Consider the following 55,126-nt stretch of genomic DNA (forward strand, 5'->3'; position numbering starts at 1 on the left):
AACTGGGATTCCCGGTTGTGAATCTGGCCAGATTCACAACCGGGAATCCCAGTTCGGCGTTTTGGTGGGTCAGTAAGCCATGAAGAGGATGGCGTCGCGGTCGTACTCGCGGCCGGGATGCACCTCGGACAGATGCTTCTGGGCCTTCTCCACGAGATCCTCTTCGTCCTTGCCGGTGATCGCTTCGCCGCAGGGGCAGTTCAAGTGTGTCTTCGCCATGACACAACAATGGCACAGCACCGGCCCTGCGATAAGACAAGATCACCCAATATGGACCTCTACGACGTGATGCGGACGACCGGCGCGGTCCGGCGTTTCACCGACGACCCCCTGCCCGACGATGTCCTGGCCAGAATCCTCGACCACGCGCGGTTCGCGCCGAGCGGCGGCAACCGCCAGGGCGTGCACGTCATCGCGGTACGCGAGCGCCCCACCCGCGAAGCCCTCGCGGCGCTGACCCAGACCGGTGCACGCCGCTACATCGCGCAGCAGCGCAACGGCGAGGCACCGTGGAATCCGGTGCACCCCATGGGTGTCACCCCCGACGAGGTCGCCGCGACCGAGGTGCCCGCCGAACTGACGCTCCCCCTGCTGACCGCCGCCGTCGTGCTGGTGGTCTGCGTGGACCTGTCTGTCGTCGCGGCCTTCGACCAGGACCTCGACCGCGTCGGGGTGATCGCCGGCGCATCGGTCTACCCGTTCGTGTGGAACGTATTGCTCGCGGCACGCAACGAGGGCTACGGCGGGGTGCTGACGACGATGGCGGTCGCCGAGGAAGCCGCCGTCAAGGACCTGCTCGGCATTCCGGACGAGTACGCGGTCGCGGCCGTGCTGCCGCTGGGCCGCCCGCAGCGCCAGGTCACGAAGCTGACCCGCAAACCGGTGGCCGAGTTCGTGACGCGGGAACGCTTCGACGGCGAGTCTCTGTGACGCCGCGCGCTCCGGCATGAGACCTTGGAAAGCGTGGCGGCCACGTTGGGATATGCGACGGCCGCGGGTGACTCCGGAAGCCTGGACGAGCAACTCGCCGAACTCGCGGCCGCGGGAGTGGACCCGCGGCGGATCTTCACCGACAAGACCGCGGGCTCGGCGGACAAGATGCGCGCCGGGCTGCTGGCCCTGTTGAGCTACGCCCGCGCGGGCGACGTGGTCGTGGTCGTCGCGCTGGAACGGCTGGGCCGGACCGTCACCGAGGTGACGCACACGGTCGCCGATCTGACGACCCGCGGCATCACGTTGCGCTGCCTGGCCGACGGACTGGACACCGCGACCGCGACCGGGCGGGTGGTCGCCAAGGTGCTCACCGATCTGGCGGCACTGGACGCCGAGGTCAGGCCTTAGCGGCCTTCGCTGCATCCATGGCTCAGGCCTTGGCGGCCTTCGCTGCGGCCTTGGCTTCCTTCTTGTACGCCCGCACCTTCTGCAGCGACCCCGGATCCTTCACGTCCGCGACCGACATGTGCACGCCCGCCTTGCCGTAGTCGCCGGCGGCGGTACGCCACCCCTTCGGGTCGACGCCGTACTGCTTGCCGAGCAGCGCGAGGAAGATTTTGGCCTTCTGCTCCCCGAAGCCGGGCAGCGCCTTGAGCCTGCGCAGCACCTCTTTGCCGTCGGCGCCGTCGGACCACAGCGCCGCCGCGTCGCCGCCGTACTCGTCGACGATGACCTGGGCCAGCGCCTGCACCCGCTTCGACATCGAACCCGGGAAGCGGTGCACCGCAGGCGTTTGCGCGCACAACGCGGTGAACGCCTCGGGGTCGTAGTCGGCGATGGTCTCGGCGTCGAAACGCCCGATCCGGTCGGCGATCTTCTTCGGGCCGCCGAACGCCACCTCCATCGGGATCTGCTGGTCGAGCAGCATGCCGACCAGCAGCGCGAACGGATTGGCCTCCAACAGCTCGTCGGCCGCGGGATCCTGAACCAACTGCAATTTCGCCACGCGGCCAGTCTAGGCCGCGCGGCAACCGCGGTGAGCTGCGCATTCGGCCCTGAGATCGGCCGGGATGTGTCATCGTGAACCCGGAAACCGGAGGAGGCGGTCATGGGGCGGGTACTGGCGGGGCTTGGTGCGGCGATCATCACCGCGATCGCGTTGGCGGGTACGGCGCACGCGATACCCGATCAGGGCACCCCGGAATTCGACGCCTACATGCAGGGCCTGCAGGCCAATGGCTACCACCTCAATCCCGACACCGCGTGGCGGCTGGCCCACCAGTCGTGCATCGGCGGCATCCCGGGATACATCGGCCTCGAGCTGGCGGCCCAGGGGGTGCTCGGCCCCGGCGCACAGCAGCGCGCGATGGCGGTGGCGCAGAAGTACGCCTGCCCCATTCAGTAGGGGAAGCCGACCCGCCGTCAATTGGGCTGCCGTAAGCGCGATTCGGCATCGCGCGGCGAAGTAACGTAGCGCTATGTCAGGCGCGCTGGAGATCGCACTCACCGCCGCGCTGATCCTGCTCGCCGTGGCCGCCGTCGTCGTCGCGGTCCGGACCCGCCGTGTGGTGGCCACCCCGACCGAGCGCGCCGTACACGCCGCGCTGCACACCGCGTCGCTGGCGGCGCGCGCACTGCGCCGGGGGCTGGACACCGAATCCGCCGAGGCGTCCGCGCCGTTCCTGCGCGAGCTCACCGGCACCGACGGGCTCGCGCTGTTCGACGGCGACGGCGAGCCGCTGATCCGCGACCCCGACCTCGACCTGGTGTGGACCCAAGACGTGTGCGACGCATGCGACGGTGCCGCGCGCGAATCCATCTCCGGGCAGCGGCGGGTGATGACGCACGCCAAGGATTCCGCGGTGATCGCCCAGCCGATGCTGACCGAAGCGGGCGACCTGTTGGGGGTGCTGGTGGTCGTGACCACCCGCTCCCCCGGGCCCGGAATGCTGGGCGCGGTCGGCGAAGTCGCCCGATATGCGGCCAGCCAGATCGAGCTCGCCGAACTCGACGCGTCGCGTGCGCGACTGGACCGCGCCGAGGTGCTCGCGCTGCGTGCCCAGATCAGCCCGCACTTCATCTACAACGCGCTGAACACCATCGCGTCGTTCGTGCGCACCGACCCCGACCGCGCCCGCGAGCTGATCCTGGAGTTCGCCGACTTCACCCGCTACTCGTTCCGCGCGGCGGGCCAGTTCACCACGCTGTCGGACGAACTGCGCAACATCGACCGCTACCTGACGCTCGAACGCGCCCGGTTCGGGCCCGCCCTGAAGGTGACGCTGCGCGTGGCGCCGGAGGTGCTCAACGTCGTCGTACCGTTCCTGGCGCTGCAGCCACTGGTGGAGAACGCGGTGCGGCACGGTTTCGCCGGACGCGGAAGCGGTTCCATCGAGCTGATCGCCCGCGACGAAGGCTCCGACTGCGTCATCACCGTCGAAGACGACGGCGTCGGAATGGATCCCGAGGCGCTGCGCGCCGGGCCGGGCGACGCGCTGTCCGAGACCACCAACAGCGACCGCGCCGGCGCACACGTGGGGTTGACGAATGTCGACCATCGGCTGCGCGCCGCGTTCGGCAACGACTACGGTCTGGTGGTCGAAACCGCGATCGGCGCGGGCACCAAGGTCGTGATGCGGGTACCGAAGTTCCGGTCGGGTGTGCGGGCCAGTGGAGGTGGGTTCGGGGTGGTCAGATCGTGACGCGACCGCTGACCGTGCTGGCCGTCGACGACGAAGCCCCCGCCCTCGACGAACTGGCCTACCTGCTGGGCAGGCATCCGGCCATCGGCGAGGTGTTCCGGGCCGGCGACGCGACGTCGGCGCTGCGGGAACTCAATCAGCGCACCATCGACGCGGTGTTCCTGGACATCAACATGCCCGGCCTGTCCGGCATCGAACTGGCCGGGGTACTCGCCAACTACGCGCAGCGTCCGGCGATCGTGTTCGTGACCGCGCACGACGACAAGGCCGTCGCCGCCTTCGACGTCGGCGCGCTCGACTATCTACTCAAGCCGATCCGCGAGGAACGCCTCGACGCCGCGGTGCGCCGGGTCGCGGGTGCGCAGACCGCGGCTCCCGCCGGCGATGACGATCCCACCCGCGAGCCCGAATCGGATGTGATCCCGGCCGAACTCGGCGGGGTCACCCATCTGATCCCGCGCGACAGCATCGGCTGGGTCGAAGCCGAGGGCGACTACGCCAGGCTGCACTCGGCGTCCGGTTCACACCTGGTCCGGATACCGCTGAGCACCCTCGAAACCCGTTGGCGGGACCGCGGATTCCAGCGCGTCCACCGGTCCTACCTGGTGGCGCTGCGGCTGGTGTCGGGGCTGCGCACCGCCGACGGCGCCGTCCTGGTGCGGCTGCGGGCCAACGGCGCATCACCGGCGGTCGAGCTCCCGGTGAGCCGGCGCCAGGCCCGCGAACTGCGCGACCGGGTGGTGCGCAACCCGATGCGGCACCTGCGTCCGGCGGGAAGCCCCGATGACCAGTAGCGAACGGCCGCAACGCCAACGCGTGGTGCTCGCGCACCGCCGCGGCGCCCGGATGGTCCGCACCCGCGTCGAGGTGCAGGAGCAGACGCTGGTGGGTGACGCGCTGGTGCGCGGCCTGGTGCGCGCGCAGTTGGGGCTGGCGCTGCGACTGGCGGCCGTGGTGGTCGGCCTGATCGGGGCGATCCCGCTGCTGAACGCCGCCTTCCCGGCGCTGGGCGCGGTCAGCGTGTTCGGTATCCGGCTGAACTGGCTGGTACTGGCCGGGCTGGTGTATCCGCTGCTCTACGGGATCGGCCGGTTCTACGTGCGCTTGGCCGAGCAGGCCGAACGCGACTTCGTCCGGGTGATCGACGCCGAGCCGTGACCGGATCACCGCTGACCGCTTTCGCGCTGCTCGCCGCGGCCGTCGCGACCGTCGCGATCGGTGCGTACGGCGTGCGGTTCTCCCGCACCACGTCGGACTTCCTGGTCGCCTCGCGCACCGTCGGATCCAGGTGGAACGCCGCCGCGATATCCGGCGAATACATTTCGGCCGCATCGTTTCTCGGCGTCGCCGGGTTGATCGCCAAGTACGGCGCCGACGCGCTGTGGTACCCGGTCGGTTTCACCGCCGGCTATCTGGGTCTGCTGCTGTTCGTCGCCGCGCCGCTGCGCCGTTCCGGCGCCTACACCGTCCCCGACTTCGCCGAGTTCCGGCTCGGCTCGGTCCGGTTGCGCAAGGTCGCGATGCTCGTCGTCGTGGTGATCTGCATCTTCTACCTGGTGCCCCAGTACCAGGGGGCCGGGCTCGCGCTGAAAACCCTTCTCGGCACCCCGGTTTGGCTGGGACCACTGGTCGTCGGCGCGATCGTGATCATGAACGTGGTGGGCGGCGGCATGCGCTCGATCACGTTCGTGCAGGCCTTTCAGTACTGGCTGAAACTGACCGCGGTCGCGATCCCGGCGCTGGCGCTGGCCGGGCTGTTCTTCAGCGACCGCGGCGGGGAACTCGGCGGCCCGCTGCCGCCGACGGTGCCGAACGAGACGGCCGTCCAGATCGAGACCGACGTCGTCGTCCAGGTGGCCGCGCCGGCGGGCATCACCGTCACCGGCACCCTCGACGGCAGGCCGGTGCAGGACACCGCGATCGGATCAGCCGGGGAGCACACGCTCGGGGCGGGCAGTTCGCTGACGCTGGCGGCGGGGGCGGCCACCCCGGTCGTCGCGGGAACGCCGAGCGCGGGCCGGGACTGGATCGCCTCCGGCGGCGGACTCGGCGGCGGCCACCCGCTCTATCAGGTGCTGTCGATCATCGTCGCGACGTTCCTCGGGACGATGGGCCTGCCGCACGTGCTGGTGCGCTTCTACACCAACCCCGACGGCCGCGCGGCGCGGCGCACGGCGCTGGCCGTCATCGCGCTGCTGTCGTTGTTCTATCTGTTCCCGACGCTGCTCGGGGTGTTCTCGCGGTGGTACGTCCCGCAACTGCTCATCACCGGCGCCGCCGACGCGGCGGTGCTGCTCGCCCCCGCGTCGGCGTTCGCGGGACCGGTCGGCCAACTACTGGCGGCGCTGGTGGCCGCCGGCGCGATCGCGGCGTTCCTGGCGACGTCGTCGGGCCTGCTGGTCAGCTTCGCCGGCGCGCTGGCCACCGATGTGCTGCCCGGCCGGGTGCGGGATTTCCGGCTTGCCGCCGTGGTCGGCGGGTTGATCCCGATCCCGTTGGCGCTGGCCGCTTCTGGCGATCTCGAGCTGTCCCGCAGCGTCGGGCTGGCGTTCGCCGTCGCCGCGTCGACGCTGTGTCCGCTACTGGTGCTCGGCATCTGGTGGCGCGGCCTGACCGCCCGCGGGGCGATGAGCGGTCTGGCCGTCGGCGGGGTGCTCTCCGGCGGCGCGGTGACCGTCGCGGTGGTCGGCGGTATCGACGAGGGCGCACTCGGCGGCTGGCCCGCGGTGCTGATCGGTTATCCGGCCGCGGTCAGCGTTCCGCTCGCGTTCGCGACGATGATCGTCGTCAGCCGGCTCACCCGGGACAGCAGACCCGCCGACGTCGCGCAGACCTTCGCGCGGATGCACGTTCCGGAACATCTGGGGATGGGGATCGAGCGCACGCCACGGGGCTAGGTGCAGACCGCCCACCGTTCGTCGCCATGAGCCGACCGTTCACCGCAGCATCATCGGTCCTCACCGTGTGCACTCCGGCCGAGCAGGGTATGTGACCTGCATCTCAACTACGTTTGCGCCAGAGCCGGTTCACAGCAGTCAGGAGCGTGAGATCAAGGTGTCCGAAACAGACCTTCCGATTCGCCCGGAAGCCATCAGCGGCGAACGCTATCTAGAAGTCCAGGCCAGCCCCGAGTTCCAGGAACTGCGCAACCGCTTGCGCCGGTTCGTGTTCCCGATGACGGCGGTCTTCCTCATCTGGTACGCCGTCTACGTTCTGCTGGGCGCCTTCGCCCACGACTTCATGGCCACCCGGGTGTGGGGCGACATCAACGTCGGGTTGCTCATCGGGCTCGGCCAGTTCCTGTCGACCTTCCTGATCACCGGCCTCTACGTGCGGTTTGCGAACCGCGAACTCGACCCGCGGGCCGAGGCGATCCGCACCCAACTGGAGAGTGAGATCAAATGACCACCCTTCTGGCCCAATCCGAGACCGTCGGCAACCCGGCGGCCAACATCGGGATCTTCAGCCTGTTCGTCGTCGTGACGATGATCGTGGTGATCCGGGCGAGCAAGCGCAACGCCACCGCCGACGAGTTCTTCACCGGCGGCCGCGGGTTCTCGGGCCCGCAGAACGGCATCGCGATCGCCGGTGACTATCTGTCGGCGGCAAGCTTTCTCGGCATCGCCGGCGCGATCGCGGTCTACGGCTACGACGGCTTCCTGTACTCGATCGGCTTCCTCGTCGCGTGGCTGGTGGCCCTGCTGCTGGTCGCTGAATTGCTGCGCAACACAGGCAAATTCACGATGGCCGATGTGCTGAGCTTCCGGCTCAAGCAGCGTCCGGTCCGGCTCGCCGCGGCGACGAACACCCTTGCGGTGTCGCTGTTCTACCTGCTGGCGCAGATGGCCGGTGCCGGCGGCCTGGTCGCGCTGCTGCTCGACATCAACAGCCGCGCCGGCCAGTCCGTGGTGATCGCGGTCGTCGGCGTGCTGATGATCGTCTACGTGCTCGTCGGCGGCATGAAGGGCACCACCTGGGTGCAGATCATCAAGGCCGTGCTGCTGATCGCCGGCGCCGGTTTCATGACGGTGATGGTGCTGGTGAAGTTCGGCGTGAACTTCTCCGAGATCCTCGGTTCGGCGCAGTCGGCCATCAGCGGTGCGACCACCGCGGGCGTCGCCGATCGTGACGTGCTGGCGCCGGGCGCGCAGTACGGCGGTTCGCTGACCTCGCAGATCAACTTCATCTCGCTGGCACTGGCGCTGGTACTGGGCACCGCGGGTCTGCCGCACGTGCTGATGCGCTTCTACACGGTGCCGACCGCGAAAGAAGCGCGGCGCTCGGTCGTGTGGGCGATCGCGCTGATCGGCGCGTTCTACCTGTTCACTCTGGTGCTCGGCTACGGCGCCGCGGCGCTGGTCGGCCCGGACCGCATCCTCGGCGCGGCCGGCGGGGTGAACTCGGCGGCACCGCTGCTGGCGTTCGAGCTCGGCGGTGTGATCCTGCTCGGCATCATCTCCGCGGTGGCTTTCGCGACGATCCTCGCGGTGGTGGCCGGGCTGACGATCACCGCGTCGGCGTCGTTCGCGCACGACATCTATGCCAGCGTGTTGAAGTCACACAAGGTGACCGAGGCCGAGCAGGTGAGGGTCTCGCGGATCACCGCGGTCGTGCTCGGCATCCTCGCGATCGGACTTGGCATCCTGGCCAACGGCCAGAACATCGCGTTCTTGGTGGCGCTGGCGTTCGCGGTCGCCGCGGCGGCGAACCTGCCGACGATCATCTACTCGCTGTACTGGAAGCGGTTCAACACCCGCGGCGCGCTGTGGAGCATGTACGGCGGTCTCATCTCGACCATCGTGCTGATCGTCTTCTCCCCGGCGGTGTCCGGATCGAAGACCGCGATGATCCCGGGTGCGGACTTCGCCTGGTTCCCGCTGGCCAACCCCGGCATCGTGTCGATCCCGCTGGCGTTCATCCTCGGCATTGTCGGCACGCTCAGCGCGCCCGACGACGAGGACCCGAAGATCGCCGCCGAGATGGAGGTCCGGTCACTGACCGGGATCGGCGCAGAGAAGGCGGTCGCCCACTAAGCCGAGAAACGCCGAAATTGCATTCCAGCAGGCAAAAGTCGAGAAGACTTCTGCTGGAATGCAATTTCGGCGTTAGCCGCTCTTGCGCCTGAACTCGCGCCGGTTCTCCACCGGTCCGTGGGAGCCTCTGGCCTTGTTCGCGCCGCCGTCCTTGTGGGACGAACCCTTGACCGCGTTGGCGTTCTTGCGCTCCAGCGCCTCCCGGAACTTGCGCTTGTTGTCGTCCTCGCCGGACTGAGCCGACTCCTTGGATGCCATGGCCGCAGCGTAGTCCGCCGCGCGCGGTTTCAGCGCTTCCCCGGCGGCATGCCGTAGATGTGGGAGATCGGCAGCGTCATCAGGACCCGGCGGTCGTCGACCATGGCCCTGCGGTAGTCGTCCCAGTCGGGGTGCTCCCCGGCGAGCTTGCGGTACAGCTCCACCAATCCTTCGACGGTCTCGTCGGCGGGGTTCGCCGCGGGCGGGCTCAGCACCGCATCCCCCTCGGCCACCGCGTACGCCCAGCCGTCGTCGGAGCTCACGTGGATCGCGGCGCGCGGATCGCGGCGCAGGTTGCGGGTCTTGGCCCGCGGCTCGGTGATCGACACCGAGATGGTCTGTGCCGGCGCGTCGAAGTGGTACGACACGTTCGACAGCTGCGGTCTGCCGTCGCGCTTGATCGTGGCCAGCACGCCGAGCGAGTTCCCGGCGATCAGCGCCAGCAGCTTGTCGTCGAAAACATCGCGGGTCATGGCACGAGCCTACGACTTCCGGCGGTCTGCGAGGATGGACCAGGTGCCTCGATTTCGAACCCGAATCAGGAGGGGCTGACGATGACGCCGAACGGCAAACACACCGCCGACCTCACCGGAGTGTCCGAGACCGCGCTGATGACCTTGCTGGTCCGTGCCACCGAGGCACGGCGTCCCGATTCGCTGATCGACGATCCGATGGCGATCCATCTGGTCGATTCGATCGACTACGACTTCGCGAAGTTCGGTTTCACGCGGCGCCAGGACATGGCGGTGCGGTCGCTGGTGTTCGACAAGTGGACCCGCCGTTACCTGCGCGACCATCCCCGCGCGACCGTGGTCGCGTTGGCCGAGGGTCTGCAGACCTCCTTCTACCGGCTCGACGCGCCGGCAGCCGACGGGTCCCGGGACGTCGGGCACGAGTTCCGGTGGCTGACCGTCGACCTGCCGCCGATGGTCGAGTTGCGGCGCAAGCTGCTGCCCGCCTCCGACCGTGTCGAGATGGTCGCGCAGTCCGCGCTCGACTTCAGCTGGATGGACCGGGTGAAGACCGACGACGGGGTGTTCATCACCGCCGAGGGCCTGCTGATGTACCTGCAGCCCGAGGAGGCGATGGCGCTGATCACCGAATGCGCGGCCCGCTTCCCCGGCGGCCAGATGATCTTCGACCTGCCGCCGTCGGCGTTCGCGTCCCTGGTTCGGCGCGGGGTGCGCGCATCCCTGCGCTACCGGGTGCCCTCGATGCCGTTCTCGCTGACCCTCGCCGAAGCCGCCGACCTGGTCAACACCGTTGCGGGCGTGCGCGCCGTGCACGACCTTCCGGTCGAGCGGGTGCGCGGCCGACTGCTCAACGCGTTGATGTGGACCGCCGCACGGGTGCCGTTGCTCGACTCCGTGCGGCCGATGTTCACGCTGCTCGAGTTCGGCTGATCACCCGAACGCCGTCTCGACGTAGCGCAGCGCCTCGTCCTTGCCGACCCCGAGTGCGCGGGCCGTGGAGACGTAGGTGTGTGCGGCCGTCGCCATCGCGGCGTCGGCGGGATCCGCCCGCGCCACGAACGTGCCGAACCTGCCCCTGGTCTCCAGGATTCCCGCCGCTTCCAACTCCCGGTAGGCACGCGCCACGGTGTTGACCGCCAGGTTGATCTGACCAGCCAGCTCGCGGACCGTCGGCAACCGGGTGCCGGGAGCGAGTTCCCCGTCCCGGACCCCTGCGATGATCTGCGTTCTGAGCTGGTCGAACAACGGCCTGGACGCATGCGGATCTACGCGTACCCAATCCCCCAAGTCCCCCACGTGCCCAGTATTGCCTACAGCGACTAATTTGGTGGGGTGCAGGTGACGGTATTCAGCGGTGCCGGGATCTCCGCCGAAAGCGGTGTCCCGACATTCCGCGACGTCGAGACCGGGCTGTGGGCCAAGGTCGACCCGTACGAGATCTCCAGCGCGGACGGTTGGCGCGCCCACCCCGACCGGGTCTGGGCCTGGTATCTGTGGCGCCACCACATGATGAGCGCGGTGGCGCCGAACAACGCCCATCGCGCGGTCGCGGCGTGGGAGGACTACGCCGACGTGCACGTGATCACCCAGAACGTCGACAACCTGCACGAGCGCGCCGGCAGCAGCCGGGTGTACCACGTACACGGCAGCTTGTTCGAATTCCATTGCGACGTATGCGGATCCGCGTACCACGGCGCCGTCCCGGACATGCCCGAGCCCGTCGAGTCGGTCGATCCCCCGCATTGCGACACCTGCGGCGGGCTGATCCGCCCGAACGTCGTGTGGTTCGGCGAGGCGCTGCCCGACGACGCCTGGGACAAGTCGGTGCAGGCCGTCGTCAACGCCGACGTGGTCGTCTCGGTCGGGACGTCGTCGGTGGTCTACCCCGCTGCGGGGCTGCCGGAGCTGGCGATCGCCCGCGGCGTCCCGGTGATCGAGGTCAATCCCGAGGAGACGCCGTTGTCGCCGAGTGCGACGGTGACCTTGCGCGAGTCGGCGGTCGCCGCGCTGCCCGGCCTGCTGCAGCGGCTGCCGGTCCTGCTCGGCTAGGTCGGCTCCACCACTCCCTAAGGGCTCCAGTTCCCTAAGAGCTCCACCTCTCTTTAAGGGCGACGGGCCACCCCGATCGCGAACTCGGCGACCGGCACCGGCACCCACGCCGGGAACGTCCACTGCCGCCGCGCCGCCGTCACGCGGAATCCCGCGCCGGTGATGGTGTCCTCGGTGTGCCGGTGGGTATGGCAGTTCCCGAGCAGCCGCGGCCACACGGTGGCGTCGGCGACCCGTTGCAGTCGCGCGCGGGCGCCCGCACTGGCCACATGCTCCAGGTACCGCAGCTCGCCTCCTGGCCTCAGAGCCGAATACAACTGCCGGACAACATCATCGGGGTTGTCGACCGAACACAGCACCAGCGAGCACACCACCGCGTCGAACGGTTCGGCGTCGGCGAACTGTTCGACGGTGTCGGTGCTGACGACGACCGGGACCGCCGCACCCGAGGCGGCCTTTCTGGCGTGTTCGGCGAGGCGGCGCTCCGGTTCGACGGCGACCACCTCGCTGACCGTCGCCGGGTAGAACTCGAAGTTGGTGCCGGTGCCCGCGCCGACCTCCAGCACCCGGCCGGTCAACCCGGCGAGGTTCTCCCGGCGCAGCCGCCGCAGCGACTCCGGCTCACGCGACGACATCGCCGTCCACAGCCGGGCGAAGAACGGGTTATCGACGACGTCGCTCATCGCGGCCTCCTTCATCAGCGGGCTCCTTCAACCAGTCATCAAATTGTGCAGCACCACCGCTGTCCACTGTTCCAGCGCGTCGGGTTCTACGGGGCCGGCGCCCGTGCGATGAGTTTTGGGGAACCGGCGAGTCGTAGTGAACATGACCGACACAGCGACAGCTCCATCCACCACGACCGCGCCTGCCACCGGGACCGTCGACGCCGGGCTGCTGATCCTGCGGATCGGAGTGGCCGCCGCACTCCTGCACGCCGGCCTGATCAAGGCCACCGACTTCCCCATGACCGTGCAGTTCATGACCGACGCGGGGTGGCGGGCGCCGGGGTTCGCGGCGTTCATGGTCACCGCCACCGAGACCCTCGCAGGCATCGGCCTGCTTCTCGGGGTGCTGACCCCGTTGGCGGGGTGTGCCGGACTGGGCGCGATGCTCTGCGCGTGGGCGGTGAACGTGTCGGCGGCCACAGTGTGGTCCGATCCTTTCAACGTCCCGTTCCTGATCGGCCTCGGCGCCGCGGCGCTGCTGTTCACCGGCGCCGGTGCATACTCGGTCGACGCCCGGGTGTTGACACGAATCGCCTGGTCAGCGCGCGTGCGGGTAGCGCTGCTGGTGCTCTCGTTCGTCGCCGCGGTCCTGACCTGGATCGCGCTCTACGGCGTCAACCCGTTCCACTTCAGCGCCCCCTGAAGCGCAGAACCTACCGAGCGGTAAGGATTGCCACAGTTTTCCGATAGCAAGCTCAAAGATTCCTTAGACCGCCTGGTTACTCTCCAGTACATGTGGATCGACGACACCAACGCTGATGTCATCAAGGTTGATTTCGAGGCTCTCTACCACGGCGATTTTCTCGTCGAGGGCCTGACCTCGGAGCAGCTCGACGACGATCAGGTATTGCCCACCGCAGTATGAAAGAGCGCGCGTCCACCGGACGCGCGCTCCTCCATTTTCGGTTTGCTTGACGCTAGACGCGCTCCGCCGCAGGCGTGACCATGTCCGCCAGTCGGCCGGTGACGATCTCCTCGGCCTCCCCGACGATCCGTGCGACCAGGTCTCCGACGGTCGGGATGTCGTTGATCAGGCCCATCGCCGTCCCGACAGTCCAGATGCCGGCGTCGATATCGCCGTCGTCGAACACCTTGCGGCCGCGCACGCCGGCCACCAGATCCTTGACGTCCTCGAACTGACCGCCGCCGGCGAGGATCTGCACGACTTCCCGCGACACCACGTTGGACGCCACCCGCGCGGTGTTGTGCAGGCTGCGGAAGATCAGCTCCGTGCCCCGCTCGTCGCCGGCCACGATCGCTTCCTTGACGTTCTGGTGGATGCAGGACTCGACGGTGCACATGAACCGCGACCCCATGTTGACGCCGTCGGCGCCCAGCGCCAGCGCGGCGGCCAGGCCGCGGCCGTCGGCGAACCCGCCGGAGGCGATCATCGGGATCTCGATCTTGTCGGCCGCGGCCGGGATCAGCACCAGGCCGGGCACGTCGTCCTCACCCGGATGACCCGCGCACTCGAACCCGTCGATGCTGATGCCGTCGACACCGAGGCTCTGCGCCTTGACCGCGTGCCGCACCGAGGTGCACTTGTGCAGCACCTTGATGCCGTTGTCGTGGAACATCGGCAGGTGCGGCGCCGGGTTGGAGCCGGCCGTCTCGACGATCTTGATCCCCGAGTCGACGATCACCTGGCGGTATTCGTCATACGGCGGCGGGTTGATCGCGGGCAGGATCGTCAGGTTCACACCGAACGGCTTGTCCGTCAGGTCCCGCGTCTTGGCGATCTCGTTGGCCAGATCCGCCGGCGTCGGCTGCGTCAGCGCGGTGATGAAACCCAACGCGCCCGCATTCGCCACGGCCGCAACGAGTTCCGCGCGACCCACCCACTGCATACCGCCCTGGGCGATAGGGTGCTCGACCCCGAACGCCTCGGTGAATTTCGTCCTGAGTGTCATGCGATCACCTCGGGGCCATGCGGATGGCGCCGTCGAGGCGGATGACCTCACCGTTGAGCATCGGGTTCTCGACGATGTGCACGGCCAGCGCGCCGTACTCGTCGGGGTCACCCAGACGGGCCGGATGCGGCACCTGCTTGCCCAGTGAGTCCTGGGCCTCCTGCGGCAGCGAGCCCAGCAGCGGGGTCTTGAACAGACCGGGGGCGATGGTGCACACGCGGATGAACTCACGGGACAGGTCGCGGGCGATCGGCAGGGTCATGCCGACCACGCCACCCTTGGACGCCGAGTACGCGGCCTGGCCGATCTGGCCCTCGAACGCGGCGACCGACGCGGTGTTGATGATGACGCCGCGCTCACCGTTGATGGGCTCAGTCTTCGCGATGCGCTCGGCGGCCAGCCGCAGCACGTTGAACGTGCCGATCAGGTTCACCTGGATGACCTTGGTGAAGCCGTCGAGCGGGAACGGGCCGTCCTTGCTCAGCGTCTTGGCCGCGTTGCCGATGCCGGCGCAGTTGACGTTGATGCGCAGCGGGCCGAACTCCTCGGCGGCATCGAGCGCGACGGCCACCTGCTCGGGGTCGGTCACGTTGGCCTCGACGAACTTCGCGCGCGGGCCGAGTTCCTTGACGACGTCCTCACCCTTGAGGTCGATGACGACGACCGAGGCGCCCCGGTCGAGCAGTCGCTTGGTCGTCGCCAAACCGAGGCCGGAAGCACCTCCGGTGACGACGGCGGCGGCGTCTTTGATCTCCACAGAAACGTGTCCTTTCGTGACGGTTTTAAAAAGTAAGGGTCAGAGCCATTCCTGCAGAACGGCTTCGGTGTCCGCGCCGGGCACCCCGGGCGCCTTGGGCGCGGTCGGGGCCGAGCGCGAGAACCGCGGCGCGGGCGCCGGGTAGAGGAACCCGCTCTCGCTGTAGAAGGTGTCGCGCTCGGTGTTGTGCGGTTCGGACTCCACCTCGGCGAACGACAGCACCGGCGTCACGCACGCGTCGGTGCCGGCGAAGACCTGAGCCCAGTGATCGCGGTCGTGGGCCGCGATCGCCGTGGTGAAGGCTTCTTTGAGTTCCGGCCAGCGGCTCATGTCGTTCTGGTCGGGCAGGTCCGCGCCGTCGAGGCCGATCCCCTTGAGGAACTCCGCGTAGAACTGCGGCTCGATGCAACCCACCGCGATGTGGCGGCCGTCGGCGCAGGTGTAGGTGTCGTAGTACGGCGCACCGGTGTCGAGCATGTTCACGCCGCGCTCGTCGCTCCACATGCCCATGCCGCGGAACGACCACATCATCATCGACAGCACGCTGGAGCCGTCGACCATCGCCGCGTCGACGACCTGACCCTTGCCGGAGCGTTCCCGCTCGTAGAGGGCCGAGAGCACACCCACCAGAAGGAACATCGAACCGCCGCCGAAGTCGCCGGCCAGGTTCAGCGGCGGCACCGGCCGCTCCCCCTTGCGCCCGATCGCGTGCAGGACGCCGTTGAGCGAGATGTAGTTGATGTCGTGTCCCGCCTGCTGGGCGCGGGGGCCGTCCTGCCCCCAGCCGGTCATGCGGGCATAGATCAGCTTCTCGTTGACCTTGGCGCAATCCTGCGGGCCGAGGCCGAGCCGCTCGGTGACGCCGGGCCGGAAGCCCTCGATCAGCACGTCGGCCTTGGCGATCAGACGCAGAACCATGTCGCGGTCCTCGTCGCTCTTCAGGTTCGCCGCGACCGAGCGGCGGTTGCGCAGCAGATAGTCACGACTCGGATTGGTCGCCGGTCCGGGGCCCTTACCTGGGCGTTCGATGCGCACCACGTCGGCGCCGAGATCGCCGAGAATCATTGCGGCGTGAGGCCCGGGGCCGATGCCGGCCAGCTCCACAACTCGAAGTCCCTGTAGTGGTCCAGCCACGCTGACCGCCCTTCATGAGTATCGATCGGTTGACCGCGACATAGCTTACTTGTATAACCAAGTCGACCGGGCCACGGGGCTTCAGCAGTCTGGAAGGCCCCCGATGAAGGGGACATTCATGACCACCACCGACGCGTATCAGGGCATCGACCACCTCACCGTCAGCCTCGACGGCGGCGTGCTCACCGTGACGCTGAACCGTCCCGACAGCCTGAACTCGCTCAGCGCGCCGATGCTGGAGACGTTCGCCGCGACGCTGGAACGCGCCGCGGGTGACTCGCGGGTGCGGGTGGTCCGCATCGGCGGCGCCGGCCGCGGCTTCTGCTCGGGGGCGGGCATCAGCGAGGAGGACCACGCCAACCCGGGCGCGTCCGGCACGCCCGACGATGTGCTGGACGCGGCGAACCGTTGCATCCGCGCGATCGCGAACCTGCCCCAGCCCGCCGTCGCCGTCGTGCAGGGCGCCGCCGCGGGCGTCGGGGTCTCGCTGGCGCTCGCCTGCGACGTGGTGCTGGCATCGGAGAAGGCCTTCTTCATGCTGGCGTTCACCAAGATCGGCCTGATGCCCGACGGCGGCGCGTCGGCGCTCATCGCGGCCGCGGTGGGCCGCATCCGGGCGTTGCGGATGGCGCTGCTGGCCGAGCGCATCCCCGCCGCGGAGGCCTACAACTGGGGTCTGGTCAGCGCGGTCTACCCGGCCGACGATTTCGAGACCGAGGTCGACAAAGTCGTCAACACCCTCGTCACCGGCCCCGCGGCCTCGCTGCGCCTGACCAAGAACGCCATCAACGCCGCGACGCTCACCGAGCTGGAGCCCGCCCTGGAGCGCGAGACCAAGGGTCAGCTTGAGCTGTTGCACTCCAATGACTTCCGCGAGGGCACCCAGGCCTTCCAGCAGCGGCGCGCACCGAAATTCACCGACGTTTGAGGCATCCCGACCCACGACTGTGGGCCCTGTGTACGCGAATCCGCGGTTCGGCGTGCACAACCCCCACATTCGCCCACGAGGTCGAGGCTCAGAAAATCATTCGACCCGCATCAGGTGAATCGGCCACCATCGATAGGTGAGCACGCAGTTCGAGATCCAGCAGCCGGTGATCGCCGGCGGGTGGCGCGTGCTCGCCCCGTTCCGGTTCCGCGAGTACCGCCTGTTGATCGCCGCGGTGTCGCTGTCGATCTTCGCCGAGGGCATGTGGGCCGTGGTGATGGCATTGCAGGTCATCGAGCTCACCAACGATCCCACCGCACTGTCGCTGGTGGCCACCTGCCTGGCGGCGGGCCTGGTCGCGTTTGTGCTCGTCGGCGGGCTGGCCGCTGACCGGCTGAGCCTGCGCGCGATCATCATCATCGTCGAGGTGGTCAACACCGCCGTCGCGACGGCCGTCGCCGTCCTCGGATTCCTTGGTGCGCTGCAGATCTGGCATATGGCGCTGGCCGCGGGCGCGCTCGGGGTCGCGGCGGCGTTCTTCTTCCCGGCCTACAGCGCGATCCTGCCGAGGATCCTGCCCGCCGAGCAACTGCTGGCGGCCAACGGGGTCGAGGGCGTGGTGCGCCCGGTGTTCCAGCGCGCGGTCGGGCCCGCGGTCGCCGGGCTGGTGATCGGTGCGACGTTCCCGGCCCTGGGTGCGTCGATGGTCGCAGCGCTGTTCGGGGTCGGGCTGGTGTTGCTGCTGGCGACCCGGCTGCCGACGAAACCCGTTGCGATCGCCGGTGATCGGCCACAGCTGATGCGGGATCTCAAAGACGGCTTCGCGTTCATGGTGAAGACGCCGTGGCTGTTGTGGACGCTGCTGTTCGCGAGTGTGTTCGTGCTCGTCGTGCTCGGGCCGATCGAGGTGCTGTTGCCGTTCGTCGTGCAGGACCGGTTCGAGCACGGCGAGCAGACCTACGGATTCGTGCTGGCCTTCTTCGGATTGGGCAGCGCGCTGGGCGCTCTCGGGGTGTCGTCGCGACCGATGCCGCGGCGCTACCTGACCACGATGCTGGTGTGCTGGGGGGCCGGCTCGATTCCGCTGATCGCGCTGGGGATGACGTCGTCGTTCGCGGTGATGGCGCTCGCATCGTTCATCGTCGGGCTGACCGACGGCGCGGGGATGGTCATCTGGTCCACACTTCTCCAGCGGCGGGTTCCGCCCGAGATGCTGGGCCGGGTGTCGAGCCTGGACTTCTTCGTCTCGCTGGCCTTCATGCCGGTGTCGTTCGCGATCGTCGGCCCGCTGTCGAAAGTGGTGTCGATGCAGGCGATCTTCCTGGCCGCGGGCGTGGTTCCGGTGGTGCTGGCCCTGGTCGCGATCTGGGCGGCCCGGATGCACCGCGACGAGGTCGCGCACCCGCTGCGTTAGACGCCGAACATCGGGGGAAGTGCGAGCACCATGACCAGACCCCAGAAGAAGTGGGTCAGCATCGGGGCGAGCACTCCCCCGGTGGCGCGCCGCAGCAGTGCACAGACGGTGCCGAGGATGATCGCGGCGAAGCCCAGCATCGGGTTGCCGGTGGTCGCCGCGGTGGCCACGACGTACAGCGCGGTGGACAAGATGATCGGATGGTGTTTGAGCAGCGCGGTGTAGACCGCGCCGCGGAAGAACATCTCCTCGGCCACACCGTTGATCACCGTGATGAACACGATCAGGTAGAGCGGGCCCGCGTTCGAATACTGCAGCACCTCGCGGACGTAGTCGTTCACGGCGGGGATCTCCCGGACCACCAGGGCGCCGAGGACGAAAACCCCGCCGAGCGCGATGCCGATCAGGGTGCCGGTGATGACGGGACGCTGGTTGCGCCCGCGGAAGCAGACGTAGCCCATGTGCAGCGGGCCCGACAGGAAAGCACCGGCGGCCCACACACCGGCGAGCGCGAGGGTCAGCCAGATGAACGTCTCGTCCCCCGGCGGCCTGCTGAGCGAGTAACCGAGCAGTGCGGCGCCGACGAGCACCACCACCGACACGATCACCTTGCGCCTGCCGATCACCGACGGCGGCTCGTTGTACGGGGGCGCCTTCGTCGCCGCGATCTTGCGCAGCTCGCCGGCCCAGCTCGTCGGCGCGCTCACGCCGGGATCACCTTGGGCACCATCCCCAGCACCGTATCCAGCCCGGTGCGGATCGCCGCGGCGAACGGCCGGGGCACGAAGGCCAGCAGTCCCAGCATCGGCTGCACCAACGGTGGGGTCACCGCGCTCGCCAGTTGCCGCAACCGCGACACATCACCGCCGGCCCAGCCCGGGTCGGTGTCGGCGAGGTGATGCGGGTCGAGCAGTTCGTTGACCGGCCTGCGCGGTGCGCTGCCGACCGCGCGGCGGATCGCGTCCTCGACCCCGACCAGCCCGTCCGGCGGATCGGGCACGAATGCGGACAACCCGCCCGCGGACGCGATCATCGGGAAGTCGAGGGACTCCACCAGGTCGGCGGCCAGCCCGCCGGGAACCGGCAGGACCAGCCCGGTCACCTTCGACACCATCGACGTGTCGATGCCGTACACCGCGACCGGCGCCCGCCAGATCCCCGCGATGCGTGCGTAGGTCCGCAACAGGTCGCCGTAGGTGGTGGTCTCGGGTCCCCGGATGTCGTAGGCCCCGGCCGGAACCTTCGGGTCGGCCGCGGCGACCAGGTAGTGCAGCACGTCGCTGACCGCGATCGGGTCGATCGGGTTGACCGACCATTCGGGCATGGGCAGCAACAGGAATCGGTCGGCGACGTAGCGCAGCATCTCGAACGACGTGGAGCCGGCGCCGATCACGATGGCCGCACCGAGCCACACGACGTCGGGACCGCCGTCGACGGTCAGCGCCGCGGCGACCTCGGCCCGGCTGGTCAGGTGCTCCGACAACGAGTCGTCGTCGGGGACGAAGCCGCCGAGATAGACGATGCGCCGCACACCGGCGGCCTTCGCGGCCGCGGCGACGTTGGCCGCGGCCCGGTTGTCCGCCTCCCGGAATCCGGGCTGCCCGATGCCGTGGACGAGGTAGTACACCACGTCGACGGGACCCGCCTGGGTCAACGCCTGCTGGACCGACGTCTCGTCGTGGGCGTCGAGGGCGACCGCCGAAACCTCGTCGTACCAGCCGAACTCGGCCAGCCGAGCCGGATCGCGGCTCGCGGCGACCACTTGGTGGCCGTCCTGCAGGAGCTCGGTGACGAGGCGCGAGCCGATGTAGCCGGTCGCGCCGGTGACCAGGGTGCGGACGGTGTTCACCGTAGGGCTGTACCCGCGGTCACCGGTTCAGAACCTGGGTCAGGCGTTGCCTGCGTCACGGTGCACCTTGACGAGCTCCTGATAGAGCGTCGCGTTGGTGCGGATGCCGGCGATCTCGTCGTCGCCGAGTTGCCTGCGGACCTTGCCGGGCACACCGGCCACCATCGAGCCGGGCGGGATCACGGCGCCCTGCGGGACCACCGCCCCAGCGGCGATCAGCGAGCCCGCCCCGATCACCGCGCCGTTGAGCACGACGGCGCCCATCCCGACCAGCGAGTCGTCCTCGACGGTGCACCCGTGCAGCACCGCGTTGTGCCCGACCGACACCCCGGAGCCGATCCGGGCCGGGAAGCCCGGGTCGACGTGGATCGTGACGTTGTCCTGGATGTTCGTGCCGGCGCCGATGTCGATCGGTTCGACCTCGGCCCGCAGGATCGCGCCGTACCACGCGCTCGCGCCCGCGCCGAGGATCACCTGGCCGATCACGGTCGCGTTGGGGGCGACCCAGCTGTCGGGGTGCAGGTCGGGGGTGTGTCCCGCCAGGGACAGGATCAGGGGCTCGGCCATAGGCGCCATCGTAGGACGGGGGCGGTTTCCCCACGGCGGCGCGCGACGTGCAATCCTTCGAACGTGACAACGACGTCTGACCCCACCGCGCTCGACATCGTCGACGGAGTCGACCTCAGCGGCAAGACCTGCGTCATCACCGGCGCCTCGTCGGGTCTGGGCCGCGAATCGGCCCGAGCACTCGCCAGCACGGGCGCACACGTGATCCTGGCGGCCCGCAACGCCGAGGCGCTCGCGGACACCGAGGCGTGGGTGCGCGCCGAGGTCGGCGACGCCCAGCTCTCCCAGGTGCAGCTCGATCTGACGTCGCTGTCGAGCGTCGCGTCCGCAGCCGAGCAGATCGGTGAGCTGACCCCGGCGGTGCACGTGCTGATGAACAACGCGGGCGTCATGTTCACGCCGTTCGGCAGGACCGTCGAAGGCTTCGAGATCCAGTTCGGCACAAATCATCTGGGGCATTTCGAGCTGACCCGGCTGCTGTTCCCGGCGCTGGTCGCCGCCGACGGCGCCCGGGTGGTGAACCTGTCGTCGGAGGGGCACCGCATCAGCGACATCGATTTCGAGGACCCCAACTGGGAGCACCGCGAGTACGACAAGTTCGCCGCCTACGGCGCGTCGAAGACCGCCAACGTGCTGCACGCGGTCGAGCTCGACCGGCGCCTGCGCGACAGCAGCGTGCGTGCGTTCGCGGTGCACCCCGGGATCGTCGCGACCTCCCTGGCCCGGCACATGACCAACGACGACTTCGCCGCGCTGAACAAGTCGACCGCGACCCGCAACCCGGAACGCCCCGCCACCGATTTCCGCAAGCAGTTCACGACTCCCGAGTACGGCGCGGCCACCCAGGTGTGGGCCGCGGTCAGCGACGAGCTCGACGGCCGGGGCGCGCTGTACCTGTCCGACTGCCGGGTCGCCCAGGCGGCGCCGTACGCGATCGACGAGGGCCGTGCGCTCGCGCTGTGGGGCCTTTCCGAACATCTCTGCACCATCCGCGCCCAATAGCGAACTCGCAGCTCACAGCGGTGTTTGCGGCCGCAAACGGGGCCGCGACCCGGTCGGTCGACTTGGCCGTGACCATTTCGGGCACATACCATTCCAGGCGACTTGACAGATGTAAGGAGCTCACCGTGAAGACCCGCCGAAGCAAGGCCGTCGGCGTCGCACTCAGCGCCGCCGCCATCGCCCTGTCCGTACCGCTCGCCGTCAACGCCTCCGCCGAGCCGACCACGACGGTCGCCGAGATCCCGGATCCGCAGGGCCCGGAGTGCGGCGCGTTCAAGGAAGCACTGCCGAACTGGAAGGCGCTGGCGAACCTGCCGATCAGCAGCGCGCTGTCGCAGATCCCGACCATCTCGACCTTCAGCTCGGCGGTCTCGGGCCAGTTCAACCCGGCCGTCAACATCGCGAGCGTCCTCGACAACGGGCCCTACGTGATCTTCGCGCCGACCGACGAGGCGTTCGCGGAACTGCCCGCCGATCAGCTCGAGATGCTGCGCACCGATCCGGCCGCGCTGACGTCGCTGCTGTACTACCACGCGTTCCTGGGCCTGCTCGGCCCCGACGACGTCAAGGGCCAGCGCCCGACGCAGGAGGGCACCGAGATCGAGGTGACCGGTTCCGGCGGCGACATCCAGGTCAACGAAACCGCCGAGGTCGTCTGCGGCGGCATCCAGGCGCTGAACGCGCGGATCTACATCGTCGACAAGGTGCTCAACCCGGCGCAGGCGCCGGCCCCGATCACGCCGACGAGCACCAGCAGCACGGAGACCACCGAGCCGGCTCCGGGCCCCGCCGAGGCGACCGAGACGACTGAGGCGCCGGCGCAGACCACGCCGCTGTCCCCGGCCGCCGAGGCTCCGGTCGGCTGACGCTCGGACCGATCAGACACAAAATCGCCCCCTTTCGCGTGAAAGGGGGCGATTTTGTGTCTGATCGGCGTGGTTAAACGCCCAGCTCGCGGCCGATGATCTCCTTCATGATCTCGGTGGTGCCACCGAAGATCGTCTGGATACGTCCGTCCACATAGGCCCGCGCGACGCGGTATTCGAGCATGTAGCCGTAGCCACCGTGCAGCTGCACGCACTGGTCGACGACCTTCTTGGCGGTCTCGGTGGCCCACCACTTGGCCTTGGCCGCCTCGACCGCGGTCAGCTCACCGTCGACGACGCCCTGCAGGCAGCGGTCGATGTAGTTCTCGGTGACCTCGAGCTCGGTCTCCATCTCGGCGAGCAGGAAGCGGTTGTGCTGGAAGCTGCCGATCGGCTGACCGAACGCCTTGCGGTCCTTGCAGTACTGCAGCGTCTCGTCGAACACCGCACGCGCGCCGGCGATCGCCGAGATCGCGATCGACAGCCGCTCAGAGGGCAGGTTGGTCATCAGGTGGTAGAACCCGCGACCCTCCTTGCCGAGCAGGTTGGCGTTGGGCACGCGGACGTTCTCGAAGTGCAGCTCGGAGGTGTCCTGGCTGTGCAGGCCCATCTTGTCGAGCTTGCGGCCCCGGGTGAAGCCCTCCATACCGCGCTCCACCACGAACAGCGTGAAGCCCTTGTGCCCGGCCTCGGGATCGGTGCGGGCCACCACCACGCACAGGTCGCAGTTGATGCCCGACGAAATGAACGTCTTGGAGCCGTTGATGATCCAGTCGTCACCGTCGCGCACGGCCGAGGTGCGGATGCCGGCCAGGTCGCTGCCCGCGCCGGGCTCGGTCATCGCGATCGCGATGATCAGCTCGCCGCTGGTGATGCCGGGCATCCAGCGCTGCTTCTGCTCGTCGTTGGCCAGTTCCTTGAAGTACGGGCCGACGACGTCGTTGTGCAGGCTGAGCGCGGGGCCGTGCACACCGGCCTTGGCGGTCTCCTCGTCGATGATCGCGTTGAACCGGAAGTCGTCCGATCCGCCGCCGCCGAACTCCTCGGGCATGTTGAACCCGATGAGACCGTACTTGCCCGCGGCGGTGTACGCCGACCGGTCGACGAGACGCTCGGTCTCCCACTTCTCCGCGTTGGGCACGAGCTCACGCTCGATGTAGTCCTTGACGGTCTGGCGGAAGGCCTCGTGCTCCGCTTCGTAAATCGTTCGCTTCATTGGCTTTTCGCCTTCCTTACTTTGCTTTCCAGACGGGCTCGCGCTTCTGGGCGAAGGCCAGCGGCCCCTCCATGGCGTCTTCGGTCTTCAGCAGCGTCGAGAACTCACCGAAGGTCTGCTTCCAGAACGGCTCGTCGGCGGCGACCACGCCGTCGATCGCGCCGTAGGACACCCGCTTGCTGGCACGAACGGCCAACGGCGCGTTGACCGCAATGCGTTCGGCGAGCGCAAGGGCCGCGTCCAGGACGGTGCCGTCCGGCACCACCTGGTTGATCAGGCCCCACTTGAGCGCATCCGCCGAGGACAGCGGTTCACCGGTGTAGATGAGCTCAAGAGCGACCTTCTGCGGCAGCTGCTGCACGATCCGGAACACTCCACCGGCACCGGCGATCAGGCCGCGCTTGACCTCGGGCAGGCCGAACTTCGCGCGCTCCTCGGCCACCACCAGATCGCTGGCCAGCGCCAGCTCCGTGCCGCCGCCGAGAGCGGTGCCGTTGACCGCGGCGATGGTCGGCTTGTCGATGAAGTGCCGCACGTAACCGGCGAAGCCCCACTCCGAATGCTCCGGGTGGAACAGGTTCTCGCCACGCGAGATCGCCTTGAGATCCGCACCGGCACAGAAGGATTTGTCGCCGGCACCGGTCAGGATGACCGCGCGGATCTCCGGATCGTCCTGTGCGGCCTGCAGCGCGTCACCGACACCGATGGACACGGCCTGGTTGACGGCGTTGCGGGCCTCGGGACGGTTGATCGTGATGATCAGGACGTTCCCCCGGCGCTCGGTGAGTGCGCCGGGCTCCACTGCGGTCTCGGTCACAGGAGCTCCAGGATGGTCGCGTTGGCCTGGCCGCCACCCTCGCACATGGTCTGCAGGCCGTACTGAATGTTGTTGTCCCGCATGTGGTACAGCAGCGTGGTCAGGATGCGTGCCCCCGAACCGCCGAGCGGGTGGCCGAGTGCGATCGCGCCGCCGTTGGGGTTCAGCTTGGCCTCGTCGGCGCCGATGTCCTTGAGCCAGGCCATCGGAACCGGCGCGAACGCCTCGTTGACCTCGAACGCGCCGATCTGGTCGATTGACAGACCGGACTTGGCCAGCGCCTTCTGGGTGGCCGGGATCGGCGCGGTGAGCATGATGACCGGGTCGGCGCCCGCGAGCACCGCGGTGTGCACCTTGGCCAGCGGCTTGAGGCCGAGGTCCTTGGCCTTCTCCGCCGACATGATCAGCAGCGCGGCCGAACCGTCCGAGATCTGGCTGGAGTTTCCGGCGTGGATCACGCCGTCCTCCCGGAACGCGGGCTTGATCTTGGCCATCGACTCGACGGTGCCGCCGCGGCGGATACCGCCGTCTTCGAGCACCACGGTGTCGTTGCCGTCGGCGTCCTTGGTCTTGATTCCGACGATCTGATCCTTGAACGCACCGGAATCCTGTGCGGCTGCGGCCTTCTCATGCGAACGCAGCGAGAACTCGTCGAGCTGGGTACGGCTGAAGCCCCACTGCTCGGCGATCATCTCGGCGCCGACGCCCTGGTTCGGGGTCTTGTCGTAACGGGCCTTGAACGACTCGCCGTAGGGGTTTCCGCCGTTGGCCAGCGACGAGCCCATCGGGGTCCGCGACATCGACTCGACGCCACCGGCGACGACGACGTCGTAGTGTCCGGCGATCACACCGGCGACGGCGAAGTGCAGCGACTGCTGGCTGGAGCCGCACTGGCGGTCCACGGTCACGCCGGGGACGGTCTCGGGCCAGCCGGCCGACAGCACGGCGGTGCGGGCGATGTCGAGAGCCTGCTCGCCGGCCTGCATCACGCAGCCCCAGATGACGTCGTCGACGAGCGCGGGGTCGACCCCGGCGCGCTCCACCAGGCCGTTGAGCACCTGAGCCGACAACTCCGCCGGGTGGATCCCCGACAGGGCGCCGTTGCGCTTACCGACTGGTGACCGGACAGCCTCGACGATGACGGCTTCAGCCATGGTGATACTCCTTCTTTCACGGGGTCTTGCCTCGAACGTAAACGAACAAGGTTTACTAGGTCAACCTACTGGTTGGTGGGGGTCCTCACGCGCGGTCACACCACCGGTGAGCGGCCCCCGGCGGCGCGCTCGGCCGCGGCGAGTAGGTCGTCGCGGAACAGCGGGTGGGCGATCGCGGCCAGCGCCCGGCCGCGCTCCTGCACCGTCCGGCCTTCCAGCTCCGCGGCCCCGTACTCGGTGACGATGACGTCCACGTGGTGGCGCGGCGTGGTGACGACCGCACCCGGGCCGAACCACGGCAGGATCCGCGACCGCAGCGCCCCGTCCTTCTGGTAGGTCGACGGCAGGCAGACCAGCGAGCGGTCCGACAGTTCGAGGCCGGCCGCGGCGACGAAATCCTCGGCCCCGCCGATCCCGCTGAACTGCTCGCCGTCGATGGTGTCGGCGACGACCTGACCGTGGATGTCGACCGCCAGCGCACCGTTGATCGACACCATGCGCCGGTTGGCCGCGATCACCTCGGGCGAGTTCACGATGTCGACCGGCAGGAATGCGACATCGGTGTTGCCGTCGAGCCACGCGTACAGGTCCTCGGAGCCGAAGGCGAACGTCGTCACGCTCACCCCGTCGTAGAGGCCCTTACCGGCGTTGGTGATCTTGCCCGCGCGATGCAACTGCATGCATCCGTCGGTGAACATCTCGCTGTGCAGCCCGTAGTCGCCGCCGTCGCCCTGGGCCAGCAGCGTCGCGATCTGGCTGGGGATCGAGCCGATCCCCGTCTGCAACGTGGCCCCGGATTCGATGAACGCGACGGCGTTCCTGGCGATCTCGGTGTCGACGTCGGTCGGTGGCGCGGTGGGCAGTGCGAGCGGCGTGTCCGACGAGGGCACCAGCACGTCGATCTCGTCGATGTGCAGCGCGTGGCCCTGCCGCTCGCCGAGGCCGAAGGTGCGCGGGTACCCGTCGGACACCTCGACGACGAGCAGCCGCTGCGGGTCGGCGCCCGCCCGGCGCAGCTCGTCGACCGTGCCGCCGGAGTGCAGGGACAGCGAACACCAGCCGTCGGCGTCCGGAGGCGTCGCGACCGTCGTCATCACCCGCGGCGCCTGCCGTTCGAGCAGCGGCCCGAAGCGGCGGAAGTCGGCGGGCGTGAATTCGATGTGGGCGCCGGCATCCCTGAGCGCCCGCTCCAGCGGGCCGAAGAAGCCGGACAGGTAGTGCACACCGGGGCGGGAGAACAGTTCGGTGCCCACGGCCAGCAGTGCCCCGTACACGCGCAGATCGGACCAGTCGGTGCGTTCCCCGAGGGCCCGCAGCAGCGCGGGCGGCTGCCCTGGACCCAGCGGTATGCCCAGCGTATCGGCGGGTTCGAGCCGGGCGGCGGCCTCATTCGGGGTCAGCTGCTGCGGCATGGCCGATACCATGCCACGCGGACTCTCGTTGTCCTGGCAAATCGGGCAGTTGCCGCCCCACATGGTTTACTGAGTTGCATAGCTAGGTCGACCGTCGAAGGAGGTGCCATGGCTCGCGACACGCCCCTGGCGCCGATGATCGGCCCCGACGCCATCGCCTCCCGCACGGCCGTGCGCTCGCCGAAGACCGCCGAGCTCGTGGCCGGGACGCTGCGCCGGATGGTGGTCGAGGGTCAGCTCAAAGACGGCGACTTCCTGCCGAACGAGGCCGAGCTGATGGCCCACTTCGGGGTCAGCAGACCGACGTTGCGCGAAGCGGTGCGGGTGCTCGAATCGGAGCGGCTGGTCGAGGTGCGCCGCGGATCGCGCACCGGTGCGCGGGTGCGCGTCCCGGGTCCCGAGGTGGTCGCCCGCCCGGCGGGCCTGCTGCTGGAACTCTCCGGCGCCACCATCGCCGACCTGCTGACCGCGAAGTCCGCGATCGAACCGATGGCCGCCCGGTTGCTGGCCGAAACCGGTTCGGCCGCAGCGTTCGACGAGCTGGAGACGATGCTCGAACAGCTCGTCACCGACGACTTCCGGTCGCCGCGACTGGCCGAGACCACCGGCGCGTTCCACCTGCGGGTGGTGCAGCTGTCCGGCAATGCGACGCTGAGCATCATCGCGGGCATGCTGCACGAGATCACGGTCAGGCACACGGCTTTCGTGTTCAACGAACGCAGGCCGGTGTCCAAGGCGGACTACGAGACGCTGCTTCGGTCCTATCGCCGGCTGCTGCAGTTCCTGCGCGCCCGCGACGCCGACGGCGCCGAGGCCCACTGGCGCAAGCACCTCGACAAGACCCGCGAACTGCTGCTCACCGGCCTGGAGAGCGTGCCCGTCCGCGACGTGATGGGCTAACCGCCCTTCTGCCAGGTCGCGTACACCGGCACGGTGTCGTCCCAGGGCTGCCGGGTCACCATGTCGGCCACCATCACGTAGCCGCGCTCGAACTCGCCGGTCGCGGCGTCGACGAGGCGGTACTCCTGGCGCTGCTTGTGGATCGGCTGCGCGTCGAGAATCAGCACCCGCACCTCGCCGGGTTCGAAACGGCAGCGCTTCTGCAGTGCGGCGATCAGTTGTTCGTTGTGCATGTGGCCGTCGCCGAAGTTCCAGCCGATCGCCGTCGAGCAGATCCGTTCGCCGTCGGTGAGAACGTAGTCGTCCTCGTTGCCGTCGGCCATCAAGCGGTGCGCGAGGGTGAACATCGCGCGTCCGTGGGTGTTGAAGGACCGGAAGGCGTACCCCATGTACTGGTACATCTCCGCGGTTTCCTTGCTGCCGTAGTACTTCTCCATCTGGGCGGCGGGCATGCTCGCGATCGCGACGATGCCGTCGGTGATCTTCTCCGATGCCGACGGTTTGACGCACCACAGCGTGGTGTCCCAGTTGCCCGCGTAGTAGCGCATGCCGGGCAGGAACGAGACCTTGCGCGGGAACAGGTTTCCGAGCACCACGGTGCCCGCGACCGCGACGAACAACACGATCGGCCACGGGCTCTGCAGGTCGCCCAGCCCGATGCCGGCGTTGCCGACGAACAGCGCGACGACGCTGAACATCATGAAGACGTTCCACTCCAGCGGCACACCCATCGGGATCGCCGACAGGATGCCGAAGTGGAAGATCAGCATCACGACGGCCGCGATCGCGGTGGCCCAGCCGCCGTGCGAGAAGAACAGCACCAGCGGCACCAGACCTTCGACGGCCGTGCTGAAGTGCGCCAGGAACCGCGACGCGCGGCCGGGCCGCAGATCGTCGGGGAAGTGTTCGAAGAACTTCCTCTTGATCGACCGGGGCCGGATGACGGGATTGTTGCTCATCATCGTGGAGATGACGAACGGGAAGTGCTTGTTGAGCTTCGAGGTCGCCGCTCCGAGCCAGATCACCAGGCACACAAGCTTGGCGGCGATGATGATGTCGGCACCGGTGAACAGGAAGCACACCGCCAGCGAGCCGTACACCTCGCCGCGGGCGGCCAGGAAGATGACCTTGTCGCGCAGCCCGGCGACCACGAGCAGGCCGATGATCGCCGCGGTCTGCCAGACCGGCAGCACCCCGACCTCGGAGCCGAGTTCCGGGATCGGGCCGGTGCCATCAGAAAACAGCGCGATCACGAGCACCACGAGCAGCGCCGCGTAGAGCACGACGTCCACCGGGGTGCGGGTGTCCCCCGATGTCAGCGGCACCCGGTTCGGCCACGGAGGCAGCCGGATCGTCTTGGGCCGCAACCAGTACAGCACCGATCCCATCGGCGGGAAGAACCGGTTGTTGAGCGGGCCGAACCCGCAGCCGAGGCCGACGACCTCGAACAGCATCGTGTAGAAGACCACCTTCTGGTACACGATCGGCTCGTGGTACCAGGCGGCGACGTTGGTGAACCCGTCGATCCCGGCGGTGCTCAGCACGATCAGCCACGCGACGAGCACGTAGAGCAGGATCTTCAGCACGTAGAACAGGTGCAGCACCACCGGGGTTCCGAAACCCACCTCGGCCCAGTGCCGGGCCATCGGGACGATCCGCTCGGCCCTGGTCCCCTTGCTCCATTCCGCGTAGTCGACGACGGGCGCGTCCTGCTTGAGAAACCCCATCCGTTCAGACTAGAACGTGTTCCAATTCTCCTTCGCCGAACAGACACAAAATCGCGCGATTCCGGCGGGATTCGCGCGAGTTTGCGTCTGCTCGCGGGTTGACTAGGCCCCGGTCTTGGCGGGCGGGCGGTAGAAGATCGCCAACTGACCGATGCCGCCGGCCAGCCCGAGCACCGCGGCGATCAGCAGACCCCACCAGCCGTGCAGGTAGTCGTACAACGCCGAACCGCTGAACAGCAGGTGGTCGAGACTGAGTTGGCCCGCACCCGTCGCCGCGATGGCGACGGCGGACGCGGCGAGCACCAGGTTGTACTCCCAGCCCTCCTTGACGATGAAGAAGCCGTTCGGCTTGTGCACCGTCCACGCCGCGACCAGCATCAGCGCGACGAAGCCGGCCGCCGGGATCGGGGTCAGCAGCCCGACCGCGAGCCCGATGCCTGCCGCCATCTCGGTGCCGGCCGCCACCCGGGCGTGGAACATGCCGGGCTTCATCCCCATGCTGTCGAACCAGCCGGCGGTGCCCTTGAGTCCGCCCTTGCCGAAGAACTTGTTGTAGCCGTGCGCGGCCATCGTGAGGCCGAGGACCACACGCAGGATCAGGAGTCCGACATCGTAGGCAGTCATGTAACAAAACTTAGAACATCTGTCACGCTGCTGCCCACCCCTTCACCCCGCGGGAACCCAGTTTCCGTGGAAGCCGGCGGGCACGCGGTGGGGCAGTTTGACGCGGGCCACGTCCTCCAGAGTGGCGGCGTCGAGGATCGCCAACTCGCTGCGATCGGTCGCGCGGTCGTACACGTAACCCATCAAAACCCCGTCGTCCTCGGCGGCGTCGGCCGACGACGGTGCGAACACGAACTCCCCCACGACCTTTCCGGCGCCGAACGCCCGGCTCGCCGACCCCTGGCCGAGAAAATCGTGCTTGAGCAGCACATCGCTCGCCTCGGCGCCGCCGGTGACCTGCGGCGCATACCCGTACCGGTGCCGCTTCCCGACGAGCCGCTCGTCGACCCGGGGGAACTCCTGGCCCCGGTCGTCGATGCGGGTCTCGCGCACCTTCCTGTCGGCCAGGTCGATCGTCCAGCGGTCCAGGGTCGGCGGGCCCTCGTTCGGCCCGTGAAACTCGGTGGCGAACATCTTGGGATGCCGGACCACGTCGAGCACGACGGTGTCGTCGATCGGCGAGTCGTAGGCGTTCATCGGGTGGAAGACGTAGCACGGTTCGACGTCGAACCAGCGGACGTCGGCGTTGCCGCCGTCGCGCGGCATCACCCCGACCCGGGCCGGATACCGCGGGTTCCACGAGTACGGGAAGCTGTGGTCCGACACACTGGTATCGGGCTTGCGGGCGGCGATCGGGTCGGGAATCCGGATGCGGCCGAGCAACGCGGACAACACAAGTCGCGCGGGCATCCGCAGTCCGCGCGGGACGCTCGTCTCGACCGCACGGCGCACGTCGAAGGTCACCGGCAGGTCGTAGATCACCACATAGCGCTCGGTCAGCGAGAAGTCGTGCATCATCGGACATCCCGTGACCTCGATGTCGACGGTGCGCCGCGCCCTCCCGTCGACCCCGATCACCGAGTACTGCACGGTGTTTCGGCCCATCACCTGATACGAGATCGCGTGCAGCTCGCCCGTCTCGGGGTCGCGTTTGGGATGGGCGGTGTACCCGCCGGTGAGCGTGCCGTCGAAATCGCAGGCGCCGACGGTGTCGAGCTCCTCGGTCAGCTCGTAGTTCGTCACCCCGGCTTCGATGAGCGCCAACGTCTTTCCGGCATGGCCGATCACGTTGGTGTTCGCGCCGACGGACGCGACCCCGCGGTGCCCGCGGGGCGCGCGGGGCGCGCGGGGCGCGGGCGCACCGAGTAACCGGGCGGCCTGCGGTCCACGCACCCAGCGGTTGCGGTACCACTCGGCCCGGCCGTCACGCAGGCGGATGCCGTGCACCATGCCGTCGCCGACGAACCAGTGGTACAGCTCGGGGTCGATCTCGCCGATCGGATTCGGCCCGTTGCGCAGATAGCGCCCGTCGAGGTGGTCCGGGATCGTCCCGCTGACCTCGAGCTCGGTCAGCGTGTACTCCGCCGACAGCGGTGCGTGGGCGCCCTCCAGGTACGGATTGGCCGCTGCTCTATTGGACATTGCTCTGTATAACACCGTCGCAGCCGTCGCTGGACCGGGTCAGCGCAGTTCCCACTCCAGCCGCTCGACGTAGGCGTCGATGTCGGCGATCGCGGAGTCGGCCGCGTGCACGCTGACCGCGACGCTGTCACCGATGCCGTGCACACCGTGGGTGACCCCCATCATCGGGGACAGCGCCGGGAAGCCCGCGGTCAGCAGCACGCCGGAGCCTCCGAACCGGAGGTCCTTCGCGCCGCGGTTCACGCTGGACACCACGGTGTTGCCGGTGACCTGGTGCGAGCGCACGTCAGGATCGAATTGCGCCACAGCCCAGCGCAGGAGCGGTGCGGGCACCGCGGCCGAGGCCGCCTCCTCCGCGCGCATCGCGGGGTGCGCGGCCCTGCGGCGACGCCGGCGCAGATCCGCGGCGATCCGCTCGGCCCGGCGGACGGGTTCGTCGTCCGGATAGAGACCGATGGCCACGTTGCCGAAATGGTTGTTCGCCTGCCGTGGAGCGGTTTTCGCCATCGGCACCTCGGCGCCCAGGTGCGCCGGATCGTCTCCGAGGGCGCGCAGGTGCCCAGCCAACGCCGCCGAGATCGCGGTCATCGCCCCGACGGTGACCGTCGGACGACGCAGCCGCTCCGGCGTGCAGATCACCGTCCGCAGGTGACGATCCCCGCCGGGCTCGGTGTTGCTGTGCAGCACGGGCCGGGTATCCGCCTGCGCGGGCACGAGTCCCGCGGCGGTGTCACGGACGAGCCTGCGGTGGGCGCGGGCTGCACGTGCCGCGTGCCAGGGCAACGCCCACGACCTGATCCGGCGCGGTTGCGCGACGGGCAGGTCAGCGTTTCGGCCGAGCAGGTAGGCGGCCAGCGCCGAGGCCCGGATCCCGTCGCCGAGGGAGTGGCACATCTGCACGGCCACCACGGCGCCGTCCCCGGTGGCGCCGGGAATTCCGGCGACCCCGGGGAACACGTGCAGCCGCCAGGTCAGCTCGCGGGCGTCGAGTTGCTCGCCGCCCATCGCCGCGACGGCGGCCAGGCAACCGTCCCAGCTCGCGTCGGGAAGGTCGTGCACGACGACGTGATCGGCGCCGACGGCGCGGTGCGCCCACTCCGGATAGCTCCAGAAGCCGGTGTCGACGACCCGCAGCCCGAGCTCGGGACATGCCCCGGCCCGCTCCATGACCTCGGCCAACGCCGCGTCCAGGTCATCCGCGCGACCGTCGAACGCGTACACCAGGAACTGGTCGTCCGGGATCGCGGCGGACAGCCAGAGCGTCTGGGCGTCGACCGGGGCGAGCCGGCGGATTACACCGGGTCGAACTTGGAGATCAGCCAGCGGTCGCCGTCCTTTTCCAGCGTGACCCGCACGCTCGAGGCGGTATCGGTCGGCGCACCCGCCCCGACCGTCACCGTCTGGTTCACGAACAGCAGCACCACGGCTTCCTCCGGCGACACCGACACCGAGGCCGCGGCGGGCACCGAGGCAACCGCGGCGATCTGCTTCTCCTTGGCGCCCGGGATCACCACATCGTTGGTCAGCGACGTGTACGACTCGCGGAACTCGCCGGTCAGCAGGTCACGGGCGGCATTGAGCTGTTCCTCGACGGTGGCCGGGGCGTAGGACAGCAGCGCGATCGTGCCGTCGCGTGCGGCCTGCACCGCGGATTCCGCCGGCGACGGCGTGCCCTCGACGGGCACCGTGATGACCCCGTCCCGGTTGGAGTCGTCGAGATACTTCAGATATCCCGCTCCGGCGGCCAGCACCAGTGCCAGCGCGGGCAGCACGACGAACGCGAGCACCCGCGACCACTCGATGCCGCGCGTGGACTTCGGCGCCGGGGCTTCGGTGTCCTCGGCGGCTGGGGTGTCGTCGGCGGCTGGGGTCTCCTCGGCGGCTTCGGTGTCCTCGGCGGCTTCGGTGTCCTCGATCGCGGACGACTCCTCGAGCTCCACAGCCGTGGTTTCGTCGTTCTTCACGTCATCGGTCACGGGACGAACTCCACTTTCGACACCTTGGCTTCACCGTCGATCTCCTGCACCGTCAACCGCATCCGCCAGGCCCTGGGAGCCTGCTCGGGGGCACCGGCGTTGGTCGTGCGCACCGTGACCGCGACCAGGACCTGCCCCTCGTCCGCGTTCGCGGACTCCAGGCCGGCCTCGGCGATGGTTCCCTCCGATTTGGACTGCGCCTGCTTGACCACCTCGACGAACGGTTCGGCGCGTTGCTGGAAGTCGTCGTAGAACGTTCCCGTCGCCGAGTCGAGAATGCGCTGCACGTCGGCCTCGGCGCTCTCCCAGCTGATCGTCGTCAGGTTCAGCGCACCCTGGCGGCCCACCTGCAGGAACAGGTTGCGCTGCTGCTCGGCGCGGCTCGACTCGTAGGTCCGGTAGCCCAGCCATCCGGTCAGAGCCGTCAGCGCGAGCACCCCGACGAGGCCCGCGACCAGTGCGAGCTTGACGTGCGACCACCGCGGGGCGGCCGGCTCGTCGATCTCGGCGGCCTCGTCTATCCCGTCGATCTCGGTGGGCTCAGTACCCTCGGTGGGCTCGGCGCCCTCGGTCAGTTCCCCTTCGGGGGCAGCAACATTGTCTGCCATGTCTGCTCCTCTTTGGCACTTCCGGCCAGGTTGGACTGGGTGTACACCCGTCCGTCCGGACCGACGTACGTGCCGTCTGCGGGATCATATTCGGCGGCCGCGATGGGCGGCTGGGCCGGTCCCGGCGGTGGAGCCGCCTCTGGTTGTTGCCCTGGTCGCAACTGCGGGACGGCTTGCCCGGACAGCGTAGCGTTCGGGTCGCCCTTCCAGTTGTAGCCCTCGTTCAGCGGGACGTACACCTCGTTGCTCTCGCACATCGCTGCGCTCGGCGCGCGTTTGCCGGGCACCGTCGCGCACGGGATGTTGCGCGCGCCACGGACGTTGAACGCGCTGTCCTGCGGCACCCGGCAGTACAGGTCGCCCTGGGGGCGGTCGGGTGCGTCCTCGAACGTCGGCGCGCGCTGCTGCTGCGCGGGCAGGAAGCCCGTGGTGCACGGAGGCGGGACGTTCAGGTTCAGGTTGAAGACGAGATAGTCGCCCATGTAGTCCTGTTTGGTGCCGCTCTTGGCGACGCCCACCGCCTGGGTCACCGCGGTGCCCTGCGGCAGCAGCACCAGCAGCTGCTCAAGGTTCGGCTGGTAGGCGACGGCGACCTCGCCGACGCTGACCAGGTTGGCCAGCACGATCGGCAGTGTCGGCGCCAGATCGTCGAACAGCGCCCTGGTCTCCTCGGCCGCGCCGGGGCCGTTGCGCAGGATGCCCGACACCGCGCTGTCCTGGCTCTCCAGCTGGGTGGTGATGTCGGCGAGGTTCGACGCCCACGCCTGGATCGACCCCGAGGTCTCGGTCTGCGAATCGAGCACCGGGCGGGACTGGTCGATCACCGTGGTCAGCGAGTCGAGGTTCGCCCTGGCGTCGATCGCCAGCTGCGTGGACCCGCTGACCAGACGGCGCAGTTCCGGACCAAGACCGCCGACGGCCTCGTAGGCCTCGTCGACGACGGTCCTGAGGTTGTCCTGCGGAATCGCCTGCAGGCCTTCGTTGGTCAGCTCCAGCACGGTGTTGACGTCGGCGGGCACCCGCGCCCGGTCCCGCGGGATCACGTCGCCGTTGCGCAACTCGGGCCCCGAGCCGCTCTGCGGAACCAGTTCGACGAACTGCTCCCCCACCGCGGACTGGCTGCGCACCGACGCGACCAGATCGGCCGGGATCTTGACGTCGGAGTTCAGTGACAGCTCGGCGGCCACCCCACGCTCGGTCAGGCCGACCCGTTCGACGATCCCGACCTGGGACCCGCGGTAGGTCACGTTGCTGCGCTCGTAGAGTCCACCGGTCTCGGGCAGCTCCAGGGTCACCTTGTACTGGCCGATCCCGGCCATCTCCGGTACCCGCATGTAGCCGAAAACCATGATGCCGATGGCGGATACGGCCAGCACCGCGAAGATCGCGAGCTGGATCAGCATCTGTCTGGTCAACCGCATGTCAGCGCCCCTGATCCCAGCGGTACGGCGCCACCAACGGGTTTCCGCCCGGCGGCGGGACGTTGTGGTTGCACGGGCTCGGTGTCTGCCCGATGGTGCGGCCCCACTGCAGCTCCAGCCATGTCAGGTTGCACTCGAACCGGGTTCCGGTGAGGAATCCCTGATCGATGCGGCTCAGTGTCAGGTCGACGACCAGTGTCAGGTTGGCGTAATCGCCGCGCATCCAGTTGGTCAGTGTCTCCTTCGGGAACGGGAACGTCGGAAGGAAACTCAGCGCGCGGGTCAGTGCGGGTCCGGCGTCGGCCAGCGACTGCAGCACCGGTCCGAGGTCCTTGAGTTCCTGGACCAGCGCGTCGCGGGTCTGGTTCACCGAATCGGCGGCCAGCGCGCTGAACCGGCCCAGCTGCACCAGCGCCTCCGACAGGGTGTCGCGCTGGTCGCGCAGCACCGCCAGCGCATCCGGGATGGTCTTGAGCGCCTTGTCCACCACGGGTTTCTGCTCGGCGATCTGCCCGACCAGGTTGTTGAGGCTCTCCGAGGTCGCGATGATGTCGTCGGTCTGGTCCTCCAGGTGCCCGACGGCGATGTCGAGCTGTTCGATCAGGCTGCGCAGGTCGTTCGCGCGGCCGGCGAACGCGGTGGACAGCGCATCGGTGATGTCCTGGATGTTGCCGAGCCCACCGCCGTTGAGCAACAGCGCCACCGCGGCCAGCGCCTGCTCGGTGCTCGGATACGCACCCGAGGACGCCAGCGGGATCACGTCGCCCTCGGCGAGGCGGCCCCTCGGCGCCTCGCCGGTGGGGGCGGCCAATTCGATGTGCTGCGAACCCAGCAGGCTGGTCTGGCCGACCTTCGCGGTCGCGTTGGCGGGCAGGTTCACATCACCGTCGAGCGTCATCGTCACCAGCGCGTCCCAGCCCTGGCGTTCGATCCTGCTAACGGTGCCCACGTTGACGTCGCCGACGCGCACCCGCGAGTTCTGCTCGACGTTGTCGACGTCGGGCATCTGCGCCTGGATGGTGAACGAGCCGGGGCCATGGCCCTGGGTGCCCGGCAGTGGCACGGAATTCAGCCCACGCCAACCACATCCGGACGCCGCGACCGCGACGACGAGCGACAGGGCCAGTACCCCCGCGCCTGATCTCGGCACGGTCATGATCCGCCTCCCGGCACCATCATGCCCGCGAGACCGTGGTTCGGATCGGTCGTGACCGGCATCTCCGCGGCGCCTGCCGGGGCGTCGAGCATCAAGGGTCCCTGACCCGGCGGAAGCGTCGCCGGATCCGCCACCGGGGCGGGTGCGGGAGCAGCTCCGGCCGGCGGGATGTAGTCCGGGCGAAGCCAATCCTCGCTGTAGGTCAGCTCATTGGGCCGCGTGGTGGCGCCGACGAGCTGGTTCAGCCCCAGCGGCGGGAAGTTGTACTGCCGGTTCTTGATGATCGGCGCCAGGTACTGCACGCACAGCTTCGCCGACTCCTCGGCGCCCAGCCGGGATGCGGCTTGCACCGCACCACACAGGAATTGGATCGGGTTGGCGAAGTTGTTGATCTGCGGCACGCTGCTGATCGCGCCCTGGGCGGGCTGCCAGATGTTCACGTAGTTCTGGAACGTGGTGGGAGCGACGTGCAGGAACTGCTTGATGTCTTCCAGGCTCTCGGTGAGCGCCGTGGTGACACCGGCCAGCTTCTCCGAGGTGGTGCCGAGCGCTTCACGGTTCTCCGAGACGAAGCCCTGCACCTGCACGACAACGTCGTTGAGGTCGCGGATCGCGTTGGCGACCTCGTCGGGCCCGTCGGTGAGCAACCCGGTGACCGAGGCGAGGTTCTGGTTCAGGCGGCGCATCAGATCGGTGCTGTCCTGCAGCGCCGACACCAGGATCGCGAGGTTCTTGATCGTCGAGAACACGTCGGTGCTGTGGTCGCCGAGTGCCGAGAACGCCTGCGACAGTTTGACGACGGTCTCGCGGATGCTGGCGCCCTGACCGCGCAGGTTGTCGGCGGTGGTGTTGATCACCGAGCCCAGCGGGCTGACGTCACCGGGTTCGGTCGGCTGCAGTGTCTCGCTGAGCCGCTCCAACTGTGCGCGCACCTGATCCCATTCGACCGGGACGACGGTGCGCTGCAACGGGATCACCGTGTTGTCAGCCATCACCGGCCCGCCGGTGTAGACCGGCGTGAGCTGGATCGCGCGGGCCGTGACGAGCGCCGGCGACAGGATCGCGGCGGCCGCGTCGGCGGGCACGTCGTAGCGGGCGTCGTACCAGAACGAGATCTTGACCTGTTCGGGTTCGGGTTCGATCGAGGTGATCCGGCCGACCGGCACCCCGAGGATGCGGACGTCGTCGCCGACGTAGATGCCGTTGCTGTTCTCGAAGTACGCGACGATGTTCACGCGGTTCACCTTGTCGGTGGTGCGCACCAGAATCGCGACGCCCGCGACGAGCAGCACCACCAGCACGAGACCGACCCAGGTGCGGGGATTCCTCATCGTGAGCCCTCCCCGGGGACGGGTACCAGCGGCGGCGCTTCGCCGGGCGCGGGCACCAACAGTCCGGTGTCCGGTGTGGGCACCGACGCCAACCCGGGCGGCGCGACCGCGGGTGGGCCGGGTGGCGGTCCGCCGGGCGGCGGGGCCGGCAGCGGCTCGCGGTACGGGTAGCAGCCCGTGGGGCCGGGCAGCGGGATGCCGGGCGGGCCACAGCCCGCGTCACCGGGGTTACCGGTGATCGCGTCCGGGATCGTCATCCGCGGCTCCCCGCCCTGACCGGTGCGCGGGAACGGCACCGGCATCGCCGGGGTACCCGCCTGACCGACCTGCGGATCGCTGCGCTCCGACGGCAGAAGGACATTCGGGTCCAGGCCGAGGTCGGAGAACGCGACGTCGATGAACGGCTGCAGGAACTGACCGGGCAGCAGGTTGGCCACGTAGGTCTTGAAGAACGGCCCCGCCGACACCGATTCGCCCAGCGACATCGAGTAGTCGTTGAGCAGGCTCAGCGACTTCTGCAGCCGCTCCTTGCGGTTGTCGAGGATGGTCAGCACACCGTTGAGTTTGTCCAGCGCGGGTTTCATGGTGGCGCGGTTCTCGCCGATGAAGCCCTGCAGCTGTTGGCTCAGCGCGGAGATGTTCCCGGAGATCTGATCCACCGCCGCGCTCTGGTTCTGCAGTTCGGCCAGCAGCGCGTTGGTGTTCGAGACGAGGCTGACCACCTGATCACTGCGTTCGGCCAGCACGGTGGTGGCCTTGTTCGCATTCGCCAGCAGGCCACGCAGCTGCGCGTCACGCTGGTTGAGGGTGTCGGAGAACCGCGCGACGCCCTCGACCGCGATCTTGAGCTGCGGCGGGGTGTCGGCGAACGTCGCCGAGAGCACTCGCAGCGATTCCGAAAGCTGGTCGGTGTCAAGGCCGCTGATGGTCGCCGACAGCTCACCGAGCGCATCCGGAAGCTGGTACGGCGACGTGGTGCGCGCGAGCGGGATGGTGCCGTCCTGTCGGCCCTCGCCGCGCGCGACGACCTCGAGGATCTTGGTGCCGAGCAGGCCCTTGGTCTTGATCGCCGCCTCGGTGCGGTCGCCCAGGCGGATGTCCTTGTCGACGGTGAACGTGACCAGCACCTGCGGACCGTCCAACTCGATCGACTTGACCTGGCCCACCTTGAATCCCGAAACCTGTACCGCCGCATCGGTGGTCAGCCCGCCGGCCTCGGCGAAATGCGCGGTGTACTCACGGCCCGGATCGAACAGTGGGATCTTGTCGTAGTTCACCGCGCCCACCACGATGGCCGCGGTGATCCCGACGCCGACGGCACCGATGACGAACTGGTTGCGTTCACTGAAGGGCCTCATCGCGGCGCACACCTCCCGCTGGACTGCCCGGCGACCTTCACGTAGACCGGCTGGCCGCCCTTGCCGTTGAGCTTGAGGACGATGTCGCACAGATAGAAGCTGAAGAAGTCGCCGTAGATGCCCTGGCGCGCCAGCACCTGGTAGGCGTCCGGCAACGTGTTGATCAGGTTGTCGAAGTACTCGTGGTCGGCGACGACGATGCCTGCGGCACGGTCGGTTTCGTCGATCGTCTTCTTCAGCGGCGGGCGGGCCTCGGTCAGGAAGTCGGCGATGCTGCCCGCGGCGGCGTTCGTGTACGCCAGCCCGTTGCTGATCTCCTGCCTGCGTTCGGACAACCCCTCGACCAGCTGGGACAGCGAGTCGACGGCCTTGCCGAACTGGTCGCTCTGGTCGCCGAGTGAGCCCAGCACCGTGTTGAGGTTGACGATCACCTCTCCGATCAGCTGGTCGCGGTCGGCCAGCGTGCTGGTCAGCGCCGCGGTCTGGGCCAGGAACGAGTTGATGGTGCCGCCCTGGCCCTGCAGTGCCGTGATCAGCTGCCCCGACAGCGCATTGATCTGGTCCGGGTCCAGCGCGCGGAACAGCGGCCGGAACCCGCCGATCAGTGCGTCGAGGTCGAGCGCAGGCGACGTCCTGGCCTGCGGGATCGTGTCACCGGGCTGCAGCCGCTGGGTACCGCCCGCCCCCTCTTCGAGGGCGAGGTAGCGCCCGCCGATCAGGTCGTCGTAACGGATCACCGCGCGGCTGCCCTCGGTGAGGACCACCGAGTCGTCGGCGGTGAACTCGACCAGAGCCGTGGTGTCGGGCTGGATCTCGACGTTGTTGACCTTGCCGACCTCGACCCCGGCGATGCGGACGAAGTCGTTGGTCTCCAGCCCGGTCACGTTGACGAACTCGGCGCGGTACTGCTGGGTCTTCTCACCGAAGCGCATCTGGCCGAACACCGCGAACAGGCCGAACACACCGAGCAGGCAGACAGCCAGGAACACCCCGAGACGCGTCGCGTCTCGCCGGATACTGACTGACATCGGTTACCTCTCTGTGCTTCTCGGGTCTAGCCGGGTGGGGTCGGGCGGGAACTAGCGCGGCGGTCCGGGCACGGCCGGAACCGGGGGCGGAACAAACGGGTACGGCACGGCCGTCGGCTGCATCTGCGACGGGTGCGGGACCACGAACGGTTCCGAACCCGGGCGCGGACCGGGATCGCGCGGGGCACCGGGCGGCGGCGCGGGCGGCAGACCCGGCCACAGCGGCGTGCCGTCGGGCGCGTACAGCTGGGCTCCGTAGGCCGGCGCGCCCGGGTACGGCACCGGACCGATCGCCGGCCCGCCGAATAGGTTGCGCACGCTCGGCGGCTCCGGCACCGCGCGCGTCACCGGCAGGTAGTTGGCGTAGGTCGGGAACGCGATCCCCGGATTCGGCCGCCAGTCCAGACCGCTTCCGAAACCGGTGTTGGTCACCAGGTTCCGCACCGGCCAGTTGTCGGCCACCTTGGGCAGCGAACCGCAGCCGGGCTTGCCGCCGGGACCGCCCTTGGCGCCGATGATCGGCAGGTGCTGCGGGTAGTGGTACGGGTCGTCGCCGAACGACAGCCCGGCGTCGAGCACGAGCGTGCGGCCGTTGCCGCCCGGCGCCTCGTAGCCGCCGCCGTCGAGCAGCTGCTTGGCGCCCAGCAGCAGGCACGTGTAGGACGGGTTGTACTTGTAGAGCAGGTTCGTCGTCGGCGCCAGCGTGTTGATCGCCTTGATCAGGTTGGCCTGGTTGGGCGCCAGCAGGTTGATCCCGCTGTTGGACAGTCCGATCGTGGCCAGCAGCAGCGCGTCGAGCTCCTTGGCCTGGTTAACGACGGTGGTGCTGGTGGTGCTCGCCGCGTCCAGGGTGGTCACGATGTCCTGCGCGGCGGCACTGTAGGTCTCGTTGAAGTCGGTCAGCGCCTGCAGGTCTTCGCGGATGGTCTCGTTGCGCGGATTCAGCGCGAGCAGAACCTCATTGGCGTCGGTGGTGGCCCGGCCGATGCGCTCGCCCTGGCCGCGGACACCGTCGGCCAGCGCCGACAGTGTGCTGTTCAGCTTCGCGGCGTCGACCTGGTCGAGCACCGCGACCAGGTTCTGGAAGACGGTGTTCACCTCGGTGGTGACGTTTCGTGAGCGCAGCACCTGCCCGGCCTCGAGGTGCCGGCCGCTGGGATCGTCCGGGAAGACCAGGTCGACGAACTTGGCGCCGAAGATCGTGGTGGCCCTGATCTGCGCTTCGACGTTGGCGGGGATGTACTGCACCTGATCGGGGTCGATCTCCAGCTGCAGCGCGACCGTCGGGTCCTGCTGACCGGTCACCGCGATATCGGAGACCCGGCCCACCTGCACCCCGCGCAGCTTGACCTTCGCGTTGGTCTCCATCACCAGACCGGCACGGTCGGACGTCAAGGTCACCGGCACAGTCGATTTCAGCGAGCCGGTGAACAGCGCGTACGTCACGAAGATCGCGATCGCGAACAGCACGACCAAGATCAGGGTCCACCACCCGGGTTTGAGGCCCTCGTCGTCCACCGCTCAGCCCGCCAGGTTGAAGTTGCCGGACTGCCCGTACACCGCCAGCGAGATCATCACCAGCACGAATGCGGACAGGATCAACGAGGTGCGCACGGCGCGGCCCACGGCCTCCCCGACACCGGCCGGGCCGCCGCGCGCGCTGAAGCCGTAGTAGGTGTGCACCAGCATGATCACCACGGCCAGCACGATGCACTGCGCGAACGACCACACCAGGTCGGTCGGGTTCAGGAACGTCCGGAAGTAGTGGTCGTACACACCGGTCGACTGCCCGTAGATCACGGTCGTGCCGAAGCGCGCCGCCCAGAACGACGCGAGGACACCGACGCAGTAGAGCGGGATCACCACGAGAAGGCCTGCGACCACCCGGGTCGAGGCGAGGTAGGCGACGCTGCGGATACCCATCACCTCGAGGGCGTCGATCTCCTCGTTGATCCGCATCGCCCCGAGCTGGGCGGTGGCGCCTGCGCCGATGGTCGCGGCCAGCGCGACAGCCGTTGTGGCAGGCGCGATCAGGCGGACGTTGAAGAACGCCGACGCGAAGCCGGTCAGCGCCTCGACACCGATCTCGGAGAAATCGGTGTAGCCCTGCACCGCGACCAGGGCGCCGGTGGTGACCGTCAGGAACCCGACGATCGCGACGGTGCCGCCGATCACGATCAGCGCGCCGGCACCGAGACCCATCTGGGCGATCTGGCGGATCAGCTCGATGCGGTACCGGGTGACGGCGATGGCGATCGAGCGCAGCGTGCGTCCGTAGAACTTGGTCTGCACGCCGACCTGATTCCACGGGTCCGCGACGGCCCGGAACTTGCCCTTGAGCCAGGGGAATTGAGAGTGCGGACGAGAGACCGTCACATCGTCACCTTCACCGCGACGGCCGTGGCGACGATGTTGATCGCGAACAGCGCCATGAACGTGAACACCACGGTCTCGTTCACCGCGTTGCCGACGCCGGCAGGTCCGCCGCCGACGGAAATGCCCTTGTAGCAGGCGATCATGCCCGCCGACAACCCGAACAGCGCGGCCTTGACCAGCGCGATGATCACGTCGGTGGCACCGATGATCAGCGTCAGCCCGGCCGCGAACGCACCCGGCGAGACGTTCTGGATGTACACGCAGAAGAAGTAGGCGCCCGCCAGGCCCACCAGGATCACCGTCGCGGACAACGCCAGCGAGACCAGTGTCGCCGCCAGCACCCGCGGAACAACCAGGGCCTGAATGGGATTGACACCCATCACGCGCAGCGCGTCGAGTTCCTCACGAATGGTGCGCGCACCCAGGTCGGCGCACATCGCCGTCGCCCCGGCGCCGGCGACCACCAGCACCGTGACGATCGGGCCGATCTGGCGCACGGTGCCCAACGCCGCACCGGTACCGGAGAAGTCGGCTGCGCCGAACTCGGTGAGCAGGATGTTGAACGTGAACGTCAGCAGCACCGTGTACGGGATCGTCAACATCAGCGTCGGCACGATCGACACGCGCGCGACGAACCAGGACTGGCTGATGAACTCGCGCCACGCGAACGGTGGTTTGCCCATCGCGACAAAGGTGTCCAGCGCCATCGAGAAGAAGCCGCCGAATGCGCGTACGGGTCTGGCGATCACGCCGGAAGCGACCATTGAGGGGTCCCTCCTACGTTGCACCTCACCGTCATGGGTCCTCCCACAACCGGCCTGGACCCAGTTTGGGTTCCGCTGAGGTTACACACGCGAGGACGCGGAGAACCGTATATCAACGAATTCGGACCCAGCAACACGAGTCGCGCAGTAGGCTTTCCGGCCGAGGTCAGCAGGCCGCGACAGCGTCCTCCAGGTCCGCGATGACGATCTTGCGCATGCCCAGCATCGCCTTGGTCGCGGCCGCGGCGCGGGCCGGATCGGGGTCGCGGGTCAATTCGGTCAGCCGGTCGGGAACGATTTGCCAGCTCAACCCGAAGCGGTCCTTGAGCCAGCCGCAGGAGGATTCCTGGCCACCGACGACCAGCCGGTCCCAGTAATAGTCGACCTCGTCCTGATCGCGGCACGAGATCGTGAACGACACCGCCTCGGTGAACGGGAACTGCGGCCCGCCGTTGATCCCGATGAACGTGTGGCCGTCCAGGGTGAACGTGGCCGAAACCACCTCCCCGGGATGGCCCGGTCCGGCTTCGGTGAAGCGCTCGAGCGAGTCGAGCGAGGAGTTCGGAAAGACCGAGCAGTAGAACGCGATCGCGTCCTCGAGGTCGTGGTCGAACCACAGCGACGGCGTGATGGCGGGCATGGATCTCCTTCGGGTCTCCGGCGGGCTGCTGTGTGAACAGACCGCCCGGCGGTCCCGAACTCATCGCGGCGTCAGGTGCGGCCGAGCGCCCCCACCGCCCGGAACGCGAAATCCAGCGTCGCGACCTGGGCCTGCTTCAGACGTTCCGGATCGTCGCTGGTCTGGCCGCCGAGCACGCGGCTGACGACGGCATTGATCGCCATCGCGTCGAGGTCAGGATCGGTCAGCGGGAAGGATCCGTCGTCGCGTCCCCGGCGCAGGATCTCGGCCAGGCCCTTCTCGCGGGCGGTGTGCAGGCGTTCGCGTACCGTCCGGTACCCCTTGGCTGCCCGGACCTCGTCGGAATCGACAACCATCAGCTGCGTGCGCGCCTTGGTGTTCGCGACGATGTCGAACATCGCGCCGATCCACGCGGCGAGCTGGTCGGCCGCATCGCCCGTCGCGGCGTCCGCGACGGCGTCGACGCGGTGGACCACCTCCGCGCACTCCTGGTCGAGCAACGCCAGGAACAGGTCGTCCTTGGATTGGAAATGCCGGTAGAAGGCCCGGCTCGACACCCCGGCGGTGCGCAGGATCAGGGCCATCGGAACCGGGCCGATGTGCGGGTCGGCGAGGCAACGAAGGGCGGCATCCATGATGCTGCGACGTTCGTCGTCGGGATCCTGACCGGGCTGCACGAGCGTAAATATATGGTGACCTGTGGCGTTCGGGACCCAAGATGGCAACAACACGCTCGCTGGGTAACGTACTTGACCCGAGGCCCGCCGAAAGGACGCCGTGAGCACCGAGCACAGCGAACCCAGAACCGCGACGTTCCGCGGTGCCGACGATCTGACGCTGGTCGCCGACGAATGGAACAACCCGGAGGCCACTTCCCGGTTCGACGAGTCACGGCCTTCGGTGCTGATGATGCACGGCGGTGGCCAGAACCGGTTCTCCTGGAAGAAGACCGGGCAGATCCTGGCCGACCACGGCCTGCACGTGGTGGCGCTCGACAGCCGCGGGCACGGCGACAGCGACCGCTCCCCCGATGCCCGCTACACCGTCGAGGCGTTGTGCGAGGACACGCTGGCGGTGCTCGACCGCATCGGCCGGCCGACCGTGCTGATCGGCGCCAGCATGGGCGGGCTCACCGGCATCCTCGCGGCGCGGCAGGCCGGCCCGGACGCGGTGGTCCGGCTAGTGCTCGTCGACGTGGTGCCCCGCTACGAGAAGGACGGCAGCGCCCGGATCCGCGAGTTCATGTTCAGTCACGTGCACGGTTTCGAGTCGCTTGAGGACGCCGCCGACGCGGTCGCCGCCTACCTGCCGCACCGCGCGAAGCCGCGCAGCCCCGAGGGGTTGAAGAAGAACCTGCGGCACCGCAACGGCAGGTGGTACTGGCACTGGGATCCGGCGTTCCTGACCAAGCCGAACGAGGACCCGTTCGTCCGCGTCGACCTGCTGGAGCGCGCCGCCATCGAGCTGACCATCCCGATCCTGCTGATCCGGGGCAGACTTTCCGATGTGGTGAGTGAGGAAGCGGTGCAAGACTTTCTGGCCAAGGTGCCGAATGCCGAATTCGTGGAGCTGTCCGGGGCGGGTCACACCGCCGCGGGCGACGACAACGACGCGTTCTCGGACGTCGTGACCCAGTTTGTTTTGCCCCGATGAGCGCCGGCTTCAACTTCCTGGAGCAGCGCGAGCTGCCCGCGCCGGCGGTCAGCGAGGCTCAGGCAGAACAGATCCTGTCGGCGTACTACGGGCTGACCGCACGCGCGTCGTCGCTGGGCAGCCAGCAGGACAAGAACTTCCTGGTGCACGGCGAGGACGGCACGGTCCTCGGTGTCCTCAAGGTCGCCAATCCCGCGTTCACCGAAGTGGAACTGCAGGCGCAGGACGCGGCCGCCCACGCGATCGCCGAAGCCGAACCCGCGCTGCGAATCCCGGTGCCGCTGCCGAATGCCGCGGGCGAGCTGTACACGACGGTTCCGGATCTGGTCGACGGCACCGCGTACGTACGACTGCTGCCCTTCCTGCCCGGTGGCACGCTGGTGGAGACCGGCTACCTTTCCCCGACGGCGATCGCCGGTCTCGGCGATGTCTCGGGGCGGGTCAGCCGGGCGCTGAAGGATTTCACCCACCCCGGTCTGGACCGGGTTCTGCAGTGGGACTTGCGTTATGGCATGGATGTCGTCGAGGAGCTGGGCTCGCACGTGGCCGATGTCGACCTGCGCGCCCGGCTGGAGACCGCCGCGCGTGACGCGTGGTCGCGGATCTCGGTGCGGGACGGCGAATTGCCGCGGCAGGCCGCGCACATCGACCTGACCGACGCGAACACGGTGGTCGCCCGCTCCCCCAGCGGTGCACGCCCGGACGGGGTGATCGATTTCGGCGACCTGTCGCACACCTGGGCGGTGTCGGAGCTCGCGATCACCGCCTCGTGCGTGCTCGGCCATGCCGGCGCCGAACCGACCTCGATCCTCCCGGCGATCGCCGCGTTCCACGCGGTGCGGCCGCTGTCGGTGGCCGAGGCCGAGGTGCTGTGGCCACTGCTGGTGCTGCGGACCGTGGTGCTGATCGTCAGCAGCGCCCAGCAGGCCGTGCTCGACCCCGACAACGACTACATCACCGAGCAGTCCGACGCCGAGACACGGATGTTCGAGTTGGCCACTTCGGTGCCGGCCGACGTGATGACCGCGGTGATCACATCCCATCTCGGGATGAACACCGCACCCCACCCGGTCAAGGCGCAGGCACAGATGATCGCGGTGGACCGCGCGGCGGTGCGCACCCTCGACCTGTCGACCACCTCCGAGCTCTACGACTACGGCGACATCCGGCCGGCCGACGAGTATGCAAGCGCCGCATTGCGAGACGGCGCGGCACTGGTGCTGACCCGGCACGGTGAGGCCCGACTGTGCAATGCCCCAAGGCTGAGCCAGGAAGCCCCCGAGGTGGTCGCCACCGGTGTCGACGTGTGGACCGCGGCCGACACCGAGATCGTCGCCCCGTGGGACGGCGAGCTCAGCGAGGAAACCGCCACCCGAATCACCCTGCGCGGCAGCGAGTTCGAGCTCACGCTCGCCGGCCTGTCCGCGACCGCGTCCGGAACGGTCAACGCGGGCGACGTGATCGGCACCGCGACCGCATCCAAACGGGTCGAACTCGCCGTGCGCCCCGTCGGCGCGCCGGTCGCTCCGCGCTTCACCCGGGCCGATCTCGCCCCCGGCTGGCTGACGTACACCCGTGACCCGCGGCCGCTTCTCGGCCTGACCCCGCTGGGGGGCGACGATCACGGCGATCTGCTGGCCCGCCGGGACGCCAGCTTCGCCCCGGTGCAGGAGTTCTATTACCGCACCCCGCCCCAGATCGAGCGCGGCAGAAGGCATTACCTGATGTCGACCCAGGCCCGCAGCTATCTCGACATGGTCAACAACGTCACAGTGCTCGGGCATGCGCATCCGCGGATCGCCGACGTCGCGTCCCGGCAGCTGCGCAGGCTGAACACGAACTCGCGGTTCAACTACGCGGCCGTGGTCGAATTCAGCGAACGCCTCGCCGGCCTGCTCCCCGACCCGCTCGACACCGTGTTCCTCGTCAACTCCGGTTCGGAGGCCAGCGATCTGGCGATCCGGCTTGCGACCGCCGCCACCGGCCGCCCTGACGTCGTCGCGGTCCGGGAGGCCTACCACGGCTGGACCTACGGCACCGACGCGGTGTCGACGTCGACCGCCGACAACCCCACCGCGATCGCCACCCGCCCGGAGTGGGTGCACGTCGTGGAGTCGCCGAACAGCTTCCGCGGCAGGTACCGAGGGGCGGACGCCTCCCGGTATGCCGAGGACGCGGTGGCCCAGATCGAGGCTCTGATCGCGTCGGGACGGCCGCCCGCGGCGTTCATCTGCGAGAGCGTGTACGGCAACGCCGGCGGCATGGCGCTGCCCGACGGCTACCTGCGGCAGATCTACGCGGCGATCCGCGCGGGCGGCGGCCTCGCGATCTCCGACGAGGTCCAGGTCGGCTACGGCCGGCTCGGCCGGTGGTTCTGGGGTTTCCAGCAGCAGGATGCGGTGCCCGACATCGTGTCGGTCGCCAAGTCGGTCGGCAACGGCTACCCCGTCGGCGCGGTGATCACCACCCGCGCCGTCGCCGAGGCGTTCGCCAGCCAGGGGTACTTCTTCTCGTCGACCGGCGGCAGCCCGCTGTCGTGCGCGATCGGGATGACGGTACTCGACGTGCTTCGCGATGAGGGGTTGCAGGACAACGCGATCCGCGTCGGCGCACACCTGAAGGCGCGACTGGAGGGGCTGCGCGATCGGCATCCGTTGATCGGCACGGTGCACGGCGTCGGCCTGTATCTCGGGGTGGAGATGGTGCGTGATCCCGAGACGCTGGAACCGGCCCCCGAGGAGACCTCGGCGATCTGTGACCGGATGCTCGAGCTCGGCGTGGTCATCCAGCCGACAGGCGATCACCAGAACATCCTCAAGACGAAGCCGCCGCTGTGCATCGACATCGAGGCCGCCGACTTCTACGTCGACACGCTGGACCGGGTGCTCACCGAAGGCTGGTGACGGACGCCGCTGTCAGCCGCGACGGTCCGTCCCCCACGACGGCCTCCGCCTGGCGACGCTGATCACGAGCAGCATCAGAAGGATCGCGATCGCCGACAGCACGAGTGCCGCGGCGGTGGAGAAGAACGCCGTCATCGCACTGGCGATGATGATCCCGACGGCAACCGACGTCCGATAGAGCGCAAAGACCTCTGCACGTCGGTCGGGTGGGGTGATCTCGTCGAAGATCAGAGAATAATGCGTCGCCAACGGAGTCAGGAAAGCTCCGATCATCACGGCGCCCAGAAGCGTCACCCATACCGCGATGTTCACGGCCGCCAGCACCGCGCCGATCGCGGTAACCACCAGCGCGACCGCCGTCCATCCCGTGCGCATACGCCAATTGCATACGCCCACAGCAATTCCGCTCGCCACGGCGGCAGCGCACAAGGCCACGGCGAAAAGTGCTCCCCACGCCGTCGGCATGCCGAACCCGACGGCGATGGCGACGGCCCCTACCTCGATGGCCGCCACCGCGGAACTTGTGGCGACGACACACGCCAGCCACAGCACGGCCTGCCCTGACGGCGCGCTGCGGGTCGCGGACGCCGCGGGAGCGCTGGCGCCCGGTACACGAGGCATCAACAGCAACGACGCCGCGCCGAGCACGGCCGGCGCGACCACCGCGGCCGTGACCGAAAAGGATCCCAGCGTCGCAGCCAGGACCGGCATGGCAACGAACGTGACCTCGTTGAGAGTCGCTGCGGCGCTGAGCATCCGCGGCATGCGATCCGCGGGTATCAGATGGTTCAAGGTTGCCCTGAGATAGCCGTAGGCTGCACCGTTCACGAATCCCGCAGCAGCGGCCGCGAGCGAAAGCCACACGAAGTCGACACCGAAACGGGCAAGCACGGCGACAGCGATGAGCCCGGCGGTGCGCAGCGCGACGAGGACATGCAGGAATCGCACGGCATTCCACCGGGATCCCCATCGAGCCACCGGCACTGCACCGACGATCTGCGCCAAGGTCATGGCGAGCACCAGGAGTGCTCCGTCTTGCGCATCACCGGTGGCGGGAAACGCGACCAGAGCGAAGGAGATCGGTACCGCGGCTTGCGGCATCGCGAAGGTGGCATAGGAGGCCAACCACCGCGACCCGGCGGCCCGAGGAAGCGTCGACGGGAGTCCCGTCGCGACAGTCGTCAGGTCATTCCTCCTCAGCCGGCATCGATCGACAGCGCGCTTGCCACGCATTTTGGGAACTATAGTACCCACTGTGTCGTTCCCCCTTACACTGCCCGGAACGAGTGGAGCGCGCGGGGTGCACCGAAAAGGGAGGAACGCCGGTGCAAGAAGACGTTGACGGCCATCATCTCAGTCAGCCGCTACTCACACGTATCGGGGAAGAAGTACGTCGCCGGCGGCGCGCCTCCTCGATGACGGTGCACCAGCTCGCCGAGTCGGCGGGATTGAGTCGCAAGATGGTCACGCAGGTGGAACTCGGCCAGGCGAACCCCAGCCTGAGGACGGTGGACCGACTGGCAGCGGCGTTGGGCGTGGAGTTCGCCACGCTGGCGCAGAGCCCAACGTCCGGCGGGGTCGAGGTGGTAGCTCGTCGCGACGATGCCGCTTCGTCGACGTCGGCAACAGGCGCGACTCTGGAGTTTCGCGTGGCGACCTCCGTACGTCCATCCGCCGAGTTGTGGGAGGGAACGCTGCCGCCCGGTGCCCGGCTGGCGACATCCGCCGGTCCGGACGGAAGCGAAGCACTGATATACGTCATCGACGGGACACTCACGCTGGCAGCGCAATCCGGGCCACCACTGAACGTGTGCGCCACGGAATCCGCCAGAGTGCCTGGCGATCAGCCGTATACCTACTCGAACGAGTCGTCGTCGACCACCCGCTTCGTGCGCGTCTTTCAGATGGGCGCCGGCGTGGCACAGGAAGATGCGAAACCTGCGACCGCGCCTCCGCCCCCACAGACGCCACCGAATCTGTAGTTGTTGGCGAGATCCGGGCCTGACATCGCACACCACTTCAGGGTCGGCGGGCCCCCGGGGTTGCTTTACCCGGCCGCACTGGGTTTCATCGAGAGATGACACCCTCCCCCGACGACGTGGTGACCGAGTTCTGCGCGAAATGGTCGACACCCGACCCCGCCGAGCTGGCGTCGTACTTCACCGAAGACGGCGTGTACCACAACATTCCGATGGAGCGAGTGGTCGGCCGGACCGCCGTCGAGGAGTTCATCACCGACTTCACCGCGATGGTGGACGGGATCGACTTCCAGGTGCACCATCAGGTCAGCTCCGGCAATCTCGTCTTCAACGAGCGCACCGACGTGATGCGCTTCAAGGACGGCCGCGAACTCGCGCTACCGGTGACCGGGGTGTTCGAGATCGTCGACGGCCAGATCGCGGCGTGGCGCGACTATTTCGACATGGCCACGGTCGCGGCCGCCTGGTCCTAGACCAGAAGCGGCACCGAAGCCAGGCGGTCGTCGGTCAGGATCTCGAACATCGCCCGCCGGCTCACCAGCTCAGTGCGTTCGAACGCCTTGCCCGCCACCTGGATCCGGCAATGCGCGAGCGCCGAGTTGTAGCAGTACTTGGCCCCGCCGTGGGTGTCGGGGTAGGTCAGGCCGATGACATCGTCCGGCGTGGTGGTGATCTCGCCTTCGATCATGTGCTCACCCACCCGGGCACCGAACGTCCAGCGGAACGGGGTGTACCGGCCGTGGGTGTGCAGGCTGCCCCGGATCGCGCGCACCGCGAACTCCTCGCCGGCGTGGCGCAGCACGAACAGCGTGACCCCCGGTAAGAGCACCGGCCCGAGCGCGGCGCGCGCCGTGACGATCTCGAGGGTCGAGTCGGGCGCATTGTCGAAGCCGCAGATCTGGCCGTAGGCGTACGCCGGGGTGTGTCGGGTCCCCCAGTTGTGGTTGACGCTGCCGACCCAGCCGGCGACGTCGACGCCGTGCCCGCGGCTCTCCACCCGGCCGTCGAACCGCGCTTTGGGGTGGCGGACCGTCGTCTTGGCCGTCGGGAACCTGCGCCGGTAGGCGCGCTCGGTGAGCACCCGCACCGGGTCCTGCCCGTCCGGCGTGATGGACAGATCCCAGCGAGCGTCGGGAATCGTTCCCGCTGCGGCCGTGTCATCGAGCGTGGTGTCGGCGATCCGCGCCGCCCACGGGTCGGCATCGAAGTTCGCGTCGTCGATCGCGTACTGCTGCCTGACCGCCCGGTGACCGGCCGGATCGAACATCATCACCCACACGTCGGCGGTCACCGAGCCGGCCGTCGGGAGCAGCAGCGTCTCTCGCAGCCACACCGCGCGGTCGGCGTCCGGGTCGTTCGCCCGGACGAAACGACTCTCGTAGTAGGGGGCCTTCGCGGTGATCACGTCATCAGCATCCAATACTGGAGCGGTGACGGGAATGGTGATCCTGGCGGGCGCGCTGGCGGTGCTGGCCGCCGGACTCGGGGCCGCACTGGCGGTGCAGACCCGTCGTCTCCAGCGCAGCCGGGACGAGGCCGACGAACTACGCCGCCGCCTCGACGCCCGCCAGATGCTGGTCTCCGGCGGCACGAAGGCGGTCAAAACGGTCTGGCAGACCGCCAACATCCTGCGCCGGGACGGGCTCGGAGCGGCGGTGCGGTCCTCGATCGAGGAACTCGCCGACTGGGCCGAGGTCGAGCGGCCCGATCTGGCCCGGCTGGCGCCCAACGGCCGGCTGGCGATCATGTTCTCCGACATCGAGGAGTCCACGGCGCTCAACGAGCGGATCGGTGACCGCGCGTTCGTCCGGTTGCTCGGCAGACACGACAAGACGGTGCGCAGGTTCGTCGACCGGCACGGCGGCCATGTCGTCAAGAGCCAGGGCGACGGGTTCATGGTGGCGTTCGCCCAGCCCGAGCCGGCGGTGCGGTGCGGACTCGACATCCAGCGCTCGCTGCACAGGCGTCCCGGCGACATCCGGGTTCGCATCGGCATCCACACCGGCAAGTCCGTCCTGCGCGGTGACGACGTATTCGGGCGCAACGTCGCGATGGCCGCGCGGGTGGCCGGGCAGGCCGACGGCGGGGAGATCCTGCTCAGCAGTGCGGTCTACGAGGCGGTCTGCCAGTGCGAGGACCTGGAGTTCGACCGCGAGCGGGACGCCGAGCTGAAGGGGTTCTCGGGCACCCACACGCTCTACCCGGTGCGGTCGGCCTCCGCGAGCCGCTGATGCAGACGCGCGCGGATGTCGTCCGGGGTGTAGGCCCGCCGGCGGCGTTGATCGCGGGCGACCAGAACTCCGCCGGCAACCACGCCCGCGACACCCGCCAGCCCCAGCCACTTCCAGATCCCGCGCATACCGGACAGTCTGCATAAGCTGCGGGGGTGAATCCAAGCACGGTGCCTCTGGAGCGCGCGCTGGACGAAACCCGCACCGGCGATATCTGGCTGTTCCGCGGCCATTCCGGACCCGACCGGGCCATCCAGTCGATGACCAACAGCCCGGTGAACCACGTCGGCATGACCGTGGCGATCGACGATCTGCCGCCGCTGATCTGGCATGCGGAACTGGGCGACAAGCTACTCGATCTGTGGACGGGCACGAATCACCGCGGGGTGCAGCTCAACGATCTGCGCGAGGCGGTGCTCCGGTGGGTGCACACCTACGGCCAGCGGTGCTGGCTGCGCCAGCTGAGCCCGGACGTGACACGCGAGCAGGAGGACCGGATGCTGCGCGTCATCGCCCGGATGGACGGGACGCCGTTCCCGACGACGGCCCGGCTGACAGGACGCTGGATGCGCGGCCGGATTCCGACCGTCAGTGACTTCACCCGGGGAATTCCGTTCGTGCACAGCAAGGTTCGTGAGTCGGCGGAACGCCGGAAGGCGCAGAAGGTCAAAGTCGGGATGGAGACGGCCTACTGCGCGGAGACGGTGGCGATCACCTACGAGGAGATGGGATTGTTGGAGACCGAGAAGCACTCCAACTGGTTCGACCCGGGTTCGTTCTGGAGCGGTGACGTGCTGCCGCTGGCGTCTGGCTATCGGCTCGGCGCGGAGATCACGGTACTGGCCTAGCCACCGGTGGTGCCGGGAGTCCCGAAACGCCGTCCGATATCCAGCGGTGGGGGTTGGTCAGGTGGTTTGCTGTTGGTGAATTCGGCAGTTGACGAGGGAGCGCAGGCATGGCGACGCCAACCGATCGGCACGCCCCAGCGCCCAACTCGCCCGGCCGGGGGACGTCCCGGGCGCGGACGTCGGCCATCTGGATCGTCATCGCGGCACTGGTGACAGTGGCCGTCGTCGTCATCATCATGAACTCCCGGGTGCAGGAATTGGAGGTGCAATCCATTCCGGCGCAACCGGAGTCGGCGTCAGACTGGGTCGCGGGACCGGTTGTGGACGACCCTCCGCCGTCGACGCGTCGGCAGGCACCGCCACCTGCGCCCGCGGCGTCCGCGGTTCCCACGGTCGCGCCGGCACCGGCGCCGGCACTCCCCCAGACATCCGGACCGGCCGTGGATGCGCGGGGGTATGTCGACTCACCGCGCTGCGGCGCGAACGAGACGGCGGCGCTGATCGCCCGCACCGATCGGGCGCTGGTGGTGATCTGCGAGTCGGCCGACGGGACGTACGAGTATCAAGGGGTACGGCTCAGCGACGGGGCGTCCCTGGAGCTCGACGACGTCCGGCCGATGCCGGGAGGTTTTGAGGTGCGCAACGGCGGAACCACCTACCGGTTGTCACCGACGGAACTCGTGGTGATCTCCGGGGAGGATCTACAGAGTCGCGATCCGATGGTGGAATACCGGACCGCCGGTTAGGCCAGGTATTCGAACGCTTCGCCGCCAGGCTGCCAGCTCGACGGCTCGGCGTCGCGGAAGTCCGACAGCATCGCGATTTGCGGACCGCGCAGCTCGTCGGCGGTGGGTCGCACCTTCACCGAGACCTCGGCAAACTC

General features: G+C 68.6%; 61 protein-coding genes (1 of these 61 cut by a window edge). 25 read left to right on the forward strand and 36 right to left on the reverse strand.

Going from position 1 to position 55,126, the window contains the following annotated elements:
- Positions 1-69: 69 nt before the first annotated feature.
- On the reverse strand, positions 70-219 hold the full coding sequence (locus BST38_RS21205) for a DUF1059 domain-containing protein (protein WP_083145459.1): 150 nt from the start codon (positions 217-219) through the stop codon (positions 70-72).
- Between the two features lie 51 nt (positions 220-270).
- Between BST38_RS21205 and BST38_RS21210 the strand changes: the two genes are divergently transcribed.
- Both BST38_RS21210 and BST38_RS21215 read left to right on the forward strand, forming a co-directional pair.
- Positions 271-930, forward strand: coding sequence for a nitroreductase family protein (locus BST38_RS21210; RefSeq protein ID WP_083145460.1), 660 nt, complete (start codon positions 271-273; stop codon positions 928-930).
- Between the two features lie 33 nt (positions 931-963).
- Positions 964-1,341 carry a recombinase family protein gene (locus BST38_RS21215; protein ID WP_083145461.1) on the forward strand — a complete coding sequence of 126 codons (378 nt, stop codon included), beginning with the start codon at positions 964-966 and terminating at the stop codon, positions 1,339-1,341.
- 22 nt (positions 1,342-1,363) lie between these two features.
- Here the strand turns inward: BST38_RS21215 and BST38_RS21220 are convergent, their stop codons facing one another.
- The gene (locus BST38_RS21220; protein WP_083145462.1) at positions 1,364-1,939 is read right to left on the reverse strand and encodes an HhH-GPD-type base excision DNA repair protein; all 576 of its coding nucleotides are present in this window, start codon (positions 1,937-1,939) and stop codon (positions 1,364-1,366) included.
- A gap of 102 nt (positions 1,940-2,041) precedes the next feature.
- Here BST38_RS21220 and BST38_RS21225 point away from each other — a divergent pair, with 102 nt between their 5' ends.
- The 7 genes from BST38_RS21225 to BST38_RS21255 all read left to right on the forward strand — a co-directional run bounded on the left by BST38_RS21225 (position 2,042) and on the right by BST38_RS21255 (position 8,668).
- Positions 2,042-2,338 carry a DUF732 domain-containing protein gene (locus tag BST38_RS21225; RefSeq protein WP_083145463.1) on the forward strand — a complete coding sequence of 99 codons (297 nt, stop codon included), beginning with the start codon at positions 2,042-2,044 and terminating at the stop codon, positions 2,336-2,338.
- Between the two features lie 73 nt (positions 2,339-2,411).
- Positions 2,412-3,635 carry a sensor histidine kinase gene (locus BST38_RS21230; protein ID WP_083145464.1) on the forward strand — a complete coding sequence of 408 codons (1,224 nt, stop codon included), beginning with the start codon at positions 2,412-2,414 and terminating at the stop codon, positions 3,633-3,635.
- Positions 3,632-4,429 (forward strand): LytR/AlgR family response regulator transcription factor, encoded by a 798-nt coding sequence (locus BST38_RS21235; RefSeq protein ID WP_083145465.1) that lies wholly within the window; start codon positions 3,632-3,634, stop codon positions 4,427-4,429. Before BST38_RS21230 ends, BST38_RS21235 begins: the two co-directional genes overlap by 4 nt.
- Complete coding sequence (locus BST38_RS21240; protein WP_083145466.1) at positions 4,419-4,793, forward strand: hypothetical protein; 375 nt, start codon at positions 4,419-4,421, stop codon at positions 4,791-4,793. The genes BST38_RS21235 and BST38_RS21240 overlap by 11 nt, the downstream gene beginning before the upstream one ends.
- The gene (locus BST38_RS21245) at positions 4,790-6,532 is read left to right on the forward strand and encodes a sodium/solute symporter (RefSeq protein WP_083145467.1); all 1,743 of its coding nucleotides are present in this window, start codon (positions 4,790-4,792) and stop codon (positions 6,530-6,532) included. The genes BST38_RS21240 and BST38_RS21245 overlap by 4 nt, the downstream gene beginning before the upstream one ends.
- 157 nt (positions 6,533-6,689) lie before the next feature.
- A complete protein-coding gene (locus tag BST38_RS21250; RefSeq protein ID WP_083145468.1) occupies positions 6,690-7,040 on the forward strand; it encodes a DUF485 domain-containing protein in 351 nt (116 codons plus the stop codon).
- Entirely contained in the window at positions 7,037-8,668 is a 1,632-nt protein-coding gene (locus BST38_RS21255) for a monocarboxylic acid transporter (protein WP_083145469.1), read from the forward strand. The genes BST38_RS21250 and BST38_RS21255 overlap by 4 nt, the downstream gene beginning before the upstream one ends.
- Before the next feature lie 72 nt (positions 8,669-8,740).
- On the opposite strand, the gene BST38_RS21260 is transcribed toward BST38_RS21255, so the two are convergent.
- The gene (locus tag BST38_RS21260) at positions 8,741-8,926 is read right to left on the reverse strand and encodes a DUF5302 domain-containing protein (RefSeq protein ID WP_083145470.1); all 186 of its coding nucleotides are present in this window, start codon (positions 8,924-8,926) and stop codon (positions 8,741-8,743) included.
- 29 nt (positions 8,927-8,955) lie between these two features.
- Entirely contained in the window at positions 8,956-9,399 is a 444-nt protein-coding gene (locus BST38_RS21265; protein WP_083145471.1) for a PPOX class F420-dependent oxidoreductase, read from the reverse strand.
- A gap of 81 nt (positions 9,400-9,480) precedes the next feature.
- On the opposite strand from BST38_RS21265, the gene BST38_RS21270 reads away from it, so the two are divergent.
- A complete protein-coding gene (locus BST38_RS21270) occupies positions 9,481-10,329 on the forward strand; it encodes a class I SAM-dependent methyltransferase (RefSeq protein ID WP_083145472.1) in 849 nt (282 codons plus the stop codon).
- Here the strand turns inward: BST38_RS21270 and BST38_RS21275 are convergent, their stop codons facing one another.
- Complete coding sequence (locus BST38_RS21275; protein ID WP_083145473.1) at positions 10,330-10,695, reverse strand: Rv1152 family transcriptional regulator; 366 nt, start codon at positions 10,693-10,695, stop codon at positions 10,330-10,332.
- 36 nt (positions 10,696-10,731) lie between these two features.
- On the opposite strand from BST38_RS21275, the gene BST38_RS21280 reads away from it, so the two are divergent.
- The gene (locus BST38_RS21280) at positions 10,732-11,448 is read left to right on the forward strand and encodes an NAD-dependent deacylase (RefSeq protein WP_181792070.1); all 717 of its coding nucleotides are present in this window, start codon (positions 10,732-10,734) and stop codon (positions 11,446-11,448) included.
- A gap of 53 nt (positions 11,449-11,501) precedes the next feature.
- Here BST38_RS21280 and BST38_RS21285 read toward each other — a convergent pair whose 3' ends face one another.
- Positions 11,502-12,131 carry a class I SAM-dependent methyltransferase gene (locus BST38_RS21285; RefSeq protein WP_083145567.1) on the reverse strand — a complete coding sequence of 210 codons (630 nt, stop codon included), beginning with the start codon at positions 12,129-12,131 and terminating at the stop codon, positions 11,502-11,504.
- 142 nt (positions 12,132-12,273) lie between these two features.
- Here BST38_RS21285 and BST38_RS21290 point away from each other — a divergent pair, with 142 nt between their 5' ends.
- Both BST38_RS21290 and BST38_RS29800 read left to right on the forward strand, forming a co-directional pair.
- Positions 12,274-12,816 (forward strand): DoxX family protein, encoded by a 543-nt coding sequence (locus BST38_RS21290; RefSeq protein WP_083145568.1) that lies wholly within the window; start codon positions 12,274-12,276, stop codon positions 12,814-12,816.
- A 90-nt stretch (positions 12,817-12,906) separates the two neighbouring features.
- Positions 12,907-13,038: a hypothetical protein gene (locus BST38_RS29800; protein WP_110781845.1), complete on the forward strand. Its 132-nt coding sequence runs from the start codon at positions 12,907-12,909 to the stop codon at positions 13,036-13,038.
- Between the two features lie 52 nt (positions 13,039-13,090).
- On the opposite strand, the gene BST38_RS21300 is transcribed toward BST38_RS29800, so the two are convergent.
- Genes BST38_RS21300 through BST38_RS21310 form a run of 3 tightly spaced genes read right to left on the reverse strand, consistent with a single transcriptional unit; the run spans position 13,091 to position 15,974 of the window.
- Positions 13,091-14,083 (reverse strand): NAD(P)H-dependent flavin oxidoreductase, encoded by a 993-nt coding sequence (locus BST38_RS21300; protein ID WP_083145475.1) that lies wholly within the window; start codon positions 14,081-14,083, stop codon positions 13,091-13,093.
- 4 nt (positions 14,084-14,087) lie between these two features.
- A complete protein-coding gene (locus BST38_RS21305; RefSeq protein WP_083145476.1) occupies positions 14,088-14,840 on the reverse strand; it encodes a 3-hydroxyacyl-CoA dehydrogenase in 753 nt (250 codons plus the stop codon).
- A gap of 39 nt (positions 14,841-14,879) precedes the next feature.
- Positions 14,880-15,974, reverse strand: coding sequence for a CaiB/BaiF CoA transferase family protein (locus tag BST38_RS21310; protein ID WP_083145477.1), 1,095 nt, complete (start codon positions 15,972-15,974; stop codon positions 14,880-14,882).
- Between the two features lie 118 nt (positions 15,975-16,092).
- Between BST38_RS21310 and BST38_RS21315 the strand changes: the two genes are divergently transcribed.
- Together BST38_RS21315 and tet(V) are read left to right on the forward strand one after the other, a co-directional pair.
- Entirely contained in the window at positions 16,093-16,902 is an 810-nt protein-coding gene (locus BST38_RS21315) for an enoyl-CoA hydratase (protein ID WP_083145478.1), read from the forward strand.
- A 154-nt stretch (positions 16,903-17,056) separates the two neighbouring features.
- Complete coding sequence (gene tet(V) / locus BST38_RS21320) at positions 17,057-18,316, forward strand: tetracycline efflux MFS transporter Tet(V) (RefSeq protein ID WP_237160873.1); 1,260 nt, start codon at positions 17,057-17,059, stop codon at positions 18,314-18,316.
- On the opposite strand, the gene BST38_RS21325 is transcribed toward tet(V), so the two are convergent.
- The 3 genes from BST38_RS21325 to BST38_RS21335 are packed head-to-tail and all read right to left on the reverse strand — an operon-like array spanning position 18,313 to position 20,732.
- On the reverse strand, positions 18,313-19,023 hold the full coding sequence (locus BST38_RS21325; RefSeq protein WP_083145480.1) for a CPBP family intramembrane glutamic endopeptidase: 711 nt from the start codon (positions 19,021-19,023) through the stop codon (positions 18,313-18,315). The genes tet(V) and BST38_RS21325 overlap by 4 nt on opposite strands.
- On the reverse strand, positions 19,020-20,165 hold the full coding sequence (locus BST38_RS21330) for an NAD(P)H-binding protein (protein WP_083145481.1): 1,146 nt from the start codon (positions 20,163-20,165) through the stop codon (positions 19,020-19,022). The genes BST38_RS21325 and BST38_RS21330 overlap by 4 nt, the downstream gene beginning before the upstream one ends.
- Positions 20,166-20,204: 39 nt before the next feature.
- Positions 20,205-20,732 carry a gamma carbonic anhydrase family protein gene (locus tag BST38_RS21335; RefSeq protein ID WP_083145482.1) on the reverse strand — a complete coding sequence of 176 codons (528 nt, stop codon included), beginning with the start codon at positions 20,730-20,732 and terminating at the stop codon, positions 20,205-20,207.
- A gap of 63 nt (positions 20,733-20,795) precedes the next feature.
- On the opposite strand from BST38_RS21335, the gene BST38_RS21340 reads away from it, so the two are divergent.
- Entirely contained in the window at positions 20,796-21,734 is a 939-nt protein-coding gene (locus BST38_RS21340) for an SDR family NAD(P)-dependent oxidoreductase (protein ID WP_083145483.1), read from the forward strand.
- A gap of 125 nt (positions 21,735-21,859) precedes the next feature.
- Positions 21,860-22,600: a fasciclin domain-containing protein gene (locus BST38_RS21345; RefSeq protein WP_083145484.1), complete on the forward strand. Its 741-nt coding sequence runs from the start codon at positions 21,860-21,862 to the stop codon at positions 22,598-22,600.
- 73 nt (positions 22,601-22,673) lie between these two features.
- Here BST38_RS21345 and BST38_RS21350 read toward each other — a convergent pair whose 3' ends face one another.
- From BST38_RS21350 to BST38_RS21365, 4 genes are all read right to left on the reverse strand, one after another.
- The gene (locus BST38_RS21350; protein WP_083145485.1) at positions 22,674-23,816 is read right to left on the reverse strand and encodes an acyl-CoA dehydrogenase family protein; all 1,143 of its coding nucleotides are present in this window, start codon (positions 23,814-23,816) and stop codon (positions 22,674-22,676) included.
- A 16-nt stretch (positions 23,817-23,832) separates the two neighbouring features.
- Positions 23,833-24,633, reverse strand: a complete 801-nt coding sequence (locus tag BST38_RS21355; protein WP_083145486.1) for a crotonase/enoyl-CoA hydratase family protein — start codon at positions 24,631-24,633, stop codon at positions 23,833-23,835.
- Positions 24,630-25,787, reverse strand: coding sequence for a thiolase family protein (locus tag BST38_RS21360; protein WP_083145487.1), 1,158 nt, complete (start codon positions 25,785-25,787; stop codon positions 24,630-24,632). Before BST38_RS21360 ends, BST38_RS21355 begins: the two co-directional genes overlap by 4 nt.
- A 95-nt stretch (positions 25,788-25,882) precedes the next feature.
- On the reverse strand, positions 25,883-27,199 hold the full coding sequence (locus tag BST38_RS21365) for an acetyl-CoA hydrolase/transferase family protein (protein WP_083145569.1): 1,317 nt from the start codon (positions 27,197-27,199) through the stop codon (positions 25,883-25,885).
- A gap of 108 nt (positions 27,200-27,307) precedes the next feature.
- On the opposite strand from BST38_RS21365, the gene BST38_RS21370 reads away from it, so the two are divergent.
- The gene (locus BST38_RS21370) at positions 27,308-28,099 is read left to right on the forward strand and encodes a FadR/GntR family transcriptional regulator (protein WP_083145488.1); all 792 of its coding nucleotides are present in this window, start codon (positions 27,308-27,310) and stop codon (positions 28,097-28,099) included.
- Here the strand turns inward: BST38_RS21370 and BST38_RS21375 are convergent.
- The 16 genes from BST38_RS21375 to BST38_RS21450 form a co-directional block, all read right to left on the reverse strand.
- On the reverse strand, positions 28,096-29,826 hold the full coding sequence (locus BST38_RS21375; RefSeq protein WP_083145489.1) for a DUF3556 domain-containing protein: 1,731 nt from the start codon (positions 29,824-29,826) through the stop codon (positions 28,096-28,098). The two genes, BST38_RS21370 and BST38_RS21375, sit on opposite strands and share 4 nt — an antisense overlap.
- A 102-nt stretch (positions 29,827-29,928) precedes the next feature.
- Positions 29,929-30,450: a DoxX family protein gene (locus BST38_RS21380; protein WP_083145490.1), complete on the reverse strand. Its 522-nt coding sequence runs from the start codon at positions 30,448-30,450 to the stop codon at positions 29,929-29,931.
- A 42-nt stretch (positions 30,451-30,492) separates the two neighbouring features.
- Positions 30,493-31,971, reverse strand: coding sequence for a carotenoid oxygenase family protein (locus BST38_RS21385; protein ID WP_083145491.1), 1,479 nt, complete (start codon positions 31,969-31,971; stop codon positions 30,493-30,495).
- 39 nt (positions 31,972-32,010) lie between these two features.
- Positions 32,011-33,192, reverse strand: coding sequence for a WS/DGAT domain-containing protein (locus BST38_RS21390; RefSeq protein ID WP_237160867.1), 1,182 nt, complete (start codon positions 33,190-33,192; stop codon positions 32,011-32,013).
- A gap of 71 nt (positions 33,193-33,263) precedes the next feature.
- Positions 33,264-33,947: an Rv1363c family protein gene (locus tag BST38_RS21395; RefSeq protein ID WP_083145493.1), complete on the reverse strand. Its 684-nt coding sequence runs from the start codon at positions 33,945-33,947 to the stop codon at positions 33,264-33,266.
- Positions 33,944-34,555, reverse strand: coding sequence for an Rv1363c family protein (locus BST38_RS21400; RefSeq protein WP_083145494.1), 612 nt, complete (start codon positions 34,553-34,555; stop codon positions 33,944-33,946). The genes BST38_RS21395 and BST38_RS21400 overlap by 4 nt, the downstream gene beginning before the upstream one ends.
- Positions 34,519-35,976: an MCE family protein gene (locus BST38_RS21405; RefSeq protein ID WP_083145495.1), complete on the reverse strand. Its 1,458-nt coding sequence runs from the start codon at positions 35,974-35,976 to the stop codon at positions 34,519-34,521. Before BST38_RS21405 ends, BST38_RS21400 begins: the two co-directional genes overlap by 37 nt.
- Position 35,977: 1 nt before the next feature.
- Positions 35,978-37,132: an MCE family protein gene (locus BST38_RS21410; protein WP_083145496.1), complete on the reverse strand. Its 1,155-nt coding sequence runs from the start codon at positions 37,130-37,132 to the stop codon at positions 35,978-35,980.
- The gene (locus BST38_RS21415; protein WP_083145497.1) at positions 37,129-38,463 is read right to left on the reverse strand and encodes an MCE family protein; all 1,335 of its coding nucleotides are present in this window, start codon (positions 38,461-38,463) and stop codon (positions 37,129-37,131) included. Before BST38_RS21415 ends, BST38_RS21410 begins: the two co-directional genes overlap by 4 nt.
- The gene (locus BST38_RS21420; protein WP_083145570.1) at positions 38,460-39,821 is read right to left on the reverse strand and encodes an MCE family protein; all 1,362 of its coding nucleotides are present in this window, start codon (positions 39,819-39,821) and stop codon (positions 38,460-38,462) included. Before BST38_RS21420 ends, BST38_RS21415 begins: the two co-directional genes overlap by 4 nt.
- Entirely contained in the window at positions 39,818-40,849 is a 1,032-nt protein-coding gene (locus BST38_RS21425; protein ID WP_083145498.1) for a virulence factor Mce family protein, read from the reverse strand. Before BST38_RS21425 ends, BST38_RS21420 begins: the two co-directional genes overlap by 4 nt.
- 51 nt (positions 40,850-40,900) lie before the next feature.
- A complete protein-coding gene (locus tag BST38_RS21430; protein ID WP_083145499.1) occupies positions 40,901-42,367 on the reverse strand; it encodes an MCE family protein in 1,467 nt (488 codons plus the stop codon).
- A 3-nt stretch (positions 42,368-42,370) separates the two neighbouring features.
- Positions 42,371-43,225 (reverse strand): ABC transporter permease, encoded by an 855-nt coding sequence (locus tag BST38_RS21435; protein WP_083145500.1) that lies wholly within the window; start codon positions 43,223-43,225, stop codon positions 42,371-42,373.
- Complete coding sequence (locus tag BST38_RS21440; RefSeq protein WP_083145501.1) at positions 43,222-43,989, reverse strand: MlaE family ABC transporter permease; 768 nt, start codon at positions 43,987-43,989, stop codon at positions 43,222-43,224. Before BST38_RS21440 ends, BST38_RS21435 begins: the two co-directional genes overlap by 4 nt.
- Before the next feature lie 166 nt (positions 43,990-44,155).
- Positions 44,156-44,629 (reverse strand): VOC family protein, encoded by a 474-nt coding sequence (locus tag BST38_RS21445; protein WP_083145502.1) that lies wholly within the window; start codon positions 44,627-44,629, stop codon positions 44,156-44,158.
- 71 nt (positions 44,630-44,700) lie between these two features.
- Positions 44,701-45,306, reverse strand: a complete 606-nt coding sequence (locus BST38_RS21450) for a TetR/AcrR family transcriptional regulator (protein ID WP_420872549.1) — start codon at positions 45,304-45,306, stop codon at positions 44,701-44,703.
- Positions 45,307-45,406: 100 nt separating this feature from the next.
- Here BST38_RS21450 and BST38_RS21455 point away from each other — a divergent pair, with 100 nt between their 5' ends.
- Together BST38_RS21455 and BST38_RS21460 are read left to right on the forward strand one after the other, a co-directional pair.
- Entirely contained in the window at positions 45,407-46,282 is an 876-nt protein-coding gene (locus tag BST38_RS21455) for an alpha/beta fold hydrolase (protein WP_083145503.1), read from the forward strand.
- Positions 46,279-49,185 (forward strand): aminotransferase, encoded by a 2,907-nt coding sequence (locus tag BST38_RS21460; protein WP_083145504.1) that lies wholly within the window; start codon positions 46,279-46,281, stop codon positions 49,183-49,185. The genes BST38_RS21455 and BST38_RS21460 overlap by 4 nt, the downstream gene beginning before the upstream one ends.
- Before the next feature lie 12 nt (positions 49,186-49,197).
- Here BST38_RS21460 and BST38_RS21465 read toward each other — a convergent pair whose 3' ends face one another.
- Complete coding sequence (locus BST38_RS21465; RefSeq protein ID WP_133057251.1) at positions 49,198-50,418, reverse strand: MFS transporter; 1,221 nt, start codon at positions 50,416-50,418, stop codon at positions 49,198-49,200.
- A gap of 92 nt (positions 50,419-50,510) precedes the next feature.
- Here BST38_RS21465 and BST38_RS21470 point away from each other — a divergent pair, with 92 nt between their 5' ends.
- Both BST38_RS21470 and BST38_RS21475 read left to right on the forward strand, forming a co-directional pair.
- Positions 50,511-51,167: an XRE family transcriptional regulator gene (locus BST38_RS21470; protein ID WP_133057252.1), complete on the forward strand. Its 657-nt coding sequence runs from the start codon at positions 50,511-50,513 to the stop codon at positions 51,165-51,167.
- Between the two features lie 95 nt (positions 51,168-51,262).
- Positions 51,263-51,637 carry a limonene-1,2-epoxide hydrolase family protein gene (locus tag BST38_RS21475; RefSeq protein ID WP_083145507.1) on the forward strand — a complete coding sequence of 125 codons (375 nt, stop codon included), beginning with the start codon at positions 51,263-51,265 and terminating at the stop codon, positions 51,635-51,637.
- Here the strand turns inward: BST38_RS21475 and BST38_RS21480 are convergent.
- A complete protein-coding gene (locus BST38_RS21480; RefSeq protein ID WP_083145508.1) occupies positions 51,634-52,569 on the reverse strand; it encodes a hypothetical protein in 936 nt (311 codons plus the stop codon). The two genes, BST38_RS21475 and BST38_RS21480, sit on opposite strands and share 4 nt — an antisense overlap.
- 34 nt (positions 52,570-52,603) lie before the next feature.
- On the opposite strand from BST38_RS21480, the gene BST38_RS21485 reads away from it, so the two are divergent.
- Entirely contained in the window at positions 52,604-53,395 is a 792-nt protein-coding gene (locus tag BST38_RS21485; protein WP_083145509.1) for an adenylate/guanylate cyclase domain-containing protein, read from the forward strand.
- On the opposite strand, the gene BST38_RS29095 is transcribed toward BST38_RS21485, so the two are convergent.
- Complete coding sequence (locus BST38_RS29095) at positions 53,362-53,523, reverse strand: hypothetical protein (RefSeq protein WP_104863987.1); 162 nt, start codon at positions 53,521-53,523, stop codon at positions 53,362-53,364. The genes BST38_RS21485 and BST38_RS29095 overlap by 34 nt on opposite strands.
- A 42-nt stretch (positions 53,524-53,565) precedes the next feature.
- Between BST38_RS29095 and BST38_RS21490 the strand changes: the two genes are divergently transcribed.
- Both BST38_RS21490 and BST38_RS21495 read left to right on the forward strand, forming a co-directional pair.
- Positions 53,566-54,243 carry a guanylate cyclase gene (locus tag BST38_RS21490; RefSeq protein WP_181792143.1) on the forward strand — a complete coding sequence of 226 codons (678 nt, stop codon included), beginning with the start codon at positions 53,566-53,568 and terminating at the stop codon, positions 54,241-54,243.
- A gap of 107 nt (positions 54,244-54,350) precedes the next feature.
- The gene (locus BST38_RS21495; RefSeq protein WP_083145511.1) at positions 54,351-54,989 is read left to right on the forward strand and encodes a hypothetical protein; all 639 of its coding nucleotides are present in this window, start codon (positions 54,351-54,353) and stop codon (positions 54,987-54,989) included.
- Here BST38_RS21495 and BST38_RS21500 read toward each other — a convergent pair.
- Positions 54,986-55,126 carry the end of a hypothetical protein gene (locus tag BST38_RS21500; protein WP_083145512.1) on the reverse strand. Its footprint extends 309 nt past the window's final position, so the window shows 141 of its 450 coding nt (coding positions 310-450); its start codon lies off the right edge, out of view; it ends in the stop codon at positions 54,986-54,988. The genes BST38_RS21495 and BST38_RS21500 overlap by 4 nt on opposite strands.

The sequence above is a fragment of the Mycolicibacterium parafortuitum genome, assembly GCF_002086815.1.
In the GTDB taxonomy this organism is placed as follows: Bacteria; Actinomycetota; Actinomycetes; order Mycobacteriales; family Mycobacteriaceae; genus Mycobacterium; species Mycobacterium parafortuitum.

What these genes read in the sequence shown, in the direction of transcription:
- BST38_RS21205 (WP_083145459.1), bottom strand. Translation starts at nt 219, where the DNA reads ATGGCGAAGACACACTTGAACTGCCCCTGCGGCGAAGCGATCACCGGC.
- BST38_RS21210 (WP_083145460.1), top strand. Translation starts at nt 271, where the DNA reads ATGGACCTCTACGACGTGATGCGGACGACCGGCGCGGTCCGGCGTTTC.
- BST38_RS21225 (WP_083145463.1), top strand. Translation starts at nt 2,042, where the DNA reads ATGGGGCGGGTACTGGCGGGGCTTGGTGCGGCGATCATCACCGCGATC.
- BST38_RS21230 (WP_083145464.1), top strand. Translation starts at nt 2,412, where the DNA reads ATGTCAGGCGCGCTGGAGATCGCACTCACCGCCGCGCTGATCCTGCTC.
- BST38_RS21240 (WP_083145466.1), top strand. Translation starts at nt 4,419, where the DNA reads ATGACCAGTAGCGAACGGCCGCAACGCCAACGCGTGGTGCTCGCGCAC.
- BST38_RS21255 (WP_083145469.1), top strand. Translation starts at nt 7,037, where the DNA reads ATGACCACCCTTCTGGCCCAATCCGAGACCGTCGGCAACCCGGCGGCC.
- BST38_RS21260 (WP_083145470.1), bottom strand. Translation starts at nt 8,926, where the DNA reads ATGGCATCCAAGGAGTCGGCTCAGTCCGGCGAGGACGACAACAAGCGC.
- BST38_RS21265 (WP_083145471.1), bottom strand. Translation starts at nt 9,399, where the DNA reads ATGACCCGCGATGTTTTCGACGACAAGCTGCTGGCGCTGATCGCCGGG.
- BST38_RS21270 (WP_083145472.1), top strand. Translation starts at nt 9,481, where the DNA reads ATGACGCCGAACGGCAAACACACCGCCGACCTCACCGGAGTGTCCGAG.
- BST38_RS21285 (WP_083145567.1), bottom strand. Translation starts at nt 12,131, where the DNA reads ATGAGCGACGTCGTCGATAACCCGTTCTTCGCCCGGCTGTGGACGGCG.
- BST38_RS21290 (WP_083145568.1), top strand. Translation starts at nt 12,274, where the DNA reads ATGACCGACACAGCGACAGCTCCATCCACCACGACCGCGCCTGCCACC.
- BST38_RS29800 (WP_110781845.1), top strand. Translation starts at nt 12,907, where the DNA reads ATGTGGATCGACGACACCAACGCTGATGTCATCAAGGTTGATTTCGAG.
- BST38_RS21300 (WP_083145475.1), bottom strand. Translation starts at nt 14,083, where the DNA reads ATGACACTCAGGACGAAATTCACCGAGGCGTTCGGGGTCGAGCACCCT.
- BST38_RS21315 (WP_083145478.1), top strand. Translation starts at nt 16,093, where the DNA reads ATGACCACCACCGACGCGTATCAGGGCATCGACCACCTCACCGTCAGC.
- BST38_RS21335 (WP_083145482.1), bottom strand. Translation starts at nt 20,732, where the DNA reads ATGGCCGAGCCCCTGATCCTGTCCCTGGCGGGACACACCCCCGACCTG.
- BST38_RS21350 (WP_083145485.1), bottom strand. Translation starts at nt 23,816, where the DNA reads ATGAAGCGAACGATTTACGAAGCGGAGCACGAGGCCTTCCGCCAGACC.
- BST38_RS21360 (WP_083145487.1), bottom strand. Translation starts at nt 25,787, where the DNA reads ATGGCTGAAGCCGTCATCGTCGAGGCTGTCCGGTCACCAGTCGGTAAG.
- BST38_RS21365 (WP_083145569.1), bottom strand. Translation starts at nt 27,199, where the DNA reads ATGCCGCAGCAGCTGACCCCGAATGAGGCCGCCGCCCGGCTCGAACCC.
- BST38_RS21370 (WP_083145488.1), top strand. Translation starts at nt 27,308, where the DNA reads ATGGCTCGCGACACGCCCCTGGCGCCGATGATCGGCCCCGACGCCATC.
- BST38_RS21375 (WP_083145489.1), bottom strand. Translation starts at nt 29,826, where the DNA reads ATGGGGTTTCTCAAGCAGGACGCGCCCGTCGTCGACTACGCGGAATGG.
- BST38_RS21380 (WP_083145490.1), bottom strand. Translation starts at nt 30,450, where the DNA reads ATGACTGCCTACGATGTCGGACTCCTGATCCTGCGTGTGGTCCTCGGC.
- BST38_RS21385 (WP_083145491.1), bottom strand. Translation starts at nt 31,971, where the DNA reads ATGTCCAATAGAGCAGCGGCCAATCCGTACCTGGAGGGCGCCCACGCA.
- BST38_RS21400 (WP_083145494.1), bottom strand. Translation starts at nt 34,555, where the DNA reads ATGGCAGACAATGTTGCTGCCCCCGAAGGGGAACTGACCGAGGGCGCC.
- BST38_RS21405 (WP_083145495.1), bottom strand. Translation starts at nt 35,976, where the DNA reads ATGCGGTTGACCAGACAGATGCTGATCCAGCTCGCGATCTTCGCGGTG.
- BST38_RS21410 (WP_083145496.1), bottom strand. Translation starts at nt 37,132, where the DNA reads ATGACCGTGCCGAGATCAGGCGCGGGGGTACTGGCCCTGTCGCTCGTC.
- BST38_RS21415 (WP_083145497.1), bottom strand. Translation starts at nt 38,463, where the DNA reads ATGAGGAATCCCCGCACCTGGGTCGGTCTCGTGCTGGTGGTGCTGCTC.
- BST38_RS21420 (WP_083145570.1), bottom strand. Translation starts at nt 39,821, where the DNA reads ATGAGGCCCTTCAGTGAACGCAACCAGTTCGTCATCGGTGCCGTCGGC.
- BST38_RS21425 (WP_083145498.1), bottom strand. Translation starts at nt 40,849, where the DNA reads ATGTCAGTCAGTATCCGGCGAGACGCGACGCGTCTCGGGGTGTTCCTG.
- BST38_RS21440 (WP_083145501.1), bottom strand. Translation starts at nt 43,989, where the DNA reads ATGGTCGCTTCCGGCGTGATCGCCAGACCCGTACGCGCATTCGGCGGC.
- BST38_RS21445 (WP_083145502.1), bottom strand. Translation starts at nt 44,629, where the DNA reads ATGCCCGCCATCACGCCGTCGCTGTGGTTCGACCACGACCTCGAGGAC.
- BST38_RS21460 (WP_083145504.1), top strand. Translation starts at nt 46,279, where the DNA reads ATGAGCGCCGGCTTCAACTTCCTGGAGCAGCGCGAGCTGCCCGCGCCG.
- BST38_RS21465 (WP_133057251.1), bottom strand. Translation starts at nt 50,418, where the DNA reads ATGCGTGGCAAGCGCGCTGTCGATCGATGCCGGCTGAGGAGGAATGAC.
- BST38_RS21475 (WP_083145507.1), top strand. Translation starts at nt 51,263, where the DNA reads ATGACACCCTCCCCCGACGACGTGGTGACCGAGTTCTGCGCGAAATGG.
- BST38_RS21485 (WP_083145509.1), top strand. Translation starts at nt 52,604, where the DNA reads ATGGTGATCCTGGCGGGCGCGCTGGCGGTGCTGGCCGCCGGACTCGGG.
- BST38_RS29095 (WP_104863987.1), bottom strand. Translation starts at nt 53,523, where the DNA reads ATGCGCGGGATCTGGAAGTGGCTGGGGCTGGCGGGTGTCGCGGGCGTG.
- BST38_RS21495 (WP_083145511.1), top strand. Translation starts at nt 54,351, where the DNA reads ATGGCGACGCCAACCGATCGGCACGCCCCAGCGCCCAACTCGCCCGGC.